This is a genomic window from Nonomuraea sp. NPDC049649, assembly GCF_040675175.1.
Lineage (GTDB): Bacteria > Actinomycetota > Actinomycetes > Streptosporangiales > Streptosporangiaceae > Nonomuraea.
In genome coordinates, this window is the sequence record NZ_JBFAOH010000001.1 from 112,280 (window position 1) to 169,950 (window position 57,671).

The 57,671-nt window shown below is 70.1% G+C and carries 49 protein-coding genes (1 of these 49 cut by a window edge); 19 read left to right on the forward strand and 30 right to left on the reverse strand.

Annotated elements, in window-relative coordinates:
• From AB0J42_RS00555 to AB0J42_RS00590, 8 genes are all read right to left on the reverse strand, one after another.
• Positions 1-66, reverse strand: the 5' portion of a protein-coding gene (locus AB0J42_RS00555) for a 3-phenylpropionate/cinnamic acid dioxygenase subunit beta (RefSeq protein ID WP_364286649.1). 456 nt of this gene lie to the left of the window's left edge; 66 of the gene's 522 nt are visible here — the first part of the coding sequence; its start codon is at positions 64-66; its stop codon lies beyond the left edge, outside the window.
• Between the two features lies 1 nt (position 67).
• Positions 68-1,384 carry an aromatic ring-hydroxylating dioxygenase subunit alpha gene (locus tag AB0J42_RS00560; protein WP_364286652.1) on the reverse strand — a complete coding sequence of 439 codons (1,317 nt, stop codon included), beginning with the start codon at positions 1,382-1,384 and terminating at the stop codon, positions 68-70.
• Positions 1,385-1,387: 3 nt separating this feature from the next.
• Positions 1,388-2,530, reverse strand: a complete 1,143-nt coding sequence (locus tag AB0J42_RS00565) for a dihydrodipicolinate synthase family protein (RefSeq protein ID WP_364286655.1) — start codon at positions 2,528-2,530, stop codon at positions 1,388-1,390.
• 162 nt (positions 2,531-2,692) lie between these two features.
• Positions 2,693-3,394: an ABC transporter ATP-binding protein gene (locus tag AB0J42_RS00570; protein WP_364286658.1), complete on the reverse strand. Its 702-nt coding sequence runs from the start codon at positions 3,392-3,394 to the stop codon at positions 2,693-2,695.
• Complete coding sequence (locus tag AB0J42_RS00575) at positions 3,395-4,177, reverse strand: ABC transporter ATP-binding protein (protein ID WP_364286661.1); 783 nt, start codon at positions 4,175-4,177, stop codon at positions 3,395-3,397.
• The gene (locus AB0J42_RS00580) at positions 4,174-5,208 is read right to left on the reverse strand and encodes a branched-chain amino acid ABC transporter permease (protein WP_364286664.1); all 1,035 of its coding nucleotides are present in this window, start codon (positions 5,206-5,208) and stop codon (positions 4,174-4,176) included. Before AB0J42_RS00580 ends, AB0J42_RS00575 begins: the two co-directional genes overlap by 4 nt.
• Positions 5,205-6,095 (reverse strand): branched-chain amino acid ABC transporter permease, encoded by an 891-nt coding sequence (locus AB0J42_RS00585; protein ID WP_364286667.1) that lies wholly within the window; start codon positions 6,093-6,095, stop codon positions 5,205-5,207. Before AB0J42_RS00585 ends, AB0J42_RS00580 begins: the two co-directional genes overlap by 4 nt.
• Before the next feature lie 35 nt (positions 6,096-6,130).
• Positions 6,131-7,330 carry an ABC transporter substrate-binding protein gene (locus AB0J42_RS00590; protein WP_364286670.1) on the reverse strand — a complete coding sequence of 400 codons (1,200 nt, stop codon included), beginning with the start codon at positions 7,328-7,330 and terminating at the stop codon, positions 6,131-6,133.
• Positions 7,331-7,660: 330 nt separating this feature from the next.
• Here AB0J42_RS00590 and AB0J42_RS00595 point away from each other — a divergent pair, with 330 nt between their 5' ends.
• Positions 7,661-9,364, forward strand: a complete 1,704-nt coding sequence (locus AB0J42_RS00595) for a thiamine pyrophosphate-binding protein (protein ID WP_364288159.1) — start codon at positions 7,661-7,663, stop codon at positions 9,362-9,364.
• A 28-nt stretch (positions 9,365-9,392) separates the two neighbouring features.
• Here the strand turns inward: AB0J42_RS00595 and AB0J42_RS00600 are convergent, their stop codons facing one another.
• From AB0J42_RS00600 to AB0J42_RS00640, 9 genes are all read right to left on the reverse strand, one after another.
• The gene (locus AB0J42_RS00600) at positions 9,393-12,551 is read right to left on the reverse strand and encodes a BTAD domain-containing putative transcriptional regulator (RefSeq protein WP_364286673.1); all 3,159 of its coding nucleotides are present in this window, start codon (positions 12,549-12,551) and stop codon (positions 9,393-9,395) included.
• Positions 12,552-12,561: 10 nt separating this feature from the next.
• Positions 12,562-13,737 carry an FAD-dependent oxidoreductase gene (locus AB0J42_RS00605; protein ID WP_364286676.1) on the reverse strand — a complete coding sequence of 392 codons (1,176 nt, stop codon included), beginning with the start codon at positions 13,735-13,737 and terminating at the stop codon, positions 12,562-12,564.
• Between the two features lie 4 nt (positions 13,738-13,741).
• On the reverse strand, positions 13,742-13,939 hold the full coding sequence (locus AB0J42_RS00610) for a ferredoxin (RefSeq protein WP_364286679.1): 198 nt from the start codon (positions 13,937-13,939) through the stop codon (positions 13,742-13,744).
• 17 nt (positions 13,940-13,956) lie between these two features.
• Entirely contained in the window at positions 13,957-15,156 is a 1,200-nt protein-coding gene (locus AB0J42_RS00615) for an amidohydrolase family protein (RefSeq protein WP_364286682.1), read from the reverse strand.
• Positions 15,153-15,740, reverse strand: a complete 588-nt coding sequence (locus AB0J42_RS00620) for an amino acid synthesis family protein (RefSeq protein ID WP_364286685.1) — start codon at positions 15,738-15,740, stop codon at positions 15,153-15,155. The genes AB0J42_RS00615 and AB0J42_RS00620 overlap by 4 nt, the downstream gene beginning before the upstream one ends.
• 19 nt (positions 15,741-15,759) lie before the next feature.
• On the reverse strand, positions 15,760-16,494 hold the full coding sequence (locus AB0J42_RS00625; protein WP_364286688.1) for an enoyl-CoA hydratase/isomerase family protein: 735 nt from the start codon (positions 16,492-16,494) through the stop codon (positions 15,760-15,762).
• Entirely contained in the window at positions 16,491-17,369 is an 879-nt protein-coding gene (locus AB0J42_RS00630) for a xanthine dehydrogenase family protein subunit M (RefSeq protein ID WP_364286691.1), read from the reverse strand. Before AB0J42_RS00630 ends, AB0J42_RS00625 begins: the two co-directional genes overlap by 4 nt.
• Entirely contained in the window at positions 17,356-17,847 is a 492-nt protein-coding gene (locus AB0J42_RS00635) for a (2Fe-2S)-binding protein (RefSeq protein ID WP_364286694.1), read from the reverse strand. Before AB0J42_RS00635 ends, AB0J42_RS00630 begins: the two co-directional genes overlap by 14 nt.
• Positions 17,848-17,989: 142 nt before the next feature.
• A complete protein-coding gene (locus AB0J42_RS00640) occupies positions 17,990-18,400 on the reverse strand; it encodes a carboxymuconolactone decarboxylase family protein (RefSeq protein WP_364286697.1) in 411 nt (136 codons plus the stop codon).
• Positions 18,401-18,761: 361 nt separating this feature from the next.
• On the opposite strand from AB0J42_RS00640, the gene AB0J42_RS00645 reads away from it, so the two are divergent.
• Entirely contained in the window at positions 18,762-19,778 is a 1,017-nt protein-coding gene (locus AB0J42_RS00645; RefSeq protein WP_364286699.1) for a LuxR C-terminal-related transcriptional regulator, read from the forward strand.
• A gap of 132 nt (positions 19,779-19,910) precedes the next feature.
• Here AB0J42_RS00645 and AB0J42_RS00650 read toward each other — a convergent pair whose 3' ends face one another.
• The 5 genes from AB0J42_RS00650 to AB0J42_RS00670 are packed head-to-tail and all read right to left on the reverse strand — an operon-like array spanning position 19,911 to position 23,643.
• Positions 19,911-20,729: an SDR family NAD(P)-dependent oxidoreductase gene (locus tag AB0J42_RS00650; RefSeq protein ID WP_364286702.1), complete on the reverse strand. Its 819-nt coding sequence runs from the start codon at positions 20,727-20,729 to the stop codon at positions 19,911-19,913.
• A 2-nt stretch (positions 20,730-20,731) separates the two neighbouring features.
• Positions 20,732-21,772, reverse strand: a complete 1,041-nt coding sequence (locus AB0J42_RS00655) for a dihydrodipicolinate synthase family protein (RefSeq protein ID WP_364286705.1) — start codon at positions 21,770-21,772, stop codon at positions 20,732-20,734.
• Between the two features lie 33 nt (positions 21,773-21,805).
• A complete protein-coding gene (locus AB0J42_RS00660; protein ID WP_364286708.1) occupies positions 21,806-22,639 on the reverse strand; it encodes a hypothetical protein in 834 nt (277 codons plus the stop codon).
• Between the two features lie 11 nt (positions 22,640-22,650).
• Entirely contained in the window at positions 22,651-22,902 is a 252-nt protein-coding gene (locus AB0J42_RS00665; RefSeq protein WP_364286711.1) for a hypothetical protein, read from the reverse strand.
• Positions 22,903-22,905: 3 nt separating this feature from the next.
• On the reverse strand, positions 22,906-23,643 hold the full coding sequence (locus tag AB0J42_RS00670) for an SRPBCC family protein (RefSeq protein ID WP_364286714.1): 738 nt from the start codon (positions 23,641-23,643) through the stop codon (positions 22,906-22,908).
• A 914-nt stretch (positions 23,644-24,557) separates the two neighbouring features.
• Here AB0J42_RS00670 and AB0J42_RS00675 point away from each other — a divergent pair.
• Entirely contained in the window at positions 24,558-25,586 is a 1,029-nt protein-coding gene (locus tag AB0J42_RS00675; protein ID WP_364286717.1) for a nitronate monooxygenase, read from the forward strand.
• A 78-nt stretch (positions 25,587-25,664) separates the two neighbouring features.
• On the opposite strand, the gene AB0J42_RS00680 is transcribed toward AB0J42_RS00675, so the two are convergent.
• Positions 25,665-26,144, reverse strand: coding sequence for a hypothetical protein (locus AB0J42_RS00680; protein ID WP_364286720.1), 480 nt, complete (start codon positions 26,142-26,144; stop codon positions 25,665-25,667).
• 129 nt (positions 26,145-26,273) lie between these two features.
• On the opposite strand from AB0J42_RS00680, the gene AB0J42_RS00685 reads away from it, so the two are divergent.
• The 11 genes from AB0J42_RS00685 to AB0J42_RS00735 all read left to right on the forward strand — a co-directional run bounded on the left by AB0J42_RS00685 (position 26,274) and on the right by AB0J42_RS00735 (position 45,637).
• Positions 26,274-27,479 carry an ROK family transcriptional regulator gene (locus tag AB0J42_RS00685; protein ID WP_364286723.1) on the forward strand — a complete coding sequence of 402 codons (1,206 nt, stop codon included), beginning with the start codon at positions 26,274-26,276 and terminating at the stop codon, positions 27,477-27,479.
• A gap of 294 nt (positions 27,480-27,773) precedes the next feature.
• Positions 27,774-29,243, forward strand: a complete 1,470-nt coding sequence (locus AB0J42_RS00690; protein WP_364286726.1) for an AMP-binding protein — start codon at positions 27,774-27,776, stop codon at positions 29,241-29,243.
• Positions 29,244-29,262: 19 nt separating this feature from the next.
• Positions 29,263-35,463: an amino acid adenylation domain-containing protein gene (locus AB0J42_RS00695; RefSeq protein WP_364286729.1), complete on the forward strand. Its 6,201-nt coding sequence runs from the start codon at positions 29,263-29,265 to the stop codon at positions 35,461-35,463.
• Positions 35,460-40,361, forward strand: a complete 4,902-nt coding sequence (locus AB0J42_RS00700) for an amino acid adenylation domain-containing protein (protein ID WP_364286732.1) — start codon at positions 35,460-35,462, stop codon at positions 40,359-40,361. The genes AB0J42_RS00695 and AB0J42_RS00700 overlap by 4 nt, the downstream gene beginning before the upstream one ends.
• A gap of 1 nt (position 40,362) precedes the next feature.
• Positions 40,363-40,566: an MbtH family NRPS accessory protein gene (locus AB0J42_RS00705; RefSeq protein ID WP_364286735.1), complete on the forward strand. Its 204-nt coding sequence runs from the start codon at positions 40,363-40,365 to the stop codon at positions 40,564-40,566.
• Complete coding sequence (locus AB0J42_RS00710) at positions 40,563-40,817, forward strand: acyl carrier protein (RefSeq protein WP_364286738.1); 255 nt, start codon at positions 40,563-40,565, stop codon at positions 40,815-40,817. The genes AB0J42_RS00705 and AB0J42_RS00710 overlap by 4 nt, the downstream gene beginning before the upstream one ends.
• The gene (locus tag AB0J42_RS00715) at positions 40,814-42,169 is read left to right on the forward strand and encodes a condensation domain-containing protein (protein ID WP_364286741.1); all 1,356 of its coding nucleotides are present in this window, start codon (positions 40,814-40,816) and stop codon (positions 42,167-42,169) included. Before AB0J42_RS00710 ends, AB0J42_RS00715 begins: the two co-directional genes overlap by 4 nt.
• A gap of 156 nt (positions 42,170-42,325) precedes the next feature.
• Positions 42,326-43,189 carry a hypothetical protein gene (locus AB0J42_RS00720; RefSeq protein ID WP_364286744.1) on the forward strand — a complete coding sequence of 288 codons (864 nt, stop codon included), beginning with the start codon at positions 42,326-42,328 and terminating at the stop codon, positions 43,187-43,189.
• Positions 43,168-43,509 carry a hypothetical protein gene (locus AB0J42_RS00725; RefSeq protein WP_364286747.1) on the forward strand — a complete coding sequence of 114 codons (342 nt, stop codon included), beginning with the start codon at positions 43,168-43,170 and terminating at the stop codon, positions 43,507-43,509. The genes AB0J42_RS00720 and AB0J42_RS00725 overlap by 22 nt, the downstream gene beginning before the upstream one ends.
• A gap of 35 nt (positions 43,510-43,544) precedes the next feature.
• Positions 43,545-44,081: a flavoprotein gene (locus AB0J42_RS00730; RefSeq protein WP_364286750.1), complete on the forward strand. Its 537-nt coding sequence runs from the start codon at positions 43,545-43,547 to the stop codon at positions 44,079-44,081.
• A gap of 11 nt (positions 44,082-44,092) precedes the next feature.
• Complete coding sequence (locus AB0J42_RS00735; RefSeq protein ID WP_364286753.1) at positions 44,093-45,637, forward strand: hypothetical protein; 1,545 nt, start codon at positions 44,093-44,095, stop codon at positions 45,635-45,637.
• 81 nt (positions 45,638-45,718) lie between these two features.
• On the opposite strand, the gene AB0J42_RS00740 is transcribed toward AB0J42_RS00735, so the two are convergent.
• A complete protein-coding gene (locus tag AB0J42_RS00740; protein WP_364286756.1) occupies positions 45,719-46,105 on the reverse strand; it encodes a hypothetical protein in 387 nt (128 codons plus the stop codon).
• Between the two features lie 143 nt (positions 46,106-46,248).
• On the opposite strand from AB0J42_RS00740, the gene AB0J42_RS00745 reads away from it, so the two are divergent.
• The gene (locus tag AB0J42_RS00745) at positions 46,249-46,713 is read left to right on the forward strand and encodes a S26 family signal peptidase (protein WP_364286759.1); all 465 of its coding nucleotides are present in this window, start codon (positions 46,249-46,251) and stop codon (positions 46,711-46,713) included.
• A gap of 166 nt (positions 46,714-46,879) precedes the next feature.
• On the opposite strand, the gene AB0J42_RS00750 is transcribed toward AB0J42_RS00745, so the two are convergent.
• From AB0J42_RS00750 to AB0J42_RS00760, 3 genes are all read right to left on the reverse strand, one after another.
• On the reverse strand, positions 46,880-48,598 hold the full coding sequence (locus tag AB0J42_RS00750) for an ABC transporter ATP-binding protein (RefSeq protein WP_364286762.1): 1,719 nt from the start codon (positions 48,596-48,598) through the stop codon (positions 46,880-46,882).
• Positions 48,553-48,720: a hypothetical protein gene (locus tag AB0J42_RS00755; protein WP_364286765.1), complete on the reverse strand. Its 168-nt coding sequence runs from the start codon at positions 48,718-48,720 to the stop codon at positions 48,553-48,555. Before AB0J42_RS00755 ends, AB0J42_RS00750 begins: the two co-directional genes overlap by 46 nt.
• A 194-nt stretch (positions 48,721-48,914) precedes the next feature.
• Complete coding sequence (locus tag AB0J42_RS00760; protein ID WP_364286768.1) at positions 48,915-49,265, reverse strand: hypothetical protein; 351 nt, start codon at positions 49,263-49,265, stop codon at positions 48,915-48,917.
• Positions 49,266-49,660: 395 nt separating this feature from the next.
• On the opposite strand from AB0J42_RS00760, the gene AB0J42_RS00765 reads away from it, so the two are divergent.
• The 4 genes from AB0J42_RS00765 to AB0J42_RS00780 all read left to right on the forward strand — a co-directional run bounded on the left by AB0J42_RS00765 (position 49,661) and on the right by AB0J42_RS00780 (position 54,554).
• Positions 49,661-49,945 carry a zinc ribbon domain-containing protein gene (locus tag AB0J42_RS00765; protein ID WP_364286771.1) on the forward strand — a complete coding sequence of 95 codons (285 nt, stop codon included), beginning with the start codon at positions 49,661-49,663 and terminating at the stop codon, positions 49,943-49,945.
• 28 nt (positions 49,946-49,973) lie between these two features.
• Positions 49,974-51,227 (forward strand): formamidase, encoded by a 1,254-nt coding sequence (fmdA, locus tag AB0J42_RS00770; protein WP_364286774.1) that lies wholly within the window; start codon positions 49,974-49,976, stop codon positions 51,225-51,227.
• A 513-nt stretch (positions 51,228-51,740) separates the two neighbouring features.
• Entirely contained in the window at positions 51,741-53,195 is a 1,455-nt protein-coding gene (locus tag AB0J42_RS00775; protein WP_364286777.1) for an endo-1,4-beta-xylanase, read from the forward strand.
• A 12-nt stretch (positions 53,196-53,207) separates the two neighbouring features.
• On the forward strand, positions 53,208-54,554 hold the full coding sequence (locus AB0J42_RS00780) for a PHB depolymerase family esterase (protein ID WP_364286780.1): 1,347 nt from the start codon (positions 53,208-53,210) through the stop codon (positions 54,552-54,554).
• 51 nt (positions 54,555-54,605) lie between these two features.
• Here AB0J42_RS00780 and AB0J42_RS00785 read toward each other — a convergent pair whose 3' ends face one another.
• From AB0J42_RS00785 to AB0J42_RS00795, 3 genes are all read right to left on the reverse strand, one after another.
• On the reverse strand, positions 54,606-55,943 hold the full coding sequence (locus AB0J42_RS00785; RefSeq protein WP_364286783.1) for a DUF6493 family protein: 1,338 nt from the start codon (positions 55,941-55,943) through the stop codon (positions 54,606-54,608).
• Between the two features lie 42 nt (positions 55,944-55,985).
• Positions 55,986-56,141, reverse strand: a complete 156-nt coding sequence (locus AB0J42_RS00790; protein ID WP_364286786.1) for a hypothetical protein — start codon at positions 56,139-56,141, stop codon at positions 55,986-55,988.
• A gap of 80 nt (positions 56,142-56,221) precedes the next feature.
• On the reverse strand, positions 56,222-57,361 hold the full coding sequence (locus AB0J42_RS00795) for a transposase (protein ID WP_364286789.1): 1,140 nt from the start codon (positions 57,359-57,361) through the stop codon (positions 56,222-56,224).
• Positions 57,362-57,671: the final 310 nt, after the last annotated feature.

Here is a 57,671-nt window from a genome sequence, read left to right on the forward strand (position 1 = left end):
GAGGTAGAGGAAATCCCGAATCGAGTCGCGGATCTCGGGGGCGACCAGGGGAATCCGCAGCGCCACGTCACTCCCCTTCCATCATGTACCTGACCCAGGTCGACCAGAGGTTGCGGAAGTTGTCCTCGGTGACGTACGGCTCGACCGCGTATCCCGGCCCGGGGAAGTCCTTCAGCGGCTCCCTGTCGAGGCCCTGGATGTAGGGGAAGTCGACCCCCCGGGCCAGCGTGCTGCCGGTCATCTTGGTGACCTTGATCCAATTCTCGAAGTCGTCCTGCTCGAACGTGCCCGCCTGGCCGAAGGCCAGCGTGTACGCCTTGTAGGCCGCCTCCTTGTACTCCTGCGGCGCGTCCTTGGGCACCAGGCACCAGGACCACATCTCCATACGGCCCGGCCCCACCGGGTGGTACAGCCGCATGGTGCAGAAGCGGACGCCGGGATCTCCCGGCTCCAGGCTGAGCGGCTGGATCAGGAACGACAGGTTCGGGAAGACGTTCCCCACCGCTGTGCGGGTCTTCGAGAACAACTCCAGCTGCCCGGGCGACAGACTCTCGTGCATCTGCTTCACGAGTTCGTCCGGGTAGCCGAAGAACGGCGGCATCCCCGGAGTGTGGCCCAGGCCGATGCCATGCCCCTTGCCGGGGATGTGCACCGCCCAGCCCTTGCTGTGCGTGGCGCCTGAGGAGGCGAAGTAGCCGAGGTGGAAGCCGAACTGGTGCGCGACCGGGGTGTGGTAACCGTCGCCTGAGAAGTTCTCCGCGCAGATCTTCCAGTCGGTCTCGGCCACCCAGTGGTCCGGCGGGCCGTGCACCTCGCTGCCCCCGAGGCCCTGCTTGAGATAGATGTCGAGGTAGAACTGGAAGCCGCCGAGATAGTCGGCCAGGCTCTCGGCGTCGGGATCGAGCGTGCCGAAGATCAAGCCGCCGTAGCTGTCGATCCGAACCTTCACCAGGCCCCAGTCCTTGCGCTGCAGCTTGCGCTCGTAGGCCTCGTTGAAGTACGGCACGCCGATCAGCTCGCCGGAGTTCTTGTAGACCCACCCGTGGTAGGAGCACCGGAAATGGGATGCGTTCCCCATCTCGGACTTGCACATCATGTTGCCGCGGTGGCGGCACATGTTCAGGTGGGCGTGAATCTCACCCTTCTCATCCCTCGCGACGATGATGTTGTTATTCCCGATGTAACGGGTGACGTAGTCTCCTGGTCGCGGAATCTCCGACTCGTGCGCGAGGAAGCACCAGGCCTTGCCGAAAACCCTCTCGAGCTCCAGCTCGTAGATCTCCCGATCATTGAAGATCCGGGCGGGAACCCGGCCCTCCGGGACGCCTTCCCGCATCTCCCGCAGCATCTGTTCGACGCCTGCGCTGACACCAGGCATAGCCATCCGTCAGCCCTCCTCGGGATAGGTGTGCGTACGACCCAGACGGTCAGCAACCTCCTTGACCACCTGCCTATACCGAGCAATGTGATCCTTGGTGTCCTGAACATGCCTGTCCGGCACCAGATCCTCGGTATACGGCGGACGACACTTACCCACCCGGATGTAACCCGCCTCATTCACCCGGATCTTCTCCAACGGAATGTTGTACTTGGAAAACTCCATGAAGTCCTGACCCACCAAGAACGGCTCATGCGCCCACCGCAGCCGCTCCGTCAGCCACTTCGCGTCCTCGATACGCCCCTCACGCAACGCATCCCGCAACGCCAGCACCGGAGCCGGACCACACGCAGTCGTCGACGACCACGCCATCCCCACCAGCTCCTCCCCATACATCTCCCACGCCGGCAACCAATCCGTCTCGATCGGCATCAACGGAAAACACGTCCCCGTATGCGCCATATCGTTGTGATACCGGAACCCCACCGACGCCCCACCCGCATACTTCACCGCCACCACCTGCGGCAGCTCCACCAACGCCCGATACACACCACGCGGAATGACACCCCCGAACGCCGCCGTGTTGTCATACACCACGATCGCCAGCTCAGGCACCGCCTCAGCCACATCACGGTAGAACCGCTCCATGATCGGCCCCACCATGAACCCCCACATAGGCCGCCCCAGCAACGTCCCGGTCACCCCCAAATCCGCCAGGAACCGCATCCGCGCCACCGTGTCACGCGTGTTCAACGTCGTCGCCCCGATGAACACCGGAAAATCCGGATCCACCGCCCGCACCGTCTCGGCCACACACCCCGCGAACGCCTTCCACTCCTCCAGCGTCAGCGTCGCGCACTCCCCCAGCGTGCCGTTCAACGCGATCGCATCCACGCCATCGGCGATCAGCGTACGAACCATCCGCTCGGTCTCGGCCAGATCCACCGTGTCCACCGCGTCCACCCGCTCAGCCCCCGGCAGCGCCGGAGTAGGCGGATACGCCATGACACCACGCATGTCACGACCGGTCACCTTGGGAAACTTGCTCATCATGCCGTCCTTTGTCGAATCGAAAGGGATTCGGAAGAGATGGAGGAACGGGTGCGTCCGCCGGTTGGCGCCCGTGCGGACGACGCCCTCGAAATTCGCCATGCGGCTCCGGGTCGCCCAATCTGGAGCTCCGCCGGGGGATTCTTGCTGATATCGAAGGTATTCGGCAGGCCTGGTCCTGCGTATTACCCCTCCGGGTCAATTCAGGCCCGGGTCGATTCAGGCCGGGTCATTTCAGGTTCGGGTCGGTTCACGACGAACGGCTCAGCCCACGCCCAGCAGGTCTCGGACACGCCGGGCGTCCGAACGCAGGTCGCCGGGGTCGCCGCGGAAGGTGACCCGGCCCTTCGTCATGACGGCCACCTCCGTGGCCACCCTCAGGGCCAGGGCCAGGTTCTGCTCCACCAGCAGAATCGTGACGCCCTCGGCGGAGAGCGCCTCTACGACGTCTCCGACGAGGTTGACGATCGACGGCGCCAGGCCGTCTGAGGGTTCGTCCAGCAACAGCAGCCGGGGGTTCGTGACGAGCGCCCTGCCGATGGACAGCATTTCCTGCTCTCCCCCGGAAAGCTGGTCGCCCCGGTTGCGCCGCCTTTCGTGCAGCCGTGGGAAGAGGTCGTAGACGTCGGCCGGTTTCCACCGCCCTCCCCGCGACGATCTGGCGGCGATCGCGAGGTTCTCCTCGACCGTGAGGGGACCGAACACCCTCCGTCCCTGCGGCACCAGCGCCAGACCCGCCCGGGCGATCATGTGGGCCGGGCGGCCGAGCAACTCCTGCCCGTCGAAGAGGACGCTGCCCGTGCCGGGCAGCAGGCCCATCACGGTGTGCACGAAGGTCGTCTTGCCGACACCGTTACGCCCCAGCAGGCACAGGACCCCGCCTTCCGGCACCGAGAGGTCGACGCCGTCGAGCACCCGGGTACCGGGGTAGCCACCGGCCAGGTCCCGAACCGTCAGCATGCTCATCTACCCGCTCACCTCCGAGTCGTCGTGGACGAGGGCCTGCTCCGCGGGGGTGCCGAGATAGGTCTGCTGCACGAGCTCCGATGCGCGGATGTCGTCCGGGGATCCGTCGGCGATGACGGCGCCCAGGTGCAACACGGTGACGCGGTCCGCCAGGGTGAAGACGACGTCCAGGTCGTGTTCGATGATCAGCACGGTGATGTCCCGTGGAAGGGCTTCGACGATCTCCACGAAGCGGTCCGTCTCCGCGGCGGACATGCCGGCCGTGGGCTCGTCGAAGAGCAGGACCCTGGGCTCGACCGCCAGAGCCAGTGCCACCTCGAGCTGCCGTCGCTCTCCATGCGAGAGCAGGTCGGCGCGGACCTCCGCTCGGTCGAGCAGCCCGACCCGGTTCAGATGCGCCTGCGCCGCCTCGACGGCCTTCCGTGTATGCCGTCCGACCACTCTGGCCGGTCCGCCGTGCCGGCGCTCGGCGCCCAGCAGCACGTTCTGCAGCAGGCTCATCGAGCCGAAGACGCTTGATCGCTGGAAGGTCTTGGCCAGGCCGCGTCGCGCCCGCCTGTGGTCCGGCAGCCCGGTGACGTCCTCCCCGAAGAGGTGGACCCTTCCCGAGGTGGGCCGAATGGTCCCGGCGATCAGCGCGAACAGGGTCGACTTTCCCGCACCGTTCGGTCCGATGATCGCGTGGCGGGCCCCCTGCCGTACCTCGAGGCTGACGTCGTCCACGGCGACCACCGAGCCGTAACGTTTGCCGAGGCCGTCGAGCACGAGTGCGTGGTCTGTCACGCCGTCACCTTCTCTTCGATCTCGTCGTGAGCTCCGGCCGCTCGTCCCGGTGATCCGTCGTGGCCGGCCGCGGACCTTCTGGCGCGGCGGCCAATGCCTGCGAGGCCGCGGGGCAGCACGTATACGCCGATCACGAAGATCAGGCCCAGCGCCAGCGGCCCCTGTCCGCCCAGGTCCTGGCTCACGACGTCCTGCATCAACACGATGAGCGCGGCGGCCACGCAGGAGCCCCACATGGAACCGAGACCGCCCAGCGTCACCGCGAGCAGCATCAGACCGGCGAAGTGGAACGACATCTGCGCGGGCGCGATGAATCGCGGCAGCTGCGCCGTCATGATCCATCCCGCCGCACCGGCGACGCCGCCGGAGAAGATCCAGACCCCGTACTTGTACAGCGAGGTCGGGTAACCCAGTGCGCGCATGCGTGGCTCGTTGTCGCGGATCCCCCGCAGTGCCGAGCCGAAGGGTGAGCGGGTCACCAGCAACGTCAGCCCGGCGAACACGGCGAAGACGCCGAATGCCACCCAGTAGACGTAACCCGCTAGGGAGATGGGTGAGCCAGGGACCAGCTCCAGGGGGGCGCCGGCCGACAGTCCGTTGTCACCCTTGGTGACCGAACTCCACTGGACGGCCAGGATGTGCAGGAGCTCCCCGATGGCCAGCGACAGCATGAGGAAGAACGTCTTCGAGGCCCGTACGGCGATCCAACCGGTCAGCGCTGCCACGGCCGCGCCCATCACGACCCCGGCGAGCAACTGGATCATCCCGTTGTGCGTGAGGTGACGTGCCACCAGCACGCTCGCGTAGGCCCCGACGCCCGCGTAGGCGGCGTGGCAGAGGGTCAGCAGGCCGGTGTAGCCCGCCACCAGGTTGATGGACATGGCCAGCAGGGCGTAGGCGAGCACGCTGGTGAGGATCACGATGGTGTACAGGCTGGCGCCGAGCAGCGGGGCCAGGGCCAGTACGACGAGGACCACGCCACTGACGAGCGCCGTCCTGCGTTCGAGGACCAGGGTCAACGCCGCGCTCATCGCTCCACCGCCGCCACCGTCGGGAACAGGCCTTGCGGGCGGAACGTGATGACCAGTGCCATGGCCCCGAACAAGAGGAACGACCCGATCTCGGGCATCAGTATGACGCCGAGGTTCTGCACCAGGCCGATCAGCAGGGAGGCGACGAGAGTGCCCACCACGGATCCCAGTCCTCCAATAACGATCACGACGAGGGCGAGGAGGAGGGTCTCGTCGCCCAATCCGGAGGTGACCCCTTTGATGGGGCCGGAGAGAACGCCGCCCGTCACGGCGAGCACCGTCGCCAGGACGAACGTGACCGCGCTCACCTTGCGGACGTCGATCCCGATCGCCTTGACCATGTCGCTGTCGGCGACCGTGGCCCGGACCAGTGCGCCGGCCGAGGTGCGCTCGAAGACGTACCAGACGACCGCCGCCACGAACGCACCGAAGACGATGACCGCGAGCCGGTAGACCGGGTATTTCGCGTCGAAGATCTCGACGGAGCCGGCGAGCTCCGGAGGTGCGGCCATCGCGTGGTCGTTGCGGCCGAAGAACAGCAGCAACAGCTCACCGATCACCAGAGCGAGACCGAGGGTGAGCAGCGCCTGATCCAGGTGACCACGGCTGAGCAGGGGACGGGTCAGCAGCATCAACCCGACGCCGATCAGCGCGCCCAGGACCACGGCCACGAGGAGCGCGAGGAGGAAGCTTCCCCACGTGGCCGTGGTCTCGCCCGCGACCCGGTAGCCGACATAGGAGCCGATCAGGAAGAACGCCCCATGAGCGAGGTTGAGCACATCCAGGAGCCCGAAGACGATGCTCAGCCCGACCGCCATCATGAACAGCAGCAGCCCCATGGCTACGCCGTTGAGGATCACGCCGGAGTTGTCAGCCAGCCAGCCCAAGGGATTCACCGTCCCTTCTGAATTCGGAATCCGGGTCAGGGATTCGGCAGGGTCTCGTTGGTCACGTTCCGGAGGCCGTCGTCCGTCTTCTTGACCTCCGTGAGGTAGAAGCCCTGCTGGACGGTCTGGGTGTCGTCGAACGTCAGCTCGCCTCGGACGCCGTTGACGGTGCCGATCTTGCCGAGGGCGTCGTTGATGGCCTGGCGGCTCACCGGGCCCTGGATCTGGGAGACCGCCTTGTCGAGGATGATGCCGACGTCGTACATCGTGGCCGAGTAGACCGTCGGCACGGTGCCGAAGGCCTTCTCGTACGCCGGCACGAACACCTTGTTCTCGGCGTTGTCGAGGTCCCAGTTGTACCGCGTCGAGTTCAGCACGCCGAGCGCCGCGTCGCCCTCGGCGTCGAGGTCGGAGCCCTCAGTGAGGAAGCCGGCGCCGTAAAGCTTGACGGAGTCGGACAGGCCGAACTGGTGGAACTGCTTCACGAACGCGATCGCCTCGGCGCCGGTGAAGAAGGAGAAGACGTTCTCGGCACCCGAGGCCCGGATCTGCGACAGGTACGGAGAGAAGTCGGTCGTCGTGCCGTACGGCGTGTAGATCTCACCGGCGATCCGGTCTTCCGGGAAGGTCTTCTTGAACCCGGCCAGCGTCTCGTGGCCGCCCGAATAGTCGGCGGCGATCAGGAAGAACTCGCCCGCGGACTTGTCCTCGGCGAGCTTCTTGCCGAGGGCCTTACCCGGCTGCTCGTTGTCGTAGGACGCACGCCAGACCCACTTGGAGGCGAGATCCTTGCCGAGGGCCACGGCACCGGTGTTGCCCATGATCGCCGGCGTCTGCGAGGAGTCGAAGATGTCCCGGCCGGCCATCGCTGTCGGCCCGATGACCACGCCGACAACCACGTCGACCTGGTCCTGCTGCACCGCCCTGGTCACCGCTGTCGCGCCACTCTGCGCGCTCGCCCCCTCGTCGATGGTGACGAGGTCCACCTTCTTGCCCCCCAGCGTGTTCTGATGCTGGTCCAGGTAGAGCTTGAAACCGTTCTCCATGTCCCGGCCCACGGACGACACCACGCCGGATTGGGCCACCACCAGACCGACCTTGATCGAGTCAGTGGACCCTCCCCCGCCCGTCGCGGAAGTATCGCCAAGGGATTCTCCGCCGCAGGCGGCCAGCAACGCAGCGACCGAGGCGAGTGCCAGCAGGCGGAGGGACATCGAATAGCGTCGAGTTGCCATCAGGTCCTCCAGTCGTCAGGGGCCGTTCAGACCCGGTGGACCGACGCTAGGGACCCGCCCCTTCGGCTCGATTCCCCCCAATGGGTACTTTCGGGGCCGTGGCACGGTTCACCGCTGACATGACACTGACGTGATGCGACCGTGAGATGCGGCCGGTCCCGAACGGCCTGGGTGAGGCCCATATGATCCGCCGGCCGCGTTCATCAAGCCGCAAACAGTACCCGCACGGGTGACGTGCGGACGTGATCGTCCTTCCTATCGTCGGGCGCGCGGCGCCGTTCTTCGTCCAGGCGCGGCACATGTCTCGATGCGAGTGAGGACAGCATGTCGATGTCGCAGTCCATTCCGACAGCGGACCCACCGGTCACGGCGTCATCGTCGACCGCAGCTCATGTCGTCGGACGCGTGCTCGGCGAGAACGGCGTGGAGCACGTGTTCGGGGTGACGGGCAGCGGGAACTTCGTCCCCACCTCCGCGCTCATCGAGGCCGGCGCGACCTTCGTCGCCGCACGCCACGAAGCGGGAGCGATCTGCATGGCGGACGGGTACGCGAGGGCCGGCGGCCGGGTCGGTGTGGCCAGCGTCCACCAGGGGCCGGGGCTGACGAACGCCCTCACCGGCCTCGTGGAGGCCGCCAAGAGCCGCTCCCCGGTACTGCTGATCACGGGCGACACGTCCGACGGCGCGACGCGGTCGAACTTCTACATCCCCCAGACGGAGCTCGTGACCTGCCTGGGAGCGGGCTCCGAGCGCCCGCGGCACGGGCGGGAGGCGGCGAGCGCCGCGTTGCGGGCCCTGTCGCGCGCCCGGGCGGAAATGCGCCCCATCGTGCTCAATCTGCCGCTTGACGTGCAGAAGTCACCGGCGGGACAGCCGGGCGACGGTCCGGCGGACGTTCCACCCGCCGTTCCCGGTGCGGCCCTGGACGGACCGGCTATGGATCAGCTGGTAGCGGCCGTGACGTCGTCACGGCGCCCGTTGATCCTCGCCGGCCGGGGCGTCTGGACCGCCGGTGCGCAAGCGGCCGCGGAACGGCTGCGTGACCGACTCGGCGCGATCCTCGCCACCACGGCTGCGGCCCACGGCCTCTTCGCGGGGAATCCCTGGTCGCTCGGCATCTGCGGCGGCTTCGCCTCGCACCCGTACGCCGAGATCATCCGCTCCGCGGATCTTGTGATCGGCCTCGGCGTCTCCTACACCAAGTGGACGACCCGGCACGGCAGCGCGTTCGCCCCGGACGCCACGGTGGTGCAGGTCGACATCGATGCCGCCGCCCTGGGTGCCGATCCGCGAGTCGACCTGCCGATCAACGCTGACGTCGTCGCGGTGCTCGACGCCCTGCTCGACCGGCTGCCGGAGACGCGCCCCGCCGAACAGCGCTGGGATGTGCGCCTCGGAGCCGATGCCATCGCCGCCGGCCACTGGAAGGTTCAGCCTTTCGCGGACGAGACGGGGGACGGCAGGATCGACCCGCGCACCCTGTCGCAGCTCCTGGACGATCTCATCCCAGCCGAGCGGACGGTCGTGGTGGACGGAGGGCACTTCGTGGGCTTCCCGTCGATGTACTGGTCGGTGCCGGACCCGGCCGGATATCTGTTCACGGGGGCCGGCTTCCAGTCGATCGGCCTCGGGCTGGGCGCAGCGATCGGCGCGGCCCTCGGCAGGCCGGACCGGACCGTCGCGCTGGCGATCGGGGACGGCGGTCTGCACATGAGCCTCGTCGAACTCGACACGCTGGCCCGGCTACGGCTTCCCGTGCTCGTCGTGGTCTACAACGACGCGGCCTATGGAGCGGAGGTGCACCACTTCAAAGACAGCGGCGCCGACCTCGGGCTGGTCCGGTTCCCCGACACCGACTTCGTCCGGCTCGCCGCGGGTTTCGGCGTCGCAGGCTCGACCGTACGGCGGCCGGAGGACCTGGACGTGGTGACCCGGTGGCTGGCCCGCGAGAACCGGGGACCGCTGCTGCTCGACTGCAAGGTGGTGACCACCGTCGTCGCGGACTACCAGGCGGAGGCCTTCATCGGGCACTGATCGGATGCCGAGCGCGCGATGGCGCGCATCATGCGTCTTCGGACGTCGGCAAAGCGCTGTCCACCAAGGCAGGAAGGGCGAGCCCGTGCCGGCGGCGCAGGTCCGCTGCGGCGTCCCTGGCCTGGTCGGCGGCGCGGCCGCCCGCAGGCAGTGTCATGGCGCGGATCTCCTGGGCGATCGCCTGCACCTGTGGGTCCGGAATGCGCGCCGCCAGTTCCCGGGACGCCCTGCAGGCTTCGGCAGCGTGCCCGCTCCCCGGCCCGCCCAGCAGGACGACCCGTGCCCAGGACTCGAGCGCGCCCGTGGCCAGACCGACGTCCGTGAGTCGCCGGGCCGCCGCGATGTGCGTGTCGATCGCCACCGCCGTCCTGCCGTCGTGTTCGGCCAGCATCGCACGGCACTGCTCCAGCAGTGCCGCGACCTCGGGGAACCGCCCCGCGCTCCCCTGCCGCTCCAAAGTGTCCACGATCCGGCGGGCGGCCCGGACGTCTCCGCTCAGGAGCGTGGCCCGTGCCAGGGCCGCCTTGGCGGGCGAAGCCGTCTCCGGAAGGTCGAGGTCTTCGATCAGTTCGAGCGCGTCCGCTAGCAGCCGCGCGGCGCCTGGGTAGTCGCCCCGCGCCTCGAGCACGATCGCCTGGCGCAGCGCCGCCCGTTGCTGGCCCCACCGGTCCCCGCAGACCCGGTAGTGGCCCGCTGCCTGGACGAACCGCAGCTCCGCCTGGTCGAGGAGGCCGCGTCTGAGCGCGTACAGCCCCCCGACCATCGCGCATCCGGCCAGCGACCAGTGATCGCCCGCGGCCGAGCTGACCCGCTGCGCCTCGTCCAGCACGGCGTCGCCCTCAGGTCCGCGTCCCAGCCGGTGCAGCGCATGCGCCTGCGCCAGGAGGGCGAATCCGTACTCCCCCTGCTGGTGATCCGGGTTCGCCGTGGCCAACCGTACGGCTTCCCGCCCGAAGGAGACGGCCTGCTCGAGGTGTCCGAAGACCGAGCCCAGGTGGGTGGCCCAGGCGAGCGCCCTCATGCGGAGCCCCGCATCGGCTCCCGGCAGTGCCAACGCTCGCACGATCCGGTCCCAGACCGGACCGTAGCAGTTGCCTCGCATCCAGACGAGGTAGCCGGTTCCGCCGACGATCGCCTGTGCGAGGCAACCGTCCTCCTGTTCGATCGACCGGATGAGCGCGGCGCGGATGTTCGCCTCCTCTTTCACTGCGACCGACACCGCGCGTGCCTGCTGATCGGTCTTCAGCGCGTCGGCGTGTCTCCATACGAGGTCGGCGTAGACCTGGGCGTGCGCGGCGAACGTCGCCGCCTCCCGTCCCGACTCCCGCAGCCTGTCGGCGCCGTACGCCTTCATGGTCTCCAGCAGTCGGAAGCGCGGGCCACCCGCGGCCGCCTCGACCTGGACCAGCGATCTCAGGGCGAGCCGCTCGATGCTGTCGCGCGCTTCCCGTCCGGTGCCGCCCAGCCGCGCCCATGTCTCCAGCACCTGGTCCAGCGCGAAGGACCCGCCGAAGGCCGAAAGCGCCGCGAAGACCCTCCTGTCCAGCTCGTCCAGAAGGTCGTAGCTCCAACCGACGACGGCGGCCAGCGTGCGGTGGCGGTCGGCGACCGTACGAGGCCCCCGGGAGAACAGTTCGAACCGGTCGTCCAGATGGTCGGCGACCAGGTCGATGCCGAGCGGCCGGGTGCGGGCCGCGGCCAGTTCGATGGCGAGCGGCAGGCCGTCCAGCCTCTCGCAGATCCTGGCGATCAGGCGCAGCCGGGCGCTGTCGATCTCGGGCGCCGGATGTGCTGCGAGCGCCCGGTCGAGGAACAGCCGGACGGCGGGGCTGTCGCGTACGACCGCGTCGCACTCCGCGTCCCCCCGTGCGACAGGCAGGGGACCCACCGTGACGACGGTCTCGCCCGGCACGCCGAGAGGTTCGCGGCTGGTGGCCAGCACGCTGATCGCGTCGGTTCTGGTGTGCAGCGCCTCGGCCAGCACGGCGACCTCGTGAATGAGATGTTCGCAGTTGTCCAGGATCAGAAGCATGCGCCGGTCTGCGAGGAGGTCACACAGTCTGTCCACCGCCGCGGGGCCCGGGCCGATCATGTTGTCCAGCCCCGAGCCGGACGTCGCGGTGCCCAGACAGTTCATGACCACCCGGGCGACGTCATCCCCCTGGCGGTGGACGGCCAGGTCCACCACGGTGACTCCGTGCGCGACCGCCGGCGCGCATGCGTCGACGAGGGTCTGCGCCGCCTCCAGCGCCAGCCGCGTCTTGCCCACGCCTCCCGGACCGGTGATGGTCAGCAGCCGTTCGGTCGTGAGCAGGTCGACGACGAGGGCCAGTTCGCCGTCACGTCCGACGAAGGACGTCGCGGGCCGGGCGATCCTGGCCGGCCCCAGAAAACGCACGCCGCCGCCGGGGATCGTCTCCTGACGCAGGATCTGGGTTTCCAGCTCGCGCAGCCGAGGGCCGGGGTCCAGGCCGAACCGCCGCATGAGATGCTCGCGGGCCTCGGCATACACTGCCAGCGCCTCGGCCTGTCTGCCCTGGCTGTTGAGCCCGATCATCCGCAGGGCCCAGAGCTCTTCGACTCCGGGGTGCCTCCGGGTGGCCTCGACCAGCCGATCCGAGATCTGGTCGTAGCGACCGGCGGTGACATGCAGGGCGAACACCTCCTGCAGCGCCTGCAGGCGCAGTTCCGACAGCCGTCTCGACTCCTCGGCGAGGGCCGCCACATGATGCAGGTCGTCGTAGGCCCTCTCCCCCCGCCAGAGAGCGAGGGCCTCCTCGTAGGCTGCGGTGGCCTCGTCCATCCGCCCGGCCATGCGCAGTGCGCGGCCCTTGCGGATCGAGGCGTCGAAGCGGACCGCGTCGACGGAGTCCACCGACACGTCGAGGACGTAGCCGGCCCCTGTCATCCGGACGGACGCGGAACCGAGCGCCCGTCTCAGGGCGGAGATCCGGGCCTGCACTGTGTTACGCGCCACCCTGCCGGGAAACGCCGTCACCGATTCCGGCCACACCTGCCGGAAGACCTCGGCTGTGGTCACGACGCGACCTGGCCGCACAGCCAGCAGGGCGAGCAGCCCGGGCGTCCGGCGTCCGGCCAGCCGCACCGGCACGCCATCGGCCCGGACCTCCAGCGGTCCGAGCACACGGACCTCTACGAACGGCCCGCCCTGCCACCGGTCGGCCATCGTCTCTCCCTCAGGCGCTGACCACGTCCTGCCACGGTGTTCCGTCGGAGATGGCTTTACGGTAGAGAGCCAGCTGACGAGGGGCATTGACACACAAAGCCCCACGAATCACCCCATCTCGACCGAACAGCGCCACCATAGACGATGTGTCGGCGCGCTCGACATGAATCTGCTCGGCCGCGTTGGCCCGCCCGACGAACCGCATCTTCACGTCGAACTGGTCGGACCAGAAGTACGGCACCGCGATATACGGATCGTCGCCGCCCAGCAGCGTCATCGCGGCATGTCGTCCCTGCTCGACGGCGTTGGTCCACTGCTCGACCCGCATCTCCTCGTCGAAGAGCGAGTGATACCAGCGGGTCACGTCTCCGGCGGCGACGATACCGGGCGCCGACGCCCGCAGGCTCTGATCGCACACCACGCCGTCCGACAGGCGGATGCCGCTGCCCCGCAGCCAGTCGGTCGCCGGGCTGGCGCCGACGCCGGTCACTATGAGGTCGGCCCACAAGGTGCTCCCGTTGCCGAGGACGACCTTGCTGCCCCTGGAGCCCGCTTCGATCCGCTCGACGGAGGTGCCGCACAGCACCTCGACCCCGTGGGCGGCCTGGCAGGTCATGAACCATCGGCCGACCTCGTCCCCCAGCACCCGGCTCAGGGGAGCCGGAGCGAGCTCCACCACCGAGACGCTCATCCCCATGTCCCGGGCGGTGGCGGCGACTTCGAGCCCGATGAAGCCGGCGCCGATGACCACCAGATGGTTTCCCGGCACTAGTCGTTCGTGGAGGGCGACGCAGTCGTCGAGCGTCCGCAGGGTGTAGACCGGTCCGGCCTGAGAAGCGGGGCCGAGTGTCCGGGCCTTCGACCCGGTGGCTATCAGGAGCCCGTCGTAGTCGAGCGACGCGCCGCCCTCCAGGGTGACGACCCGTGCCCCGGGATCGAGTGCCGCGGCGGCCCGTCCGAGGTGGAGGTCGACGCCACGCTCGACGTACCATTCGGGGCTTCGCAGGAGCAGCCCGGTCGTGTCCGGGCCATGCTGCAACGCCTCCTTCGACAGCGGCGGGCGATCGTACGGCAGATGCGGCTCGGCTCCCACGAGGGCGATCTCACCCTCGAACCCGTGTTCCCGCAACGCGTCGATCGCGTGCACTGCCGCCAGCGAGGCGCCGACGACGACGACACGACGCATGCGATCAGCCGTTCTCCAGGCGGATGGCCTTTGCGGGGCACGTCCGGGCCGCGGTGTCTACCTGCGTGCGCAGGTCCTCGGAAGGGTTCTCCTGAAGGAGGATGACCTTCCCTTCGTCCTCGTTAAGATCGAAGACGGACGGTGCCTCCATCATGCAGCAGGCGTACCCCTGGCATGCGGCAACATCGATGATGACCTTCACGTCAGCTTCCTTGGGTCTCAGTGCGCACCGTCAAGGTGCGCGATCGATGGGATGGCGGCCGCCAGCCGGGCGGCCCGGGGCGTGTTACGGCTGAGCAGGGCCCGGACGACGCCGGCGGACACCACAGCGCTGATCCCGGGGATGTCCCCGATGCGCAGGGCGCCCAGCGCGTCGCCCGCCGTGGAGCCCCACGGTGCGTCCATCACGACGAGGTCGGCACTCGCACCCGCCCGCAGGAACCCCGAAGGCAGCCCCCAGGTCCTGGCGTTGTTCCCGGTGGCCGCGGCCCAGATCAGGGCCGGGTCGATGCCGGTGAGCGAGGACAGCTCCGCGACGGTTTTGATGACCCCGAGCGGCATGACACCGGTGCCCGTAGGCGTGTCGGAGCCGATGACCACCCGGTCGAACCGGCCCTCGTCCAGTGCCTTGCGGGCGATGCGTACCGCCGAGCGCAGGTTTCCGGCCTGGACCAGCTGCAGCGCCATCGACGTCTGCTCGATGATGAGATCGACTCCGGCGTCGGGCAGCGAAGTCGGGCCTCCGTTGACGTGACCGCACACGTCAGGGGCGAGTTCCAGAAGATGATCCGGCGTGATCGGTTTGCTGCCCGGGATGCTGGCGCCGCCCGAGTGGCACATCACGGTGATGCCGTGCTCCTGGGCCCAGCGGACCTGCGCGACGCCGTCCGAGGGGTTCTCGTACCGTCCGAAACCGAACTTGGCCAGGCGCACCCCCGCCCGCTGCAGGTCGGCGAAGTCGGACGGCTGCAGGGTGGGTTCGAGCACGACCGCCCCCGCGTGCACCCGCATGCCGCCGGGCCGGAAGTTCTCGAAGCAAGCACGCGCGGCGATGGCCAGGGCCTTAACGCCGATCGCGTCGTGCGGCCGGCCCGGGGCATGGATCTCCCCGGGGGACACGACGCTGGTGATACCGCCGTGCACATAGCTGGCGAGGAAGTCGACCGTCTTCTGGCGCGGCGTGTAGTCGCCCAGCACGACGTGGCAGTGGGAGTCGATCAGGCCGGGGGCCACCGTGCTGCCGTTCGCGTCGAGGACCTGGTCCGCCGACGCGATCTCGTCGGCCAGCTCCTCGCGCGGACCCACCGCGGTGATGACCTCGCCGTCGCACACGACCGTGTCGGCGTCGCGGACGATCGGCGCCGCCATGTCACCGGACAGTACGACACCGGCCCCGGTCACGACCAGACGGGTACTCATGCGGAGGCTCCCGCCCGGTACTCGTCGACGGTGAGACCGCCTACCCGGGCGTTGATCCGGCCGCGGTTCGCCACCGCGGCGATGATCACCAGCTCGTCGGGGTGGGGGGCGTCGGGGACCCGCACCTCGAAGGCGTCGTAGTGGCTGCGCACCCAGACCTCGTCCTTGTAGGCGAGCGGCACATCGATGACGGCCCCCGGCGCGGACACCTTCGTCACGGAGGTGATCCACGCCTTGCCACCGCCGATGGCGTCGCGGAACGCGTTGCCGAACACCGAGGTGAGCGCGGCGTTGACGTGCTCCTGCTCGCCGTCGGTGCCGACCAGGCCGCCCTTGCCGTAACTCTCGACCGGGGCCCCGAGCAGCCGTGCGGCCTCGGCGCCGAGACGACCGCCCACCTCGCCCGAAGCCTTCATCAGCTCGGACAGGTCGGAGACGAAGCCCTTCCCGGCGTAGGGATTCTTGACGACGGCGCACACCGCGACCTTGCGCAGCGGACCGCCGGCGTCAGGCGTCCCAGCGGCGAGCCGGGTCTCCTCGACTTGGGAGAAGATCTTGCGCACGATGAGAGGGGAACTGCTCACTGTGATCCTCCGTCAGACGTCATCGCGTCGTGGTCATGGCCTGGTCGACCATCTGGTTGACGAGCTGGGCGATCCCGAGCCGCACCGCGGTCCGCGGGGGCAGCGTCGCGGCGGTGCCGATGAAAGACTTGATCGTCCCTACGACCTCGGGGTCGAGCACGACCAGCTCGTCGGCGACGGCGGCGGCCTCCTGTCCGAGGGTGGCGTCGTCGACCACCCGGCTCACCAGTCCGAGGCGCTGTGCCTCGTCGGCCGCGACGATGCGGCCCGTCAGGAGCAGGTCGAGAAGGGCCGTATGTCCGAGCCGGTGGACGAAGTAGGAGGCCACGACAGTGGGGGCGATCCCTTTCGGCACCTCGTTGAAGCCGATGCGAGCGCCGCGCGCCGCTATGACCAGATCGCATCGGCCGGCGAGGCTGGCGCCCGCGCCCAGTGCCTGTCCGTGCACGACCGAGACGGTCAGCCCCGGGAAATCCTCCACCAGCTCGTTGACGCCCTGGACTCGGGCGAACTCGGCCGCGAGGATCGCCGGCGTCGGGACACCGTCGATCTTCGGTCCCTTGCGGCCCAGGCAGAAGTCCGGACCGGCGGCACGCAGCACAAGAACCCTGCTGCCGCGGTCGGCGGCCCGGGAGACGGCGCCCGCGAGGGCGTCCAGCATGGTCGCGTCCAGCATGTTGCCGGACTCGGGCCGGTTCAGCACGCATGTGGTGACGGCACCGGATTCGACGACCTCGACAGGCTGCCCGCTCATGCGGCCCACCCCGCTCCGGCGCGGGACGCCGCGATCTGCAGCGCCTCCCGGGTGGCCAGCTTCAGCAGCTGCAGCCGATAGGCGGCCGACGCGTGCATGTCGTCCAGCGGCTCGACGCCGTGCACGGCGGTTACGGCGATCTCGTCGAACGCCTTGGCGTTCACCTGTGTTCCTGTCAGGGCTTCCTCCAATGCGGTCAGGCGTCGCGGGGTGGCGGCCACTCCGGTCATCGCCAGCCGGGCCCGGTGCACCCGCCCGCCCCCGATGGTCAGGGCTGCCGCGACGCCGCACAGCGCCAGGTGGCTCGCGGGTTGTTCGTACTTCTGATAGGCGGCGCCCGTGCCAGGAGGGGGCTGCGGAATGTCGATCGCCAGCACCACCTCGTCCTCGGCGAGATCGGTGGAGTAGACGCCCGTGAAGAACTCGTCGAGGGGACGACGGCGGATTCCCCTCGGCGAGGCCAGCAGGACGACGGCTTCGAGCGCCAGCAGCATGGCCGGCAGGTCCGCCGTCGGGTCCCCGTGGGCCACGGCTCCGCCGATCGTGCCGCGGGCCCGGACCTGCGGGTCGGCGATCAACGCGAGGGTCTCCTCCAGGCCAGGCAGCAGGTCCAGGGTCCGCGGGCTGCGCTGCAGCTCCCGGTAGGTGGTCATGGCGCCCACGCGGACGCCGTCCGTCGTCGACCACTGGCCCCGCAGCTCGCCCGCCCCGGCCAGGTCCACCAGGACACCCGGTGTGGCGAGCCGCAGTTTCATCATCGGCAGCAGGCTCTGGCCACCGGCGACGACCTTCACATCGTCGGCGTACCGCTCGATCGCGGCGAACACGCCGTCCAGACCCGTCGGCCGGACGTAGGCGAACTCAGCTGGATACACGGCGCTCCTCTCCGGTACCGGTCCGGGCGGCGTGCAGCGCCGCGACGACGATGTTCTGGTAGCCGGTGCAGCGGCAGAGGTTGCCGTCGATGCCGCGCCGCACCTCGTCCTCCGTGGGCGCAGGGTTGTCGCGCAGCAGCTGCCGGACCGCCATCACCATGCCGGGGGTGCAGAAACCACACTGCAACCCGTGTTTGTCCCAGAAGGCCCGCTGGACGCGATCGAGGCCGGACTCGTCGTCGGAGGAAATCCCTTCGATCGTACGGATCGAGCAGCCGTCCGCCTGCGCCGCCAAGACCGTGCACGACTTGACCGCTACGCCGTCCAACTCGACCGTGCAGGCCCCGCACTGTGTGGTGTCGCACCCGACGTGGGTCCCCGTGAGGCCCAGGATGTCCCTGAGCAGGTGCACGAGGAGCGTACGGGCGGGCACATCGCGCACCACGCGCCGGTCGTTGACCTCCAGATCGACGGTCACGTCCGTGCTGGCTAGGGGTTGGCCCATGGTTTCTCCGATGCAGATAACTCGTCCGCGGGCGCCGCCCGCGGTGCCGGATCGCTGTCACAGTAGGGAGGAGGGCTGACCGGCTTCGTCCCCCTGTCGGGTCAATTCGGCCGGGTCAATCCGCGGGCATGGCCCCGGGGCTCGGCTCGATGCCGGTCGCGCCGACGACCTCCCGCCAGACGTCGAACCCATGTTGGAACGCGACCACACCGGCTTCTGGCAGGGCTATCTCGATCGCCTCGAGGATTTCCTGCGGGGTGGCTCCGTGCTGCAGCGCCACCCGGATGTGGCTGGCGATGTGGTGCCGTTCGGCCCGCAGCACCGTCAGGCTCAGCACGAACAGCAACTCCTTGGTACGCCGGTCCAGCGACCGCTGGCGCAGGTAGGCGGCGGACACCAGCCCGTCAGCGGCCTTCAGCGTCTCCAGGTCCTGAGCCGCCATCACCTTGTGGTAGTCCAGCACGTAGCCACGGCGCCGCACCATGTCATCGATGTATTCCTGACGCTCGTCACGATCGATCGCCACTCGATGCACTCCTGTCTGGTCAAGGGCGGGTTGGCCCCGGATCCCGGGGCAGCCGCAACGCTAAGGAGGCTCTGGCCCCTCTGAGAGCCCCCCATCGGGTACTTTTTCGGTCGGTTTCGGTTCTCCCGCTCGACCTCGTGGCCCCGCCCGCTGACATGTCGCTGACGCGAGCGAACGTCCAGCTCCGACCCCATTGACCAGGCACAAGCCAGAAGTAAAGAATCCCATCCATCTCGGGGGACGCAGCCAGATACTCAGGCCCTGTCGAGGTGGTCGACAATTGACTTCATTTCGGACAGCTACGCATGCCGCCCGGTTCCAATTCGCAGGTGCTCTTCAATCGGCGTTGACCCTGGAGGAAGTGGAGAACGTCTTCTTGAACGCCGTTGACAACGTCATCCCGGCCAGTGCGTTGGGGCTGTACCGACTGGGCGGCGACACCGGACCGGTGCTCGGCGTCCGCGCCGCCGCAGACTCAGACTTTCTGGACAATTACGAAGAATACGGCCGAGAAGACGATCCAGTACTCGACTATGTGGTGACCCACCGCCGGCCGATCGACTCCTCACGGGTCGTTACGCCGGAGCGCTGGCAGCGCTGTGGCGCCCAGTCGGCCCTGGCCAGCGGCGGCTATTTCCACTCCTTGGAAGCACCTCTGATCGTTTCCGGTACGTTCTTCGGGACGATCAACTTCGCCAGGAAGCTCGAGCAGCCCGCTTTCACTGAGGATGACCTGGTCTCTGCCCGGATCACCGCCGAGCAGCTGGGGCTCGCCACCGAACGGGCTCTGCGCTTCGAACGCACCGGGCGGCGCATGAGCATGCTCGAGCACGTCCTGCACCGGATGCCCCAGGCCATCGTGGTCACAGATCTCGACGCGCAGGTGCTGTTCCGGAACCGTGCGGCGAGCAATGATCCGAGCATCGCCTGCGCCGACACGTCCAAGGGCGACCAGCCCGGCGCGGTAGAGCAGACCATCGCGGATGCGATGGAGGAGTTCCGCGCACGGGGCAAGCGGGTGCACACCCGCAGCGTGCGCGATCGGAAATCCGGCCGCCAGGTCATCGTGAAGTCCTACCGGCTCTCCGACCAGCACAACGCGGCGGTGACTCTGCTGTATGACGGCGCCGAGGAACAGAGCGGCCGGCTTCCTGTGTGGGAGGTGCTTTCCCCCCGCGAGCAGGACATCGCCGAACTCGTCAGTAAAGGGCTGACGACGAAGCAGATCGCCGAGCAGGCGTTCATCAGCGAGAACACGGTCAAGCAGCACCTCAAGCGGGTGTTCGCGAAGACCGATGTGCGTAATCGCGCGGAACTGGTGCAGCTGATCTGGGCCGCCGGAAACCGCAAGAAGGTGGAAGGTGCGGCCGACGGGTGAGGCGGCCCGTCTCGGGACCACGGCAGCCTCGAACGGCACTTCAGGGCGATCGGACAACAGGCAGGGCCGCCGGGAAACCACCCGGCGGCCCTGAGCGGGACCCTCGGAAAGGGAATCTGTACGGCTTCTCTGTCACCCCCTGCCGCCGTCGGTCTTGATGACGACTCCGGTCACGACGCGCGCTCCCGCCGGATCCGCGAGGTAGAGGTATGCCTCGGTGTGGTCCTCGGGAAGGGGGGTGACCTGCAGCAGCGTCCCGGCCTGGATCCGCTCGTCCCGCCCGGGAACCCGGTCGGCCGTCATGTCCTGGGCGAGGGCGTCCAGGCCGCCCAGCTTCGTCCCGCTCGTGCCTCCCGGCGCCACGCCGTTCACGCGTACGTCGGGTGCGAGATCCTTCGCGAGATGGGCGATCACCCCGCGCAACGCCCACTTGGAGCTGCCGTAGAGGACGCCGCCGCCCTCCGGGTAGAAGGCGGAGCCGGACAGCGTCAGCGTGGCGGAGCCGCGTGCGGTCCGCAGGGCGGGGTAAGCGCGGTTCACCGCCACCAGCGCGCTGAGGACGTTGGCGCGCCAGATCTCGTGGGCCGCCGACGCCAGTTCCGACGCGGTCAGGTCCTTCAGCGATGCGTAGTAGTCGAATACCCCGACACAGCAGGTCAGGTTGTCGAGACCGCCATCGGGGCGCCGGGCGGCGGAGACGGCTGTCTCGAGTGCGTCGGGATCGGTGGCGTCCCCGACGATCACCGACACGGCGTCACCCAGGTCCTCGCGCAGTTGGGCTGCGTGCTCCGGCGACCGCTCCAGGACCATGACATCGGCTCCTTCGGCGACGTAGGCATCCGTCACCGCTCGGCCGATACCCGAGCCGCCCCCGGTCACGAGGACGGAGGCGCCGGCCAGCCGGCCGCCCACCGTCCTCGTGCCGGTTCGATCGCCGCCTTCGGCGCCCACCGTCAGCCCTCCTCGGGATAGGTGTGCGTACGACCCAGACGGTCAGCAACCTCCTTGACCACCTGCCTATACCGAGCAATGTGATCCTTGGTGTCCTGAACATGCCTGTCCGGCACCAGATCCTCGGTATACGGCGGACGACACTTACCCACCCGGATGTAACCCGCCTCATTCACCCGGATCTTCTCCAACGGAATGTTGTACTTGGAAAACTCCATGAAGTCCTGACCCACCAAGAACGGCTCATGCGCCCACCGCAGCCGCTCCGTCAGCCACTTCGCGTCCTCGATACGCCCCTCACGCAACGCATCCCGCAACGCCAGCACCGGAGCCGGACCACACGCAGTCGTCGACGACCACGCCATCCCCACCAGCTCCTCCCCATACATCTCCCACGCCGGCAACCAATCCGTCTCGATCGGCATCAACGGAAAACACGTCCCCGTATGCGCCATATCGTTGTGATACCGGAACCCCACCGACGCCCCACCCGCATACTTCACCGCCACCACCTGCGGCAGCTCCACCAACGCCCGATACACACCACGCGGAATGACACCCCCGAACGCCGCCGTGTTGTCATACACCACGATCGCCAGCTCAGGCACCGCCTCAGCCACATCACGGTAGAACCGCTCCATGATCGGCCCCACCATGAACCCCCACATAGGCCGCCCCAGCAACGTCCCGGTCACCCCCAAATCCGCCAGGAACCGCATCCGCGCCACCGTGTCACGCGTGTTCAACGTCGTCGCCCCGATGAACACCGGAAAATCCGGATCCACCGCCCGCACCGTCTCGGCCACACACCCCGCGAACGCCTTCCACTCCTCCAGCGTCAGCGTCGCGCACTCCCCCAGCGTGCCGTTCAACGCGATCGCATCCACGCCATCGGCGATCAGCGTACGAACCATCCGCTCGGTCTCGGCCAGATCCACCGTGTCCACCGCGTCCACCCGCTCAGCCCCCGGCAGCGCCGGAGTAGGCGGATACGCCATGACACCACGCATGTCACGACCGGTCACCTTGGGAAACTTGCTCATGATTGCTCCTCCAGTGTTGAGGGCGTCGGTCTTTCAGATCCGGGCGGCCGCGACGGCGGCTCCGGTGAGCCACGCGGGAACGGGCTCGTAGACAAGGGTCTCGAAGGGGGCGCCGGCGGCGCCGGCGGCGACCAGCCAGGTCCTGATCTCGTGCGCCCCGTTTCCTGCCGCGTCGATCTGCTCCCCGGTGTAGTCGGTGAGGCGGGTGCTGTCGCCGCTGCCCAGCCGGTCGAGGAAGTCGCGGTCGAACGCTTCGTTGATGGTCCCCGACTCGCGCATGCCCACCCAGTGGGACAGTCCGCCGGTGGCGAGCACCACGACGCGGGATGCTTCGCTTTGCGCCTCGACCGCGGCGCGGATCATCCGCCCGAAATCGAGGCAGCGCTTGGGGGTGGGCCACGGCGGGTTGACGCCGTTGACGATGACCGGCACGAGCGGCAGCCGTGATTCGGGGTCGAGGTGCTTGAGCGGCACACAGAAGTTCTCGTCGAAGACCATTCCGCCCTCGACCAGCGCTGGATCGAACTCCGATTCGAGCGCGAAGCGGTAGAGGTGACGCCCGAGCGCCGGGTCGCCGGGATAATCGTGCTGCTCAATGCGGAGGAAGCCACCCATCTCGGGTGTGGCGGGTCCGAGATAGGAGTCTGCGGTCGCGATCGCGAAGGCGGGCAGGTTGCCGAGGAAGAAATTGGTGAAGTGCTCGACAGACACCGCGATCACGGTGTCGGGCGCCAGTCGTTCGATCCGGCGGCGCACCTCGGCGAAGGCTTCTTCGACGGCGGCGCGCTGCGCGGGTTCGGCCCGCTCGGGGAAGCCCGTAATACCGGGTGAGTGCGAGGTCGCGAAGACTCCTACGATCTGTCCCATGTCCTGTCCCATCAGCTGATCTCACCGCGAAGCCGGGCGTAGTACTCCCCCCGGTCGACGCCGATCTCCAGCGCGCAGAAGTAGAGGAGATAGGGGTTGGCACCGCGGTCGTACAAGGTCTTCAAGTCCAATGCCGCCATCGCCGCCCGCTCCTCGCCGGCTATGCCGTACTCGTCGAGAACGGCGTCGGGCTCGGCTCGGAAGCGCCTCGCGAGATCGGGGTACTTGCGCACGTCCCAGAGCAGCTTCTGAAGGCTGTACACGTCTCATCTCCTCTCGCCGTCGGTGCCGCGGCCCGGTCCCCTGCGTCTGCCGAACATGAAGGCGACCAGCAGCAGCGCGACTGCCGCGGCGGCCAGCAGGCCCCGCTTCCTCGCCTCAGGGCCGAGCAGCGAGAACACATCGAGCGAGTTGTCCTCGGCACGGGCGGCCGCCCCGGCCGGTGAGGCGGTAGGGGCGGCGGCCGACTCGCGCGGCGCCCCGTCCCGGCGCTTCTCGCCCTCCCTGCCCGACCAGGTGGGCTCGGGGGCGTCCGTCAACGTCTGGCCGTCGCCGGTGCGGTCGCTTCGCATCTCAAGGGAGAGCCGCTCCGCGAACTGGCCGATGATCTTCCCGCCCACCTCACCGACCAGCCCTCTGCCGAGCTGCGCGGGGCGGCCGGTGAGAGCCAGCTCCGTCGCCAGGCCGACCCTGGTACCTTCACCGGCCTGCTTCAGGGTGGCCGTGACCGTCGCCCTCGCCGTTCCTGATCCGCGTGCCTCGCGGCCCGCCGCCTCGATCACCAGACGACGCCGGGCCTCGTCCATCTCTGTGATGCGAGCCTCGCCCTTGTAGGCCATACGCAGCGGGCCGACTTTGACGTTGACGCGGCCGGAGAACCGGTCCCCATCGACATGATCGAGCGTCGCGCCGGGCATGCACGACGCGACGCGTTTCACGTCGAGCAGGGTGGTCCACGCCTGATCAGGCGAGATCGGAAGCGTGAACTCGTGGTGGAGCTGCATCACGGACAACCTCTGCGTTACGAGAACTGGGTGTGGGACGACCGTACGAGTGACGGACGGACTGCCGCGTTACCCCTCCGGGTCAATTCATCCGTCATCCGGCCGAGGGAGACGACGATGACCCGGGTGCAGGACGTGATGTCCGTAGTCGCCCCAGCACTTTGCGCGAACTCGATCACGCGGGCGCGCAGACGCTACGGGCTGAGGAGCCGAGGCGTGCTGCCCCGAGTGCGGGAAGCTGCAGCGGCGATCGCAGAGGTTGAGCGTCGTCAGTCCGTACTCGGCTTGCGGTACTGGTCGGGCAGGCTCATGTGAAGAGCACGCAGCCGTATGCCGGTGTCGTTGGTCAGCACTCGTGTACCAGCCTGGGGTTGAGCTGGTCTCATACAGAATCCGGGGCGCCGACGGCGCGGTCCTGCTCCTTGCGCAGCTCAAGCGCCTCGGCGGCGGTCTCCAACGCGGACACGCCCATCAGCGCCAGGCCCCGCCCAGGTCGAGCGTGAGCGACCGTCTCGGGTCGGCCCCGTGTTCGTGAAATGTCGGTCAGAGACATCCGGCGGCGACGACCCCGGCGCGTGCTGGCGTCCTCCGACAGCTCGACAAGCAGCCGTGGATCAGCTTTGTCGTGCGGCCTGTGACGTGAGCCCAGCGGTGACGATGTCGATCAGCAAATCGAGGATCTCGGGGTGCAGAGCGGGGTCGCGGCCGCCGCATACGTCGAAGCCGAGCTGGTCGCGTTCGCGCTTGGCACGCCGTCTGAGCGGACGCCCCTCGTCGACACCGACTGACGTACGGGCACGGCAGCGGGAAGGTCAGGCCCGAGCGTGCCGCGGAGGCGATCGGCCGGAACTCTGGGCAATCGGCCCGTAAGGGATCACGATGGACGGGAAAGCCCTGGAGAAAGGAAGCCGAAAATGTCCGTACTGTCCACCAGACTCACGGAGAAGTACGCCATCCCCTACCCGTTAGTCTGCGCCGGGATGGCCTTCGTGGCCGAGACCCCCGAGTTCGCGGCGGCGGTCACCAACGCGGGCGGCATCGGCGCGATCGGAGCCGCGCTGCTGCCCCCCGAGCGGCTGCGCGAGATGATCCGCGAGGTCAGGAGCCGCGTCGGAGCGAAGCCGTTCCACGTCAACCTCATCACCTTCTTCCCCACTGGGGAGCTGGTCGAGGTGTGTGCGGAGGAGCGGGTGCCGATCGTCTCGTTCCACTGGGGGCATCCGCCGGCCGAGCAGCTGAAGTTGCTGCGCGAGGCGGGGGTGTCGGTGTGGGAGCAGGTCGGGTCCGCCCGGGCGGCCGAGCTGGCCGTGGACGACGGGATCGAGGTCGTCGTCGCGCAGGGGTGGGAGGCGGGCGGGCACAACTACGGCGGTCTGCCCACCATGGTGAACGTGCCCGCCATCGTCGATGCCGTAGGTGATCGGGCGATGGTCCTGGCGGCGGGCGGCATCACCGATGGACGGCAGGCGGCAGCCGCGCTCTGCCTGGGTGCGGACGGCGTGTGGGTCGGCACCCGGTTGGTCGCCTCGCAGGAGGCCCGGGTGCATCCCGAGCACCATCGGCGGCTGGTCGACGCCACGGGTGACAGTTCCGTCCTCACCTCGGTCTTCGGTCCGGAGGCCCCGCAGTTCAATCCGATGCGGCTTCAGCGCAACCGGGTGGTGGCCGAGTGGCACGATCGGGTGGCGGAGATCCCGGCGGACCCCGGCTCCCGGGAAGGGATCGGCACCACGGTGGTGCAGGGGCAGGAGACGGAGGTGCCCAAGTTCCCGCTGCTGCTGGCGATCCCGGAGACGGAGGCCGACTGGGAGGAGATGCCCTGGCTCATGGGGCAGGGTGTCGGGCTCGTCCACGACATCAAGCCCGCCGCTGACATCGTCAGGGACATGATGGAGCAGGCCGGACGGGTGCTGACCGGCTTCGGAGCCGGCCCCGCCCGCTGACGGGGGGCTCAGAGCGGACGCGTTGACGCGGACAGCGGGACCGCGGATGGCTGAGACAGCAACGAAGGGTCACTGCGCCTACCTGTGGACGACGATATACGCCATCCTGCTCAGGGGCAGGTCGGAGGCTCTGACTGCATTGTGCAAGCTGTCGTGCAAAAGGTCCGTGCCATCGAGGTGCTCGACCACCATGTAGTGGCCAGGCCATTTGGCCGACCGCAGATGAATTTCGGGCGGTTCTCTGCTCTGCACGTGCCAGCCGGCCTGACGCAAGCGCTGTTCGGTCTCGGCGACGACATCGTTCTCCGTGCCTGGGTTCAGGTAGACGACTAAGTGCTTGGATTCGGCGTAGTCGTTCTCCCACTGGTGGCCTATATCGGTGTCCTCGCCGATCACCTGCCCTACGTCGCGCATCTCTGAAAGTACGGATGGCTCCACCTTCCGCACGTTAGGTCCGGCGAAAAGGCTCAGTACGGCCCAGCTCAATCCGACTATCAGGAGCGCGACGACCAAGAGGTCAGCGATGAACAGGGAGTTGCGCCAGTCAGATAACTTCATGACACCTACCTCAGCTCACCTTCACTAGAAAAAGCAGGATATATCGCCAAACGGGTCCGAATTGTTCGCGGCGGTGCAGCTGTCGAAACCAATCCGGTTGCCTCGTACACGTATGGCACTATCAGGGCCGTGAGGGGCGACACCCGGCAGGAGGAAATCCGCAGGCGCCATCTTGGCGCGGTGCTGCGGCAGGTGCATCTGGCAGGGGCGATCTCGCGTGCTGAGCTGGCGAACCGGCTGGGCCTGAACCGCAGCACGATCCTGGCGCTGGCCACCCAGCTCACGGCCGCGGGTCTGGTGCGGGAGGAGGCCTCGGGCGCGACGGGCCGGGTGGGCCGGCCGTCGCTGGTGGTGCGGCCGGAGAGCGGCCGGTGGTATGTGCTGGCCTTCGATGTGGCGGTGGATCGGGTGGTCGCCGCCAGGGTCGGGCTCGGCGGTGTGGTGCTGGAGCGCAGGGAGGCGCCCCGGCGGCGGAGCAGGCGTGCCGATCTCGACGAGGTGGTCGGTGTCCTGGTCGGGTTCGGCCGCGCGCTCGTGGACGCGGCGCCCCGGAACGCGAGGTGCCTGGGGGTCGGCACGTCGTACTGCGGTCTGGTCAGGGCCGCCGACGGGAGGGTGCTCCTGGCTCCCAACATGGGCTGGACCGACCTGGATTTCGGGCCCGCGCTCAGCGATCGGCTGGGGCTCGGGCTGCCCGTGGCGGTGGGCAACGAAGCCCACCTGGGCGCGCGGGCCGAGCATGAACGCGGAGCGGGCATCGGCCACCAGAACCTCATCTACCTGCACGGGGATGTCGGGGTGGGTGGCGGCATCATCGTGGGAGGCCGGTTGCTGGGCGGCGATGACGGCTACGGCGCCGAACTCGGGCACATGATCGTCAATCCTTTCGGCGGCCGCTCCTGCAACTGCGGTTCGCACGGCTGCCTGGAGGCGGAAGTGGGTGAGGCGGCGCTGCTGGAGGCGTCCGGACGCACGGGCGGGCCGGGCGGGCGGGATGGCGTGCGAGCCGTCCTGGAAGCGGCCGCGGACGGTGACGAGGCCGCCCGCAAGGCCCTGGAGCGTGTCGGCGACTGGCTCGGGATCGGCGTGGTCAACCTGATCAACCTGTTCAATCCCGGAGTCGTCGTCTTCGGCGGCACCCTCGGCGACATCTACCAGGGTGCGGCACCTCAGGTCCGCGCGAGGGTGGCGGCCAGTGTTCTGCCCGTCTCCCGGGGGGTGGAGCTGCGCACCGCGATGCTGCGCTACGACGCCTCGTTGGTGGGCGCGGCGGAGCTGGCTTTCTCCCGCGTCCTGGCCGACCCATTGGACGCGCTCGCTGCCACGGCACGGTGAGCCTCCGTCCTCGATCCTCTCCCGCTCGACGAGCAGAGCGGCGAGGTTGCGGCCGGCCGGTTCGGGGAAGCCATGCCGGAGGCTGCGGTCACTCGCGCGGGCACGCCTGAGCCCTCTGAAAGTTTCGGGAAAATGCTTAAATTTTCCTCTGTTGCGGACAGCCCGGATTGCCTATTCTTACGGAGCATGCGGGTTCCGGAGCGGCCACACACGGCTCGACCTGTTGGGGCTGCCAGCAAGAGGCCAGGTCGTGTGCGCGAAACATTTCGGTCACCGGATGGTGACGGTGGGCTGTTGCTTCCGGACCTGCTGACGCGTCGCGCCCGGGAGCAGCCGGACAGCCCGGCCCTGGTGGTGGCCGAGGCCGGGACGCTCTCGTTCGGCGCGTGGGACCGGCGGGCCAACGGAGTTGCCCGGGCCCTCATAGAACGCGGCCTGCCGTCCAGCAGCCGGGTCGGGCTGGTGTTCGACGAGCGGGACTGGATGGATCTCGCGGTCGCCTGGTGCGGGGTGATGCGGGCCGGCTGCGTCGCCGTGCCGCTGTCCGCCCGGCTGGCCCCGGCCGAGGTGCGCCACGCGCTGACCGACTGTTCCGTGAGCGCCGTCCTGCACGGGCCCGGCGTCGAGCCGCCGGACGTGGGCGTCTGGCGGGCGACCACAGAGGAGCTCGGCGGGGAAGAGGGCGGCCCGGTGCGGCGGGACGTCGAGCCGGGCGGGCTGGCCCAGATCATCTACACGTCCGGCACCACGGGCCGCGCCAAGGGGGTGGGCGCCACCCACGCCAACCTGGCCTACGGCATCTCCCCCGACCCCAGGCGCCGCGCTCTCCTGCACTCCGAGCACTTCCTGCACGCGTTCCCCATCGGCAGCAACGCGGGACAGACGATGCTCGTCAACTCGCTGGGTTCCCGCCCGGCCGCGCTGACGCTGCCGCGTTTCACTCCGGCCCGGTTCGCGCGGCTGATCGAGTCGTACGGGGCGGGGACGGTCTTCGTGGTGCCCGCGATGGCCATCGAGCTGCTCAACGCCCAGGTCGAGGAGCGGTACGACCTGTCGAGCGTACGGTTGCTCGGCTCGACCGCGGCCAGCCTGCCGCCGGCGGTGGCGGCGGGGATGGCGAAGGCGTTCCCGAAGGCGACGATCGTCAACTACTACACCTCGACCGAGGCGGCCCCGGCGCAGACCACGATGATCGTGGACCCGAAGCGGCCGGCGTCGGTGGGGCGGCCCTCCTCGGGCGCCGCCATCAGGATCGTCGCCGAGGACGGGCGGACCGCGAAGGCCGGGGAGCGGGGCGAGGTCTGGCTGCGCTCGCCCGCCGGCACCCGCTCCTACTACCGCGACCGGCGGCTGAGCGACGACATCTTCCGCGACGGCTGGGTGCGCATGGGGGACGTCGGCTACCTCGACGAGGACGGCTACCTGTACCTCGTCGACCGCGAGAGCGACGTCATCAAGTCCGGCGCGCACAAGGTCTCCACGCTGCAGGTGGAGGCCGCGCTGTACGAGCATCCGTCGGTCGCCGAGGCCGCCGTGGTCGGGATTCCGCACCCGGTGCTGGGCCGGGTCACCGCGGCCGCCGTCGTGACCCGGTCGCCGGTCACGGCCGCCGATCTCCGGACTTTCCTGATGGACCGGCTCGCCAGGCACGAGTTGCCGAGCCGGCTGCTGTTCGTCCCCGAACTGCCGAAGAACCACCTCGGCAAGGTGGTGAAGTCGCGCCTGCGTGACCTGCTCGGGAGACCGGCGGACGACCCCGCTTGATGACAGAGAAAGAGCGCACATGACGCACTGCCAGGAGAGCATTCCGGCCTCGTTCGTACAGCAGGACATGTGGGTCGGCGAGCGCATGGGGGCGGGACTGACCTACCACATGCCGCTCGCCCTCTGGTTCGACGGCGAGCTCGATGTGCCCGCGCTGCTGGGCGCGTGCGCGCGGGTCGCCGCCCGGCATCCGGTGCTCGCCTGCGCGGTCGCGGAGCGCGGCGACGGGCTCCGGCTGGTCCCCGCGGCCGAGCCGGAGGTGACGGTCGCCGAGCTGACCGATCCGTCGCCCGCCGCCCTCGACCGGCTGATCAGGCGGGAGAGCGCGCGGGAGTTCGACCTGGAGAAGGGGCCGCTGGCACGGTTCACGCTCGCCCCGGCGGGGCCGGGGCGGCATCTGCTGCTGTTCGTCGCGCACCATCTGGTCTTCGACGGCATCTCCAAGGACATCCTGGTACGTGACCTCGCCCGGTTCTACGCGGACCCGGGCGGGACGGTGGAGCCGTCGCCGTTCACCTGGCGGGAGCCGGGGCCGGAGATGCTGGCGGAGGCCCGGGAGTTCTGGGCGGGGCGCTGGACGGAACCGGCCGACGTCGTGCTGCCGGGGCAGCGGCGTACCGGCAGGCGGTACGGGCCGGGCGAGGAGATCGACGCCGGGTTCGACCACGAGCTGGGCGCCGCCGCCGCGAAGGCCGCGGCGGCTACCGGCGCGTCCACCTTCGAGGTGCTGCTCGCGGGGGTGCACGCGCTGCTGTTCAGGTACGGCACGGACGACGTGGCGGTCGCGGTCGACGTGACCACGCGCGGCCCCGGCGACCGTGACCAGGTCGGCCCGTTCGTCAGCGAGCTGCCCGTGCTGTCGCGGCCCGGGGTAGGGCAGACGTTCCGCGCGTTCGTACGGGAGCTGCGCGACGAGCTGCGGGCCCTGTACCGGTTCCGCGAGGTGCCGCCCAGGCGGGTGCTGGGCCGGGAGTCCCGCGGCGCCCCCATCCCGGTGTCGCTCAGTTACCGCAGGCGGGAGGACGACCCCGTCTTCCCCGGCTTGACGGTCACCGTGGACCGCATGATGTTCGCCGGAGGTGCGCGGAACCCGCTGCACCTGCAGCTGCTGGACGGCCCCGACGGGCTGGCGCTCTGCGTCCGGTACGACCCGGCGGCCGTGGACCGGGACGTCGCGGCCCGGTTCGCCGACGGCCTGCGCGCCCTGCTGCGCCACGCCGCCGACGATCCGGAGACCCGCCTGGCCGACCTGGACGTCATGCCCGAGGCGGAGTCGCGGCGGATGCTCGTCGAGTGGAACGCCACCGAGGTCGCCTACCCGGCCGGGGCGACGCTGCCGCGTCTCTTCGCCGAGCAGGTGCGGGCCCGCCCGGACGCGTGCGCCGTCACGTCCGGGGAGCGGTCGCTGACCTACGCGGAGCTGGACGCGACGGCGGAGCGGCTGGCCTCCCGGATCCGGCGGGCCGGGATCGGGCGGGGCGAGCTGGTCGCCGTGCACCTGCGGCGGTCCCACCTGCTCCTGGTCTGCCTGCTCGCCGTGCACAAGGCCGGGGCCGCGTACCTGCCGCTCGATCCCGACCACCCCGCGGAACGGCTCGCCATGATCGTGGACGACGCCCGTCCCGGTCTGGTGCTGTCCGAGACCCCGCTGCCGGGCGGGCTACCCGGGCCCGTGCTCCTGGTGGACCCCTCGATCCCGGCGGACGGGGAGCCCTCGTCGGAGGAGCCGGCGTCGCCGGAGGAGACCGCCTACGTGATCTACACCTCGGGGTCGACCGGCCGGCCCAAGGGGGTCGAGCTCGATCACGGCAACCTGGCCAACCTGCTGCTCGCCATGCGCGACCGGCTCGGGTCCGGGCCTGCCGACGCCTGGCTCGCGCTCACCTCGCCCTCGTTCGACATCAGCGCCCTCGAACTGTTCCTGCCGCTGGTCGTCGGCGGCCGGGTCGTGGTCGCGCCTCCCGGCGCGGTGCGGCAGCCGGAGGCGCTGGCCCGGCTGGTCGCCGAGCAGGGCGTCACGCACGTGCAGGCCACGCCGTCGGTGTGGCGGCTGCTGCTGCCCGGCGGCATGTCCGGGGTGACCGCCCTGACGGGTGGAGAGGCGCTGCCGCCCCAGCTCGCGGACGAGTTACGAGCGCGCTGCGACCGGGTCGTCAACGTGTACGGGCCGACCGAGACGACGATCTGGAGCACGTACGGCGAGCTGGGCGCGCCCGGTGAGCCGATCACGATCGGCCGGCCCCTCGCCAACACCCAGATCTACCTGCTCGACGAGGCGTCGCGGCCGGTTCCGCCCGGCGTCGCGGGCGAGCTGTGCATCGGCGGGGCCGGGGTGGCGCGGGGCTACCGGGGCATGCCGGCACGCACGGCCGACCGTTTCGTCCCCGATCCTTACGGTCCTCCGGGGGCGCGGCTGTACCGTACGGGCGACCTGGCCCGTTACCGGCCGGACGGCGAGATCGAGTTCATCGGCCGCGAGGACGGGCAGATCAAGCTGCTCGGCCACCGGATCGAGCTCGGCGAGATCGAGACGCGGCTGCTGGAGCACCCCCAGGTCGGCGAGGCGGCGGTGCTCCTCCGGGACGCCGACCGCCTGATCGCGTACGTCGTCCCCGCGCCGGGCGCGGCCGCCCCCGAGGCCGGCGACCTGGCCGCCCACCTGGCCAGGACCCTGCCCGCCCCCACGCTGCCCAGCGCCTACGTCGTGCTGGACGCCCTGCCGCTGAACCCGATCGGCAAGCTGGACCGCGCCGCACTCCCCGAGCCCGCCCCGTCCGCGATCCCGGTCCCCGGCTCGGGCTCGGTCTCGGCCGGCGGGGCGCTGGTCGAGGAGGTGCGGCGGATCTGGTGCGAGGTGCTGGAACTGGACGACGTCGGCGTCGACGACGACCTGTTCGACCTCGGCGGGCACTCGCTCACCATCGCGCAGATCTCGGCCCGGATCCGGGACAGCCTCGGCGTGGACGTGTCGCTGGACGCGTTCTTCGACGACCCGACCATCGAGGGGAACGTCGGCGAGATCGTCCGGCTGCGCGGGGAGGGCGAAGAGGACGACCAGCCGGAGATCCGGCCCCGTCCGGAGGGGGTCGACCCGCCGCTGTCGTTCGCACAGGAACGGCTCTGGTTCCTGCAGCGGTTCGATCCGGGCGACGCCTCGTACAACATGTTCCTGTCGCTGCGGCTGCGGGGCGAGCTGGACACGGTCGCGCTGCAGGAGTCGCTGGACGCGGTGGTGGCCCGGCACGAGAGCCTGCGCACGTCGTTCGCCGACGTGGACGGCCGGCCGGTCGCGGTCGTCCATCCGCCCGCACCGGTGTCGTGCGAACGCCTCGATCTGGAGGGCTCGCCCGACCCGGAGGAGGAGGCGCTGCGGCTGGTCGCCGACCGGACGAACGCGCCGTTCGACCTGGCCGGGACGCCGCCCCTGCGGGTCAGCCTGCTCAGGCTCGGGCCGGACGACCACGTGCTCTGCTTCGTGCTGCACCACATCATCGCGGACGGGACGTCGCTCGGAATCCTCTTCGACGACCTGTTCGCCCTGTACGTGGCCCGCACGCGGGGCGGTGAGGCGGATCTCGCGCCGCTCCGGGTGCAGTACGGCGACATCGCGCTGTGGCAGCGGGAGCGGGACTCCGGCGAGGCGGCCGAGGAGGCGCTGGCCTACTGGCGTGAGCAGCTCGCCGACCCGCCCGTGCTCGACCTGCCCGCCGACCTGCCGGGCGGGGAGCGGCCGGAGGGCGCGTTCCACTCGTTCCTGCTGCCCGCGGAGCTGGTGTCGCGGCTGGAGCGGCTGGGGCAGGAGCAGAACGCGTCGCTGTTCATGGTGCTGGCCGCCGCCTACCAGGTGCTGCTGGCCCGGCACACGGGGCAGGACGACATCCTGGTCGGCACGCCGTGGGCGAGCCGGGAGCGGACGGAGCTGGAACCGGTCATCGGGTACCTCACCGACACGCTGGTCCTGCGCGGCGACCTCTCGGGGGACCCGCTCTTCTCCGACCTGCTCGACGCGGCCCGCCGCTCCGTGCTCGACGCGCACGCCCACCGGGCCGTGCCGTTCGAACGGCTCATCGGCGAGCTGGGCGTGCCGCGCGACCTGCGCCGCAACCCGCTGCTGGCCACCATGGTCATCCTGCACAGCCAGGCGGGCGAGGGGACGCCGCCGGAGCGGGTCGGCGACCTCGGGGTGAAGCTGTTCGACGGCGGGTACCGCCAGACGAAGTTCGACCTGTCGCTGGAGGCCTGGCGCAACGAGCAGGGGCTGCTCGCGGTGCTCGGGTACGACGCCACCCTCTATCGCGCGGCCACCGTGGAGGGGCTGGCCGCCCGGTTCGAGGTGCTGCTCCAGGCCATCGCCGACGACCCCGACACCCGGATCTCGCGGCTGCCCCTGCTGACGGAGGCCGACACGGCCGTCCTGGCGGGCTCCCCCGCGGCGCGCGGCGACGCGGAGACGGTGCCCGCGCTCATCGAGCGGGCCGTCGCCGCGACCCCCGACGCCCCGGCGCTGCTGTGGGGCGACGAGTCGATGAGCTACGCGCAGCTCGACGCCAGGGTGGCGGTGCTCGCGGCGGCCCTGCGGCGGCGCGGTGTCACGGACGGGTGCGTGGTCGGCGTCTGCCTGCCGCGCTCGGCCGAGGCCGTGGTGGCGTTGCTGGCCGTGTGGCGGGCCGGGGGCGCGTACCTGCCCCTCGATCCGGACTATCCGGACGAACGACTCGCCTTCCTGATCGAGGACAGCGCCGCGCGCCTGGTGGTGACCGACGCCCGGCTCGCGCCGCGGCTGCCGCAGGAGACGGTCGTGCTCGTCCCCTCCGGCGGGTCCGACCAGCGGTGGTCCGGCGGCTGGAGCCCGGTCGAGCCCGGCGACCCGGCGTACGTCATCTACACGTCCGGATCGACGGGCCGGCCGAAGGGCGTGCTGGTCGAGCACGGCAGCCTGGCGGCGCGCGTCCGCTGGATGCGGGAGGCGTACGGCCTCGGGCCGGACGACCGGATCCCGCAGTTCGCCTCGCTCAGCTTCGACGCCCACGTCGAGGAGCTGTACCCGGCGCTGACGGCGGGCGCGGGCCTGCTGCTCCTGCCCGGCGGCGGCGCGTCCCTGCCGGACGCGCTGCGCACCCCGGCCGGCCGGCAGGTCACCGTGCTGGACCTGCCCACCGCCTACTGGCACCGGCTCACCGAGGCGCTGGACGACGTGACCTGGCCGGAGCCGCTGCGGCTGGTGATCCTCGGCGGGGAGCAAGCGCACGCGGCGGCGGTGGCCCGGTGGCGGGAGAAGTTCGGCGACCGGGTCCGGCTGGTCAACACCTACGGGCCTACGGAGGCCACCGTCATCGCCACGGCCGCCGACCTGGGCGAGGCGGACGCCGTACACCGCCCGCCCATCGGCAGGCCGATCGGCGGCACGACCGCGCACGTCCTCGGCCCGCACGGCGAGCCCGTGCCGCTGGGCTTCCCCGGCGAGCTGTGCCTGGGCGGAGAGGGGCTGGCGCGGGGCTACCTGGGGCGCCCGGCGCTGACCGCCGACCGGTTCGTCCCCGACCCGTACGGCCCGCCGGGATCGCGGCTCTACCGTACGGGCGACCGGGTGCGACTGCGGCCGGACGGGATGCTGGAGTTCCTCGGCCGGTTCGACACCCAGGTGAAGGTCCGCGGCTTCCGGGTGGAGCCGGGTGAGGTGGAGGCCGCCCTGCTGACCCATCCGGGTGTCCGCCAGGCGGTGGTGACGGCGGACGGGGAGCGGCTGGCCGCGTACGTGGTCGGCCCGGCCGGGCCGGACGAGCTGCGGGCGCATCTGGCCGCGCTCCTGCCCGCCCACCTGGTGCCCGCGGCCTGGGTGAGCCTGCCGGCGCTGCCGCTCACGATCACCGGCAAGGTGGACGTGGCGGCCCTGCCCGCGCCCGGCCCCGGCCTCGGCGCGGAGTTCGTGGCGCCGCGCACGGACGCCGAGGCGCTCGTGGCCACGGTCTGGGGCGAGCTGCTGGGCGTCGAGCAGGTCGGCGTCCACGACGACTTCTTCGCCCTGGGCGGCCATTCGCTGCTGGCGACCCGGGTCGCGGCCCTGCTGCGTAACGCGATCGACACGGAGGTGCCCATCCGCACGCTCTTCGACCACCCGACCGTCGCCGGGCTCGCGGCAGCGGTCGAGAGGCTGGTGATCGAGGAGCTTTCCTCGCTCACCGAAGCCGAGGCGGCACGGCTGCTGGAGGTGGAGAAGTGACCGAGTCCGAGGCGCTGTCCGCCACCAAACAGGCGCTGCTGGCGCAGCGGCTGCGGCGCGGGACGGCGGCACCGCGGCGCACCATCCCCTCGCGGCCCGGCGGCGAGCAGCCGCCGCTGTCGCACGCGCAGGAGCGGCTCTGGTTCCTGGAGCAGTTCACGCCGGGCACCACCCAGCTCACCATCCCGATCAGGCTCCGGCTGCGCGGCCCGCTGGACGCCGCCGCACTCGCCGCCGCGCTCGACGCCACCGTGGCCGGGCACGACGCGCTGCGCATGCGTTTCCCCGACACCGGGGACGGCCGGCCGCGCGTGGTCCTCGCCGACGACGCCACGCTCCCGCTGACCGTGCGCGACGCGCCCGACGAGGCCGCCGCGCGGGCGCTGGCCGAAGAGTTCCTGGCCGTCCCGTTCGACCTGACGGCGGGCCCGGTGGCGCGGGCGCTGCTGGTGCGGCTGGGCGAGGACGACCACGTCCTGGTGGTCGCGGTGCACCACATCGCCGCCGACGGCTGGTCGGCCGACGTGCTGCTGCGCGAGGTCTTCGCCCGCTACGACGGCCGCGCGCCGGCCACCCCGCAGGTGGGGTACGGCGACTACGCGGCCTGGCAGCGCGGCCTGCCCCCTTCCCGGCGCGACCTGGACTTCTGGCGGGACAAGCTGGCCGGGCTGGAACCGCTGGACCTGCCGGCCGACCGGCCCCGCCCGCCGGAACGCACCTACACCGGCGCCGCCCACACGTTCTCCCTCGACCCGGGGACGGCCGCCGGGCTGGCACGGCTCGGGCGCGAGCACCGGGCCACGCCGTACATGGTCATGCTGTCCGCGCTCACCGCGCTGCTCGGCCGGTACGCGGGCGTCGAGGACGTCGCCGTGGGCTCGCCGGTGGCCGGCCGCCAGGTCCCGGAGCTGGACGGCGTGATCGGCTGCTTCGTGAACATGCTGACGATGCGGGTGGACCTGACGGGCGACCCGACGTTCGCCGAGCTGGTCGATCGGGTGCGCGACGTCGTCCTGGACGCCTTCGCCCACCAGGACCTGCCGTTCGAGCAGCTCGTCTCGGAGCTGGACCTGCCGCGCGACGTGTCCAGGTCGCCGCTGTTCGGCGTCCTGTTCGCGATGCAGAACTACCGCCACGAGGCCGTCGACCCGCCCGCCGGGCTGACCGTGGACGACTTCCCGGTGGACGCCTGGGCGACCCGGTACGACCTGGAGCTGTACGTCGGCGACGACTCGGGCGGGATGTTCGTCTACAACACGGACCTGTTCGAGGCCGGCACCGTGGAACGCCTCGCCGGTCACCTGTGCGCGCTGCTGGACCGGGTCGCCGCCGAGCCGGACCTGCGGCTCTCGCGGATCGACCTGCTCAGCGAGGAGGAACGCCGCCTCGTCCTGGACGGGTGGAACGACACCGCCGCCGACTACCCCGGCGAGGCCACGCTCCACGGTCCCATCGAGGCGCAGGCCGCCCGGACACCCAACGCGGTCGCGGTGCGCTTCGAAGGGCGGGCGCTCACGTACCGCGAGCTGGACGCGGCGGCGGACCGGATCGCCCACACCCTGCGCGGCCACGGCGTGGGGCCCGGGTCGGTGGTCGCCGTGTGCGCCGAACGCTCGCTGGAGCTGCTGCCGGGCCTGCTCGGCGTGCTCAAGGCGGGCGCGGCGTACCTGCCGGTGGACCCCGGCTATCCGCCCGACCGGGTGGCGTTCATGCTGGCGGACGCCGCGCCGCCCGTGCTGCTCACCCAGCGGGCGATCCGCCCGGACCTGCCGGAGACCAGCGCGACCGTCCTGGACCTGGACGATCCGGACGTCTGGACCGGCGCTCCCGGCCCGCTCCCCGAGGTGCGGCCCGACGACGTCGCCTACGTCATCTACACCTCCGGCTCCACCGGCCAGCCCAAGGGCGTGCCGAACACGCACGGCGCCATCGCCAACCGGCTCGACTGGATGCAGGAACGGTACGGGCTGGACGAGACGGACGTGGTGGCGCAGAAGACGCCGCTGAGCTTCGACGTGTCGCTGTGGGAGCTGTTCTGGCCGCTTCGCTCCGGGGCGCGGCTGGTCCTGGCGACGCCGGGCGGCCACAAGGACGCCGCCTACCTGCGCAGGTTCATCACGAACGAAGGCGTGACCACCGCCCATTTCGTCCCGTCGATGCTGGCCGTCTTCCTCGCCGAGAACAGCACGGATGCGGGCTGCGGCTCTTTGCGGCGGATCATCTGCTCGGGCGAGGAACTGCCCGCCGACCTGGCCCGCCGGTGCGTCGCGACGCTCCCCGCCGCCGAACTGCACAACCTGTACGGGCCGACCGAGGCGGCGGTGGACGTGTCGGCCTGGCACTGCCTGCCCGAGACCCTCGCCTCGGCGGCCCGCGTCCCCATCGGCACGCCCATCGCCAACACTTCCCTGTACGTGCTGGACGCCGCCATGTCCCCGGTGCCGATCGGGGAGCCCGGCGAGCTGTACATCGGGGGCGCGGGCCTGGCCTGGGGGTACCTGAACCGTCCCGCCCTCACGGCGGAGCGTTTCGTACCGGACCCGTACGGCCCGCCGGGATCGCGGCTCTACCGCACCGGCGACCTGGTCCGGCGCCGCGCCGACGGGGTCCTGGAGTTCCTGGGGCGGCTGGACTCCCAGGTCAAGCTGCGCGGCCTGCGCATCGAGCTGGGCGAGATCGAAGCCGCCCTGCGCGCCCTGCCCGCCGTCGGCGACGCCGCCGTGATCGTACGAGACGACCGCCTGGTCGCGTACGTCACCCCGGACGGCGGCACGGACGACCTGGAGCAGGCCCTGGACCACGGCGCGCTCCGGGCCGAGCTGAAGAAGACGCTGCCCGACTACATGGTCCCCGCGGCCTACGTCACGCTCGCGTCCCTGCCGCTGAGCCCGAACGGCAAGCTGGACCGCCGCCGGCTGCCCGCGCCCGTGGCCTCCAGGGACGCCTCGGTCGAGTTCATCGCCCCGGACACGCCCACGGAACGGGCGCTGGCCGCGATCTGGAGCGAGCTGCTGGAGGTCGAGGGGGTCGGCGTCGACGACGACTTCTTCGACCTCGGCGGCCACTCGCTGCTCGCGACCCAGGTGGTGGCCCGGCTGCGCCAGGAGCTCTCCGAGGTCGAGCGGCTCCGCAGCGACCAGCGCTGGGTCAACTGGCTGATCTCGCAGGGCCTGGCCCTGAACGACCTCGAACCCGAGCATGCCCGCCGCATCGTCCGGAACATGCGCCGCGACTCGCGGGACGCGGAGGACTACTACACCCGCCTGTTCGAGTCGGGCACGCGGCGGCTGCGCGCCCCGGTGATCAGCGTCGTGGGCACCGAGGACCCGGCGACGGACTACTACCAGGAACGCTTCCGCGAATGGCACTTCCTGACCTCGGTGTCGGCGGTGGTGGTGCTCGCGGAAGCCGGCCACTTCTTCCTGAAATATCGGGCGCAAGAGCTGGCCCAGATCGTCACCACCGTCCACCGGAACCTGGAGAAACCGGAAGAGCCGGAACGAGGCGGTGACCGCACCTGGTGGCTGCACGACGTGTCGCACTCCGACACGCTGCCCGCGCCCTCCGGAGTGCGGCCCGGCATCCCGCGCTTCCTCGCCGTCGCGCTGAGCCAGCTCGTGACCATGACGGGGGCGGCGCTGACCGAGTTCGCCGTACCCCTGTGGATCTACACCACGACCGGGTCGGTGGCGAAGTTCGCCCTGATGGCGGTCGTCGGCCTGGTGCCGGGGATGCTCGTCGCGCCGATCGCCGGGGCGATCATCGACAGGGCGAACCGGCGGCGGGTGATGATGGCGGGCAACGCCGCCGCGTTCACGATCCAGCTCGCGTTCGGCATCCTGCTGTGGACGGACAACCTGTCCGTGGAGATGATCTATCCGCTGCTGGGCTGCCTGTCCATCGCGCTCACGTTCCAGCGGCTCGCCTACTTCTCGGCCGTGCCGCAGCTCGTGCCCAAGCACTATCTCGGCCACGCCGTCGGCATCACCCAGCTCGGCAACGGCACCGCCCAGCTCCTGGTGCCCATCTTCGCCGTCGGCCTGCTGTCCACCATCGGGCTGGGCGGCATCCTGCTGCTCGACATCGCCGGCTACGCGATCGCCCTCGTCATCCTGCTGGTGGTGCGGTTCCCCGCCTCCATGCCCTGGCGGCGCCGCGAGTCGATCAAGGACGAGATCCTGGGCGGGCTGCGGTACTCGCTGGGGCACCGCGGGTTCATCGCCATGCTGCTGTTCTTCGTCGTGCTGAACGTGTTCCTCGCGCCGCTGCTGCTCATGTTCTCGCCGCTGGTGCTCGCCTTCTCCGGGCTCACCGAGGTCGGCAGGATCGCCTTCCTGGCGGGCGCCGGGACGCTCATCGGCGCGCTCATCATGACCGTCTGGGGCGGCCCGCGACAGCTGCGCCTGCGCGGGGTGCTGCTGTGCACCCTCGTCGTGGGCGTCTGCTGCCTGCTCACCGGCGTCCGCGCCGACCTGTTCGTGATCGCCGCCGGCGTGTGCGGCATCACGCTCTGGATGACGGTGCTGAACGGCATCTACACCACGATCGTGCAGGTCAAGGTGCCGCAGCGGTTCCACGGCCGGGTGTTCGCGATGAACACGCTCATCGCCTGGTCCACGCTGCCCATCGGCTACGGGCTCGTCGCCCCCTACGCCGCCGCGGTGCTCGACCCGCTGCTGATGGAGGGCGGCGCGCTCGCCTCCACCGTCGGCGCGCTCATCGGCACCGGGCCCGGCCGCGGCATCGGCTTCATGTACGTGCTCTTCGGCCTCGTCATCATGGCGATCGCGCTGATCGCCATGCGTGTCCCCGCACTGGCCCGCTTCGACCGCGAGGTCCCCGACGCCGTCGCCGACGACCTGGTCGGCGTACAAGCTCTGCGATCCAAGGAGAAATGACATGACCGGACGACACCAGGTGGTCGTCAACGACGAAGAGCAGTACTCGCTGCTCCCCATCGGCCAGCGGCCCCCCGACGGCTGGCGGGCCACCGGCTTCACCGGCGAGCGGCAGGAGTGCCTGGACCACATCGAGGAGATCTGGACGGACATGCGGCCCCGCAGCGTGCGGCTCCGCCAGGACGCCGACGGGGGCGCCCGGTGAAGAACGACCTGGAACACCGGCTGGCCGACCTGGTGGCCGCCGTGTCCGGCGGCGAGATCAGCCCCGAGGACGCGCTCTCCGGCGATCACTCGCTGGCGGCGCTGGGCCTGAGCTCGCTGGCCTGGATCCGGCTCATCGACACGATCGAGGAGACCTTCGGAGTGGATGTGGACCTCGGCGGCGACCTGTCCGCCCTCGACCGCGTGGACGCCCTCGCCGCCCACGTGTCCGGCCTGCTGGACAGCCGATGAAGGTGCCCTTCAGCGGGACGCGGGAAGGCGAGGCGCCGCTGACCTGGGGACAGCGGCTGATGTGGCGGGCCGTGCACCTCATGGGGCCCAGCCAGTCCTTCCTCAACTGCCCCTGGGTGCTCCCGGTCTACGGAAAACGCGACCTCTCGTCCGTACTGAACGCGCTGGGCCGGATGCTCGAACGCCACGAAGGCCTGCGCACCACCTTCCACGACACCCCGCACGGCCCGGTGCAGCGGGTGGCGCGCAGCGGCGAGCTGACCGTGGAGCTGGCGCAGGCAGGCCCGGAAGGGCCGCTGGGCACCGCCAATCGCATCGCCGCCGAACTGGGCACCACGGTCTTCGCCCATGGCGAGGACCTGCCGCTGCGCTGCGTCGTCGTCCTCTCCGGCGACAGGCCGCGGGCCCTGGCGCTCGTCTTCTCCCACCTGGCGGTGGACTACCAGGCGCTGAGCCTGGTGTCCGCCGAATGGCGGGCGCTGCTGCGAGGCGACGACCTGCCGCCGCCTGAATGGCAGCCGATGGAGCAGGCGGCGCTGGAGGGCGAGGGGTCGTTCCTCGAGCGCTCGCGGCGGTCGATCCGCTACTGGCGCTCCGTGCTCGAAACCGTCCCGCTGGACGTGTTCGACCACCCGCCCGGCGAGCCCGAGGAGCAGCGGTTCATCGAGGTCGGCATGGAGTCGGTGGCGCTCGCGGTGGCGGCCGAGCGGCTGGCCGAACGCCTGAAGATCAGCACGACCAGCGTCGTCATCGCCGCCTGCGCCACCGTCCTGGCCGTCGTGAGCGGACGGCCGCGGGCCGTCATGCAACTCGTCCACAGCAACCGGCGCGACCCCCGCACCCAGTCTCTCGTCGCCACCGTCGGCCAGGACGGCCTGCTCGTGCTCGACCTGCCCGACACCGGCTTCACCGACACCTGCCTGGCCACCCACCGCAGCGCCCTCCTCGCCTACCGCAACGCCCACTACGACCCGTTCGAGATGCAGGCCATGCGCGAGGAGATCGGCCGCATCAGAGGCAGGGAACCGGACCTGGACGCCTTCTTCAACGACAGGCGAGGCGACGGCACCTGGCCGAACCTGCCCCGCCTCTCCCCTGACCAGGACCTCACCCCGCTCACGGCGAAAACCCACACCTACGTGACGAACGCCTGGCCCGGAGTCCGCTTCAAGGTCTTCTTCACCCTGGGGACCGCCCCGGACACCGGGCAGCTCAGCCTCATCATCGACACCGCGTACCTGTCCAGGGAGACGGCCCGGGCCATGCTGCTCGCCGTCGAAACCCTGCTGGTCCGCAGCCTCACCCAGGACGTCCCGATCGCCGCGGTGAGAGACCTCACCCCGGTGACGTAGCGGAAGCCCGGCCCTGCTGCTCACAGGGCCGGTATTCCAGCGGGTTTCCCGGGATCGCGCAGGTGGGCGGCCACTGGCTGGGATTCGCCCGACAACCTGGACGTTCTGGGGCAAGCTGTCGGGCTCGCGCTCGAACTGCGGCATCGTGAGTACGCCGTGGGCCGGTACTCCCTGGACCTGCTGCTCAACGACACCCGAGGGCGGGTCGTCCTGGTCGAAAACCAACTCGAGCAGACCGACCACGTACACCTGGGCCAGGTTCTCACGTACTGCGCCGGTACCCAGGCCGAGGTCGTGATCTGGATCGCTCAGAGCATGACCGAAGAGCACGCCGCGGCGCTGGAGTGGCTCAACTCCAACACCGTGTCCGGGATCGAGTTCTTCGGCGTGGAGGTCGAGGTGCTCCGGATCGGCGGCTCCGCTCCCGCCCCGAACTTCAGGGTCGTGGTCAAGCCCAACACCTACACCAAGGGCAGTCACGGCAGCCGGGCGCGGGTCACCACGTGGACGTGGGAGGCGTACGTCGAGGAATTGCGGGTCCCGGCTGCCCGGGCCGAGGTCGGCAGGCTCCTCCTGGACGCCGTCGTCAACGAGATCGAGGAGCGCGGGCTCGCCTGGCAGCCGGTCATGAACAAGGGGTACGTCGCCATCCAGCGCTCCGGCGGCTACAACGCACTGGTGATCGACGTGTACTGGAACAAGGCACCGCGGCTGGCCGCCAAGCTGCCCGCTTCTCCTGACGAGCTCGGCCTCGCCAACCCCTACCCGCACCTGCAGCAGATCTGGACCCCCGCCGAGCGCGAGTGGGGCTGGACGATCCCACCGGGGACCAAACCGCCTGACCTCCGCCCGCTCTTCGACCTCGTACTGCCCTTCCAGCCCACCAGCGGCCCGATGCCCGCTCTTCGCAACTCCTTCCTTCGGGAGAGGAAGCCTGAGACGGGTCTCCGGCGTGGAGGAGAGTACGGACAAACCAGGACTCTGGGTAGAGTGCGATCATGGGCGTCGACGCGACTCTGATGCGAGTGGAACAGCGTGGGACGAGCCCGGAACGCAAGCGGCTCACCCCCATGGCCACCGCGCTGGATCGCCATGACGCGTTCGTGCGCCTCGTCGACCAGATCCGGGGGCGCAGCACGAGTCCCATGCTGGAAAGGGTCGACCCGTACAGGAGTCTGATCCTCACATCGGTGGACATGCCGCAGTTCCTGCATGAGCTGGCCGAACTCCGCCCTCTTGCCAGGACGGCCGAGGACCTTCGGGTGCTGCAGGAGTTCGAGGATCTGGCACGAGAGTGCGCGGCGGACCCGACGCTGCAGCTTCATCTCGACGGAGACTGACATCCTGGCAACAGCGCAACCGTAGGAGGCATCGCGTGCCCGGACCCGGCGAAGTCCTGTACATCATCGTCTGCGCCGCAGGACCGGCCTCCGACGTGGGACGCCTCGTCACCCTCGCCCAGGACGCCGGCTGGACCGTCCAGATCGTCGCCACCCCGTCGGCGCTCGACTTCATCGACACCGCCGCCCTGGAGAAGCAGACCGGCCGCCCCGTCCGAAGCCGGTACCGCAAACCCCACGAACCCAAGTCACCCCGCGCCGACGCCGTCATCGTCGCCCCGGCCACCTACAACACGATCAACAAGTTCGCCCAGGGCATCGCCGACACCTACGCCCTCGGCGTCCTCGCCGAAGCCCCCGGCCTCGGCATCCCCGTCGTGATCCTGCCCTACGTCAACACCGCCCTGGCCGCACGCGTCCCCTTCAGACGCAGCGTCGACCGGCTCCGCGCCGAGGGCGTGCGCGTCCTGCTCGGCCCCGGCCAGTTCGAGCCGCACCCGCCGGCCTCTGAACGCATCGGCGCCTATCCGTGGCCGCTGACCCTGGACTATCTGGCCGACAGCTCCCACTAGAAACGACTCCGGTGCCGGAAGCGATCCAAGCGTGCCAGATTTGCTTCATGATCCCCTTCAACGTCCCTGACGCACCACCGCTCACCTACGGCGACAGGTTCGACGTACCGGTCCTGCTCCGTAACGGGCCTGCGAAGAAGCCCAGGAAGCAGTGGCGGACGGCCGAACTCAAGCCGTGGGCCGGGCTCGGCGGGTTCCCCGCGACCAACGGCTGGTACATCACAACCACCACGTGGCGGGAGATCATCAAGGCCGCCGTCGAGGTCGGCCGCGACGTTACCCCTCACTTGCAGAATCAGCCGCAGTACGCACACGGAGAGCTCGTCGCCCGGGTTTCCCCGCTGTACGCCTACCTCGGCATGCACTCCGTCACGTCCCTGCACCCTGTGCCAGGCACGACGGGCCGCCGCCTGACACTGAACCCGGTGTACGCGTACGGCACCGAGCGCAGCGCGAAGAACGCCGCCGCCTACCGTCTGGGCATGACCATGACCGAGTGGGCCTGCCGCTCTCTGCTGGGCCTCGGTCAGACCCAGCACCTCGAACTCGGTGGTCCGATCGACGCCCTGTCCGACACGTTCAAGGATCCGAAGAAGAAGCTGCCCGACCTATGGGGGCGGCACGAGGACGAGGGCCTGTACTGGCTGATCGAGGCCAAGGGCGGCGATGTAGGCCTCGGCGCGCTCCGCAAGGGATGGGCACAACTGGCCGCCGGCAGCAGGATCCTCAGCTCGTACGCCCACCGCACCGTCCTGGTCGGAGCGTCGGTGCGGCCTGGAGACGATCTTTTTCTCACCATCGACCACGACCTGCACCCCGGACAGCCGCCGCGCGCCCGGGACGCATTCGACGTAGAGTCGGGCGCCCCCGAAGACCGTCTCGCTGACAGCGACGATGCGCTCATCGGTGCGGCCCGCGCTCAGATGCTCGTCTACCTGGCACTGCGCTCCGCTCCCGCCGCACAACTGCGCACCGTGCCCGTCTCCGCCGACCGCTCATCCCGTCGTCGGCGCTCCGGGCTGACCACGCCCCTGGAGAGCGACGACCTCACCCGGCTCGGGCGCGCCGAAGCTCGCGAAGCAGCGGCTCACACCGAGCGCCACACCCTGCGTGCCCGGATCCGTTCCATGGGCCTCGACGACTTCCTCACCTGCCGTATCCCCGGAACCGAGGTTCATCTCGGCATGTCCCGGAAGCTGTTCGCCGCCTGCGAGCGCCTCCACGCGGAAGATCTCGCCATAGCCCAGCGGACCCCGGGGCTGCGCGCCGAGGACCAACCGGCCGAGATCCAGGAACTCAGTGACGACGCCCAGGAAGAACAGCGGCTCACCCAGCGGCGAATCTTCCGGGAACAGCAGGAGGAAGCCCGCCCCCGGCTGCGCCCCCTGCTCCGCAACGCCTACGAGCGGGGAGAGACAAGCGAGTGGGGTGATCTGCTACGCCGTTCCGAGGAGCCGGAACTCGACCTCGCAAGCGGCGAACGGCTCCTCGAAGCGGCGACACCGGAGACGTACCTGGCGGTCAGCCCCTACAGCCTCCCCTCGCCACGCGCCTGACACCTGCTCCGCCTCGGTCTGCTGACCCCGAGCTGCCCTCGCGCATCAGATAGGCCGTCCGACCCGCCGGTCGCCGTACGCCTACTCAAGGCTGAAGCCCCAGAGCGCGCCCAGCCCCGACGCCACGCACACCATCACCCACATCAGCCGGGACTCGCGGGAGGTGATCACGGACGCGACCGCCCCCACCAGGAAGCCGATCAGCAGGAGCCAGCGCAGACTCTGCACCAGCTGCGAGACGACCAGGATGACCACGGCCGCCAGAAGGATCGCGGACGCGCAGCCCGGGTCGCCGGAGGGCGGCCGTGGGTCCGGCTGGTCCGGGCGCCGGTGGGGTGGCAGGGCGGGGCGCTCGTTCGGGTTCAGGCCGAAGGGGCCGGGGCCGTTGTCCTTCTGGTCCCATTTGTGGCCGTCCCAGTGATAGCGGCCTCCTCGTCCGTCCCGGTACCAGCCGGGTTCCTGTGCCATGGGTCAGCCCATCCCAACCGGGAGCATGCGCGTACCTCCTCAAAGACGACTCGACACGGCTCATCCTCGTCACGCTTTGATTGATCGCCACCGATCAACGGGGACGATCAACCACGCCGATCGCCGGCGGTTAGGGTGAGCGCGTGTGGTACGTGCTGATCTTGCTGGCTCTGGTCGCCTGCGCCCTCGTCGTCGCCCGGCGCCGGTTGGTGATCGTGCAGGTGAGCGGGCCGAGCATGCTGCCGTCGTACCGCTCCGGGGATCGGGTGCTGATCCGCCGCGTGCCGGGCTCGAAGCTCGGGCGGGGCCAGGTGGTGGTGTTCGAGGCGGCGCTGGACGGCCGGTGGCGCACCGGCCCGCTGTCCGCGCCGGAGAAGTCGGAGTGGCTCATCAAGCGGGTGGCCGCGCTGCCCGGTGATCCCGTGCCGCCCGAGGTGGCGCGCGCGGTGGGCGCCTCCGAAGGGGAGCTGGTCCCGGAGGGGCGGCTGGTCGTCATCGGCGACGGTCAGCTGAGCGCGGACTCGCGGAACTGGGGCTATCTCCCGGCGGACCGGGTGCTGGGCGTGGTGGTGCGCGGGCTCTCCTCGCCTTCCGCGGTGGGCTCGTAGCCGCTGGCCTGGAGTGCGAAGAGTCGCGCGTACGTTCCTTCCAGCGCCATGAGCTCACCGTGGGTGCCTTTCTTCCCCTCGTCGAGCACGACGATGAGCTCCGCGTCCCGCAGGGCGCCCAGCCGGTGGGAGATCAGGACGCTGGTGCGGCCGGCCCGATGCCTTCTCAGCCCCAGGTGGACGGCGTGCTCGGCCTCCGCGTCCAGGCCGGAGCTGGGTTCGTCGAGGATGAGCAGTCCCGCCGGTGGCGCATGAGGGCGCGGGCCAGCGCCAGCCGCTGCCACTGCCCGCCTGACAGGGTCACTCCCGCCTGCGGCTCGTCGCCGAGGAAGATACGGCTGAGCAGCGTGTCGTAGCCCCTGGGCAGGGCGTTGAGCGTGGCGTGGATCCCGGCGCGGCGGGCCGCGTCCCGGATGGGGCCGGGGTCGGCGCCGGCGGCCAGGTCGCCCAGCATGATGTTCTCGGCGGCGGTGAGGTCGTAGGTCATGTAGTCCTGGAACACCACGCCGAGCCGGGCGCGCAGGTCGTCCGGGTGCGCCTCGCGCAGGTCGGCGCCGTCCCAGAGGATGGCGCCGCGGACCGGGTCGTACAGCCTGCACAGCAGCTTGACCAGGGTGCTCTTGCCCGCGCCGTTCAGGCCGACCAGTGCGACGGTCTGACCGTACGGGATGAAGAGGTTCACGCCGCGCAGCACCCAGGGATGCGTGTCGTCGTAGCGGAACCAGACGTCGCGCAGTTCGATGCCCGCGCGCAGCGGGGGCAGCCGGGCGGGTTTCGCGGGCACCGGGAGACGGGGGGCGGCCTGGACGACGCCGATGTAGTGCCCGAACATCAGCAGGGCGTTGTGCGCGCCCGCCCACTGGCTGACGATCGAGGTCAGGGCCGTCTGCACCCCGGCGACGGCGGCGACGAACACCGACACGTCCCCCACGCTCAGGCTTCCGGCTGCGGCGGACAGCACGGCCCAGAACAGGCCGCCGGCTGCTACGGCGGCGCCCAGCAGGGACAGCAGGCCCTGGCTGCGCAGCGTCCGCCGGTCCAGGTCGCGCTCGGCCTCGTTGACGGTGCCGAGCTCGGTGAGCATCCGGGTGCGCAGGAAGTCGCCGAGCCCGAACAGCCGCACCTCCTTGGCCGCGTCGGGGCTGGTGAGCAGGGCGCTGTAGAAGAGCTGGCGGCGCGTGTTGGAGCTGACGCCCCACAGCATGCGGGCCCTGCGGCGGCTGAGCGCGAGCTGGACGCGGGCCGACGGCAGCGCGGCGGCGACGACGATGACGACCATGACGGGGCTGAGCACGGTCAGCGTGGCGGCGAACCCGAGCAGCGTCAGGACGCCCTGGCAGATGGTCAGCGTCGAGCCGACGATCTGCTGCGGCGCGTTCTGGCCGGCCTCGTGTGCGAGGCGCAGTTCGTCGTGGAAGGCGGGGTTCTCGAAGCGGCTGAGCCCGGGGTCGGCGTTGACGGCGCGGAACAGCCGGTCGTAGATCAGCCGCTGCAGCCCCCGGTGGAGCTGCCCGTTGAGGTATTCGGAGACGTGCGGCAGGACGACCAGGGCGAGGCCCGCGACTCCGAGCGCGGCGGTGAGCGGGATCAGGATGTTCTGGCCGCCGCCGCCCGCCAGCCGGTCGAGGATCAGTTTGGTGAGCCAGGCGGTCGCCACCGGTGCCGCCCCCATGAGCAGCACGACCGCCAGCGACCCCAGCACGGCGGCGGGCTGCGCCCGCCAGGCGAGTCCGGCCGCCACCCGGCCGCGCCGGAAAAGGGAGCGGCGGCGGTCTCTCGCGGGGCCCGGCCGGCCCGCGCCGCCGGCCGCCTCGCGAGGGACCACCGCCGCCCGCCGCGTCAGCGCCAGGGGGTGCAGGCCGTGTAACCGGCGGCGATGCAGCACGTCCTGCGCATGACGTAGCCGACGAACTTGACTTCGTCCCAGCAGGTCTCGGCGGAGGCGGTGGTCGTGGGCAGCAGTTTGTCGAGGAGCCGGTCGCCCAGCTTGTTGAGGGAACGGATCATGCGCTCTCCTCTGTCGGACCTCGTACGAGGTCACGGGTCGGCGTCTGCAACCTACGCCGGACCAAGATCGGAAAATAACGACGAAGATCGTTTAGACCGGGCGATCCGTTTTGATGACTTGTGTCGTTGACTCGCTTTTCACGCTGAAGTAAAGCCCCGGCCGGGCGATCCGGCCGGGGCCGACGGCGCGCGGGTCAGGCGCAGATGGCGAAGACGCTGATGCCGACGTCGTTGTAGCCGTCCTGGCGGCCGAGACCGATCCAGCCCCGCCCGTCGTCGGTGGGGAACGAGCCGACCAGGATCGCCCGGTTGCCGCGGGCCTCCGCGCCGCCGCCGAGGACCTTCTTGCCGCCGGGACAGTACAGCGTGCGGCGCTGGAAGTTGGGGACGTTGGCGTTGGGCAGCTTGACGAGCTGCCAGCCCGGCGGCAGCGCCGACTGTTGAGCCGCCGCTTCGGTGGTCGTGGTGGCCGCGGTGGCGGCGCTCACGCACGCGCACGCCGCCAGGAGGGCGAGGGGGAGGGCCAGGAGCTTCTTGATCCGCATCGTTTCTCCTTCATAGGTGCCCCGGCAGACCACACTTCGGGCAGCACGGAACACGCCGGCGAATGCGGTGCTGAGAGGAAGCGGTCACAGGGGCGAGAGGGACTGACACGTTGAGTATTCAGACGGTCACTCTGCGCGTCTATAGCCGGTCGGCGACACCGGCACCGCCGTGAGGGCAGGGCCGCCGATCCATAGCACGTACGGGGTGTACGTTGCGGGAGTTTTGCCCGGGACAGCAGTGCTCTACCGCAGTCCGCGAGGAAGCTTGGGAGAAGTGAGATCCGTTGCGGGGCATTAGCACGTTAAGTTGCCCATGCATCCGACTCTGAGGCTGTTTTCCCAGGTCAGGGGGCCTGGGGAGACTTGCTGTGTAACTCGCGCGAAAGGCACCTTCTGTGGCGGTTTATGGATATCGCTGTCCGCGTTGCTCCGATATAGAGGTCATTTTCGCGATGGGCACCGCACCCGCCGAGGTGCCGTGCCCGGAGTGCGGCGAGACCTCGTCCCGGGTGTTCTCGCCGCCGATGCTGGCACGTACTCCGGCCGCCCTGGCGGCCCAGTTGCAGCGCGCGGAGCGCAGCGCCTCCGAGCCCGAGGTCGTCACGTCCCTGCCGCCGCGCCGCGCCGCCGGGACCCCGGCGGCCGTCCATCCCGCCACCGGTCGCCTGCCGCGCCCGTGACCGTCTCAGCACCGAAAGGATCTCAGCCGTGCCAGAGCTGATCTTCCCGCTCGACTCGTCCAAGAAGTTCACCGAACAGGCCAAACTCGGCCACAACCGCTGGCACCCGGAGATCCCGCCGGTCGCGCAGGTGAAGCCGGGCGACAGCTTCCGGGTCCACTGCCGGGAGTGGTTCGACGGCGCGATCCGCAACGACGACTCCGCCGAGGACATCCGCGACGCCCCGCTGACCAAGGTGCACGCGCTCAGCGGCCCGTTCGCGGTGGAGGGCGCCGAGCCGGGCGACCTGCTGATCGTGGACATCCTCGACGTGGGGCCCATCCCGCAGGAGGAGGGCCCGCTCGCCGGCCAGGGCTGGGGTTACACCGGGATCTTCGCCAAGAAGAACGGCGGCTCGTTCCTCACCGACCAGTTCCCCGACGCCTACAAGGCGGTCTGGGACTTCCGCGGCGAGGAGGCCACCTCGCGGCACATCCCGGCGGTGTCGTTCATCGGCATCACCCACATCGGGCTCATGGGCGTCGCGCCGTCGGCGGAGCTGCTGGGCAAGTGGAACCAGCGGGAGGCCGCGCTGATCGCCACCGACCCGGACCGCGTGCCGGCGCTGGCCCTGCCGCCCGAGCCGCAGAACGCCATCCTCGGCTCGGTACCCTCGTCCGACTTCGACAGGGTCGCCGGCGAGGCCTGCCGCACCGCGCCGCCCCGCGAGAACGGCGGCAACCAGGACATCAAGAACTTCACCCGGGGCACCCGCGTCTTCTATCCGGTGTACGTGCCGGGCGCGAACCTGTCGGTCGGCGACCTGCACTTCTCCCAGGGCGACGGCGAGATCACCTTCTGCGGCGCCATCGAGATGGGCGGCTTCGTCGACATGCACGTCGACCTCATCAAGGGCGGCATGGAGACGTACGGCGTCGGCGAGAACACCATCTTCATGCCGGGCCGCACGCCGCCCCAGTACAGCGAGTGGCTCGCGTTCTCCGGCATCTCCGTCACGCTCGACGGCGAGCAGCGCTACCTCGACTCGCAGCTCGCCTACCAGCGGGCCTGCCTGCACGCGATCAACTACCTGACGAAGTTCGGCTACAGCCCCGAGCAGGCCTACCTGCTGCTCGGCGCGGCGCCGATCGAGGGCCGGTTCTCGGGAGTGGTGGACATCCCCAACTCCTGCGCCACGATCTACCTGCCCACGGAGATCTTCGACATCGACATCCGCCCCAGCGCGTCCGGCCCGGCCCGCGTGCCGGAGGGCAGCAGCGCGCCGCGCGCCAGCTTCGACTGACCCGCCGGCCGGTCCCCGGCCGGGCGTGGCGGCCCGGCCGGGGGCCCTGGGCGCGTGGTGTCACCCAGGTCCGGCGCGCTCAGGTGGATGTGAGCGCTAACAACGTACGGTCTGACCCTCCTTTGACACCCGGCGTGCAGCGTGGTGATGACGGCGATTAAATACAGCTCCCCGGAGGCCGTCAAGGGCTGCCGTGCGTGAAAGTTGCGGACGAGGGGGCGATATTTTTTCTCACCCAGATCGGTCATCTGCTGCGATTTTGCAGCGTAGCGCGCCTGCGACGAGCCCGGCCGAACGACCTCCACGAGGCCCGGCCCTGAAATTTTCGGTTGACCATTGACATGTTTCGGTCTTGTTTCCACACTGATCTCCAAGCGGGCGGCCCTGCCTGATGTGGTGATCGGCGGGGGCTGCCGGCCTTGACGCCACCGTGGTGTGCGCCTCAGGTCCGGGGTGCGGCGTCGTCCGCCGGGTTTCCCGGTCATCCCTCACGATTTCAGTCTGGAGTCAGGCATGGACTTGAAGGCTTTACCGTCGTCTGCCCGAAAAGCCCTGGGCGCCGCCGGTGTGGTCGTCGCCATGGGCGCGGCGCTGATGGTGTCCGTCCCGGCGAGCGCGGCGGAGAGCACGCTGGCCGCCGCCGCCCAGCAGAGCGGCCGGTACTTCGGCACCGCCATCGCCGCCAACAAGCTGGGTGACGGGCAGTACACCACGATCGCGAACCGCGAGTTCGACATGATCACCGCCGAGAACGAGATGAAGATCGACGCCCTGCAACCCAACCGCGGGCAGTTCAACTTCAGCAACGGCGACCGGATCTACAACTGGGCCGTCCAGAACGGCAAGCGGGTCCGCGGCCACACGCTCGCCTGGCACTCCCAGCAGCCGGGCTGGATGCAGTCGCTCTCCGGCGGCGCGCTCCGCCAGGCGATGATCGACCACATCAACGGCGTCCTGAACCACTACCGGGGCAAGATGTACGCCTGGGACGTCGTCAACGAGGCCTTCGCCGACGGCAACTCCGGCGGCCGGCGCGACTCCAACCTCCAGCGGACCGGCAACGACTGGATCGAGGTGGCCTTCCGGACCGCGCGGGCCGCCGACCCGTCCGCCAAGCTCTGCTACAACGACTACAACATCGACAACTGGAACTGGGCCAAGACGCAGGGCGTCTACAACATGGTCCGCGACTTCAAGCAGCGCGGCGTGCCGATCGACTGCGTCGGCCTGCAGTCGCACTTCAACAGCAACAGCCCCTACAACAGCAACTACCGCACGACCATCCAGAGCTTCGCGAACCTGGGCGTCGACGTGCACATCACCGAGCTGGACATCCAGGGCGGCTCGGCCACCACGTACCAGAACGTCGTCAACGACTGCCTGGCGGTGCCCCGCTGCGCCGGCATCACGGTCTGGGGCGTCCGGGACACCGACTCCTGGCTCGGCTCCGGCGCCAGCGCGCTGCTCTTCGACGGCAACGGCAACAAGAAGGCCGCGTACAACTCCGTACTGAACGCCCTCAACAACGCGGGCGGGAACCCCGGCCCCACGCCGACCGTGACGCCCACCGACCCCCCGCCGGGCACGGACGGGCAGATCCGCGGCGTCCAGTCCGGCCGGTGCGTGGACGTACCCAACGCCGGCACCTCGGACGGCACCCAGCTCCAGCTCTGGGACTGCCACACCGGCAGTAACCAGCAGTGGACCTACAACTCCTCCTCGCAGGAGATCCGCGTCTACGGCAACAAGTGTCTCGACGCCGGAGGCTCCGGCGACGGCGCCCGGGTGCAGATCTACTCCTGCTGGGGCGGCGACAACCAGAAGTGGCGCGTCAACTCCGACGGCACCATCGTCGGCGTCCAGTCGGGCCGCTGCCTCGACGCCGCCGGCTCCGGCAACGGCGCCCAGCTCCAGATCTACTCCTGCTGGGGCGGCGACAACCAGAAGTGGAACTTCAACCAAGGCTAGGAGACCAGAGCGATGACACGGCACCAGCAGGTGCCGGTCGGGCCCGGGACGGTGATCGCCGCGGCGATCGCTGCGGTGATCACCGTCCTGGCCGGTTGCGTCGCCCTGGCGCCCATGGCCAGAGCGGCGACGTTAACCCAGATCGGCAACTTCGGGGCGAACCCCGGCAACCTCCAGATGCACCTGTACGTCCCTGACAACACGGCCGCGAACCCCGGCATCCTGGTGGCGATGCACGGCTGCAACGGCCGGGCGACCGACTTCCACCGGCAGACGGAGTTCGCGTCCCTGGCGGACCGGCACGGCTTCATCGTCATCTACCCGCAGGCCACCAAGAGCATCAACGGCATGTCGAACTGCTTCGACGTGTGGTCGAACGAAGCACTCCAGCACGGCGGCGGCAGCGACCCCGTCTCGATCGTGTCGATGGTGGACTACGTCGTGCAGCGCCACAACGCCGACCCCGAGAAGGTGTTCGCCACCGGGTTCTCCTCCGGCGCGATGGAGACCATCAACCTGCTCGCCACCTACCCGGACGTGTTCAAGGCCGGCGCCCCCTTCGCCGGCGTGCCCTTCGGCTGCCTCGGCCCGCCCGGCTGCGGCGACCGGACCCCGCAGCAGTGGGGCGACCTGGTCCGCAACGCCTACCCCGGCTACACGGGCCCCCGGCCCCGGCTGATGGCCTGGCACGGCACCGCGGACGACGTGCTGAACTTCAGCATGCTGCAGAAGGAGATCGACCAGTTCACGAACGTGCACGGCATCTCCCAGACGCCCACCTCGACCACCAGCCCGCAGTCCGGCTGGACGCGGCGGGTGTACGGGTCCGGCCAGGTCGAGGCGTACACCATCAACGGGGCCGGGCACAACCTGCCGCACCCCGGGATGGCCGCCCACGCGATCAGCTTCTTCGGCCTGGACGACGGCTCGGGCCCCGGGCCCACGCCGACCGTGACACCCACTGACCCCCCGCCGGGCACGGACGGGCAGATCCGCGGCGTCCAGTCCGGCCGGTGCGTGGACGTACCCAACGCCGGCACCTCGGACGGCACGCAACTCCAGCTCTGGGACTGCCACGGCAACTCGAACCAGCAGTGGACCTACACCTCCTCGCAGGAGATCCGCGTCTACGGCAACAAGTGCCTCGACGCAGGCGGATCCGGCGACGGCGCCCGGGTCCAGATCTACTCCTGCTGGGGCGGCGACAACCAGAAGTGGCGCGTCAACTCCGACGGCACCATCGTCGGCGTCCAATCGGGCCGCTGCCTCGACGCCGCCGGCTCCGGCAACGGCGCCCAGCTCCAGATCTACTCCTGCTGGGGCGGCGACAACCAGAAGTGGACCTTCAACCCCTCCTGACACACCCCTTGTCCGGGCGGTCTCCTGCGGACCGCCCGGACACCTCTTTTCTCAGCTGACGGCGGCGGTCTCTCGTACGGACGCCGTCAGCCGGGCGTGCAGGCGCCTGCACTCGTGGACGAAGCGGCTCTTCCCGCGGCCGCGGGCGAACTCGCCGATGACCGGGATCTCCCCGCGGGCGCCGGTCCAGCCCGCCACCTCGCAGGCGAAGGCGACGAGCGCGGAGTGGGTCGCCGTGACGCGCCGCCCCTCCCCCGGCAGCATCCCGGGCAGCAGAGCGCGTACGATGCGCCAGACCTCATGATGACCCCCGGCTTCGGCCAGCTCACGCAGGGCCGCGAGGGCGGGGCGGGTCTCCTGCCAGGTGCGGCGGAGCACCAGCGCGAGCTGGCGGCCGATCGCCTCGGCGGGCAGTTCGCCCCGGGCGGCCATGCGCAGGATCACCGGGATCATTTCGGCCGGGCCGCCGATCAGGAGGAAAGCGATGATCACCGCCGTGGACTCCCCCGCCGGGCCCTGGGCGGCCTCCAGACCGGCGATGTCCGCCGGGGCCACCCGTCTGCCCCAGTAGTCGGGGATCAGGTACGGCAGATAGTTGACCGCCACGACCTCCCGGTGCGAGGGCAGGATGGCGGGCCATGCCCCTAACGTCGCGCCGGACTCGTCGTTCCTCCAATCGTACGGCTCGCGCAGCAGCACCTCGTCGATCAGCCGATGACCAATCGGAGCCGTCACCCGCAGCACTGGCCCCAGCCTGACCTCGGTGAAGTGTTCCGGCTCGCCGTCGCCGAAGTCGACCATGGAGGCGCCGACCATGTGGCGCCACGCCAGGCCGCACTCGGGGTCGGCCATCCCGCCGTCGGCGAGCCAGCGGGCGGCCGAACGCGCCCCCGCCGAGTCGACCTCCGCCGCCCGGTCGGCCGCGGCCGGGTGACGGCCGCGGGGCAGCCGCAGCAACGCCTGCGCCAGGTCGGCCGGGAGCGGCTCCACCTCGGCGGCGGCGCAGACCTCCAGCCGATCGACCAGCACATCGGGGTCGAGGTGGCCGCTCATCCAGGTCGGCGTGGCCAGCAGCACCGGCGGCAGGGTGCCGTCGCGCAGGGCCTCGGCGAGTTCCGCGTAGCGGTGCAGCAGGAAGTCGTGGAGCGGGGAGACACCACCGGCGTGGGGCAGCCGGTTGCGCCGCCGCCACTCGTCGTGCTCGGGCAGCGGCTCGGGCATGAAGGAACGCAGCCGGGGCGGGACGAAGACGACGGTCACCTCCACGAGCGGTTCGTCCGGGCCCGGCGGGGGCACCTGCTCCCCCGCCCGCATCGCCGCGATCCGGTCCGGGCGCACGCCGAGTTCGCCCATGCGCTCGTAGACGTCTTCGAGGACGAAGTCCGGCATGGCCTCCTCGGAGTCGTCGTAAACCCGCCTGTCGTCGTGGCTTTACTCGACGCCGTTCAGGTGGATCCTGCCTCCCGCGAAGGGGACCTCCAGGTCGCCCTCGCGGGCCACCGCCGCGCCGGACAGGGCCGTGCCGCCGGAGGTGGCGAATCCGAGACTGCCATCGACGAGGGAGGAAGACGCGGCGTACGTGTACACCTGCGTCGGTCAGCTTCTCGGCCGTAAACGACCGAGCTTGCAGTTCCTCGCCGTCGGTGGCTTCGACGGTCCGGTCCGCGTCAGGCAGCGTGACTCACTGCCCAGCCCGCCGCACCGCGCGAGGCGATGTTCCGGGCTGCGTTGACGTCGGCGTGCTCAGCGAAACCGCACGACGTACAAGCGAAGGTTTCCTGGCTGGTCCGGTTGTTCTTGTCCACATGGCCACAGTGTGAACACTGCTGTGAGGTGTAGGACGGGTCAACGTGGATCACGGCGACCCCCGACCGGGCCGCCTTGTAGCCGACGAAAGCTCCGAGCTGGTGGAAACTCCAGGAATGCAGCGTGACCCGCTGGGGCTTGCGAAGCCGTACCCGTTCGCGGATGCCCTGGAGATCCTCCAGAGCGATCCCGCGCCCGGTGCGTTCTGCCTCGGTCACGATGCTTTTGGCGATGATGTGGTTGACGTGCGCGGCGAACCGCGCCTCCTTGCGGCGGCGTTTCAGCAGCCGCTTGGCCGATCTGGTCTGCTTGGCCTGCAGGCGGCGGCGGAGTTCGCGGTTGCGGTGGCGGACCGCGTTCAGCGCTTTGCCGCTGTGCCGGGTCCCGGTGCTGGTGGTGGCGATGTTGGCGATACCCAGATCCACCCCGAGGAACCCGTCCGGCCTGGTGGCCGGGGCATCGGCCACCTCGACCGTCGCGTGCAGGAACCACATCCCGTCCCGGCAGATCAGATCCGACTCACCCCTGCGGTGGGCGGCCAGCAGCGCCAGTTGCTGCGCCGAACCGGTGAAGGCCACCCCTTTCAACCGCCCGGCACTCGTCCAGATCGACACCGTCCGCGCATCATGCTGCCAGGACAGGCACCGGTCGTCATACGGCTGGGCCGCCAGCGGCCGGAAGGAGATCGGCCGGGCTTCGATTCTGGCCCGGCGCGGCGATCCGGGCTTGCCCAAGTTCCCGGCGGCCAGGCCGGCGTGCAGGGTGCGGTAGGCGTCGCACACCTTCTTGATCACATGCTGGGCTGCCTGGGCGGCCAGAGCGTACTCGGCCTTGATCCGGTCGTAGGTGTGCCTGCGCAGATCGAAGTTACGGAAACACCGCCGCTCAAAGGCGATCTTCGCGACCAGGTTCGCCGCCCGGTTGGCGGCATGCAGGGTGGCTTCCATCGCCGCCGCCTGCTCCGGCGTCGGCAGGAGCTTCACCTGCACCACCAGTTTCACAATCGAACACACTACCCATCGGCTCCTGTCCCCGCGATGGAAACCCAACCCCCATATCCGGCGGGGTCGTAGCGTGGTCCACAAGCCTGCATACGCATGTGGTCTTCACGCTCAGGTACCGGCACAAGGTGTTCACCGACGAGATCCTGCGCCGCTGGGAAGACGTCCTGCGGCGGGGCACCCCTGTCGATCATCAAGGAGCACATCGAGAACCAGAAGCGACCTGGCTGAGCTGCCCACAGGCCAACAGTCAGTGCACCGCTCGGGCCTGGGGGTCCTCCTGCGCTGTCGTTTCCTCCCGGGCCTGAAC

Bases quoted from the DNA above. Each gene is read 5' to 3' on its own strand.
- AB0J42_RS00560 (WP_364286652.1), bottom strand. From the start codon at position 1,384: ATGGCTATGCCTGGTGTCAGCGCAGGCGTCGAACAGATGCTGCGGGAG.
- AB0J42_RS00565 (WP_364286655.1), bottom strand. From the start codon at position 2,530: ATGGCGAATTTCGAGGGCGTCGTCCGCACGGGCGCCAACCGGCGGACG.
- AB0J42_RS00570 (WP_364286658.1), bottom strand. From the start codon at position 3,394: ATGAGCATGCTGACGGTTCGGGACCTGGCCGGTGGCTACCCCGGTACC.
- AB0J42_RS00580 (WP_364286664.1), bottom strand. From the start codon at position 5,208: ATGAGCGCGGCGTTGACCCTGGTCCTCGAACGCAGGACGGCGCTCGTC.
- AB0J42_RS00590 (WP_364286670.1), bottom strand. From the start codon at position 7,330: ATGGCAACTCGACGCTATTCGATGTCCCTCCGCCTGCTGGCACTCGCC.
- AB0J42_RS00595 (WP_364288159.1), top strand. From the start codon at position 7,661: ATGTCGCAGTCCATTCCGACAGCGGACCCACCGGTCACGGCGTCATCG.
- AB0J42_RS00600 (WP_364286673.1), bottom strand. From the start codon at position 12,551: ATGGCCGACCGGTGGCAGGGCGGGCCGTTCGTAGAGGTCCGTGTGCTC.
- AB0J42_RS00605 (WP_364286676.1), bottom strand. From the start codon at position 13,737: ATGCGTCGTGTCGTCGTCGTCGGCGCCTCGCTGGCGGCAGTGCACGCG.
- AB0J42_RS00615 (WP_364286682.1), bottom strand. From the start codon at position 15,156: ATGAGTACCCGTCTGGTCGTGACCGGGGCCGGTGTCGTACTGTCCGGT.
- AB0J42_RS00625 (WP_364286688.1), bottom strand. From the start codon at position 16,494: ATGAGCGGGCAGCCTGTCGAGGTCGTCGAATCCGGTGCCGTCACCACA.
- AB0J42_RS00655 (WP_364286705.1), bottom strand. From the start codon at position 21,772: ATGAGCAAGTTTCCCAAGGTGACCGGTCGTGACATGCGTGGTGTCATG.
- AB0J42_RS00660 (WP_364286708.1), bottom strand. From the start codon at position 22,639: ATGGGACAGATCGTAGGAGTCTTCGCGACCTCGCACTCACCCGGTATT.
- AB0J42_RS00670 (WP_364286714.1), bottom strand. From the start codon at position 23,643: ATGCAGCTCCACCACGAGTTCACGCTTCCGATCTCGCCTGATCAGGCG.
- AB0J42_RS00675 (WP_364286717.1), top strand. From the start codon at position 24,558: ATGTCCGTACTGTCCACCAGACTCACGGAGAAGTACGCCATCCCCTAC.
- AB0J42_RS00680 (WP_364286720.1), bottom strand. From the start codon at position 26,144: ATGAAGTTATCTGACTGGCGCAACTCCCTGTTCATCGCTGACCTCTTG.
- AB0J42_RS00695 (WP_364286729.1), top strand. From the start codon at position 29,263: ATGACGCACTGCCAGGAGAGCATTCCGGCCTCGTTCGTACAGCAGGAC.
- AB0J42_RS00705 (WP_364286735.1), top strand. From the start codon at position 40,363: ATGACCGGACGACACCAGGTGGTCGTCAACGACGAAGAGCAGTACTCG.
- AB0J42_RS00715 (WP_364286741.1), top strand. From the start codon at position 40,814: ATGAAGGTGCCCTTCAGCGGGACGCGGGAAGGCGAGGCGCCGCTGACC.
- AB0J42_RS00725 (WP_364286747.1), top strand. From the start codon at position 43,168: ATGGGCGTCGACGCGACTCTGATGCGAGTGGAACAGCGTGGGACGAGC.
- AB0J42_RS00740 (WP_364286756.1), bottom strand. From the start codon at position 46,105: ATGGCACAGGAACCCGGCTGGTACCGGGACGGACGAGGAGGCCGCTAT.
- AB0J42_RS00755 (WP_364286765.1), bottom strand. From the start codon at position 48,720: ATGATCCGTTCCCTCAACAAGCTGGGCGACCGGCTCCTCGACAAACTG.
- AB0J42_RS00760 (WP_364286768.1), bottom strand. From the start codon at position 49,265: ATGCGGATCAAGAAGCTCCTGGCCCTCCCCCTCGCCCTCCTGGCGGCG.
- AB0J42_RS00775 (WP_364286777.1), top strand. From the start codon at position 51,741: ATGGACTTGAAGGCTTTACCGTCGTCTGCCCGAAAAGCCCTGGGCGCC.
- AB0J42_RS00780 (WP_364286780.1), top strand. From the start codon at position 53,208: ATGACACGGCACCAGCAGGTGCCGGTCGGGCCCGGGACGGTGATCGCC.
- AB0J42_RS00785 (WP_364286783.1), bottom strand. From the start codon at position 55,943: ATGCCGGACTTCGTCCTCGAAGACGTCTACGAGCGCATGGGCGAACTC.